The organism is Flavobacterium seoulense (assembly GCF_000695795.1).
Taxonomy (GTDB): domain Bacteria; phylum Bacteroidota; class Bacteroidia; order Flavobacteriales; family Flavobacteriaceae; genus Flavobacterium; species Flavobacterium seoulense.
Window position 1 is genome coordinate 1 of the sequence record NZ_JNCA01000018.1, and the last position, 57,671, is coordinate 57,671.

General features: G+C 33.0%; 45 protein-coding genes and 1 tRNA gene (1 of these 46 running past the window's edge). 28 read left to right on the forward strand and 18 right to left on the reverse strand.

What is annotated here, in order from left to right; genetic code table 11:
• Positions 1 to 111: 111 nt before the first annotated feature.
• Positions 112 to 1,362, reverse strand: coding sequence for an ABC transporter permease (locus tag FEM21_RS10055; protein WP_035660088.1), 1,251 nt, complete (start codon positions 1,360 to 1,362; stop codon positions 112 to 114).
• A 193-nt stretch (positions 1,363 to 1,555) separates the two neighbouring features.
• On the opposite strand from FEM21_RS10055, the gene purH reads away from it, so the two are divergent.
• The 6 genes from purH (at position 1,556) to rodA (ending at position 8,759) form a co-directional block, all read left to right on the forward strand.
• Positions 1,556 to 3,082, forward strand: a complete 1,527-nt coding sequence (gene purH / locus FEM21_RS10060; protein WP_035660091.1) for a bifunctional phosphoribosylaminoimidazolecarboxamide formyltransferase/IMP cyclohydrolase — start codon at positions 1,556 to 1,558, stop codon at positions 3,080 to 3,082.
• A 54-nt stretch (positions 3,083 to 3,136) separates the two neighbouring features.
• On the forward strand, positions 3,137 to 4,165 hold the full coding sequence (locus tag FEM21_RS10065) for a rod shape-determining protein (RefSeq protein WP_035660093.1): 1,029 nt from the start codon (positions 3,137 to 3,139) through the stop codon (positions 4,163 to 4,165).
• Positions 4,166 to 4,253: 88 nt separating this feature from the next.
• Positions 4,254 to 5,081 (forward strand): rod shape-determining protein MreC, encoded by an 828-nt coding sequence (mreC, locus tag FEM21_RS10070; RefSeq protein WP_035660095.1) that lies wholly within the window; start codon positions 4,254 to 4,256, stop codon positions 5,079 to 5,081.
• A complete protein-coding gene (locus FEM21_RS10075) occupies positions 5,074 to 5,580 on the forward strand; it encodes a hypothetical protein (protein ID WP_035660098.1) in 507 nt (168 codons plus the stop codon). Before mreC ends, FEM21_RS10075 begins: the two co-directional genes overlap by 8 nt.
• Positions 5,577 to 7,511 carry a penicillin-binding protein 2 gene (gene mrdA / locus FEM21_RS10080; RefSeq protein ID WP_035660099.1) on the forward strand — a complete coding sequence of 645 codons (1,935 nt, stop codon included), beginning with the start codon at positions 5,577 to 5,579 and terminating at the stop codon, positions 7,509 to 7,511. Before FEM21_RS10075 ends, mrdA begins: the two co-directional genes overlap by 4 nt.
• A 15-nt stretch (positions 7,512 to 7,526) precedes the next feature.
• On the forward strand, positions 7,527 to 8,759 hold the full coding sequence (gene rodA / locus FEM21_RS10085) for a rod shape-determining protein RodA (protein ID WP_035660100.1): 1,233 nt from the start codon (positions 7,527 to 7,529) through the stop codon (positions 8,757 to 8,759).
• A gap of 286 nt (positions 8,760 to 9,045) precedes the next feature.
• On the opposite strand, the gene FEM21_RS10090 is transcribed toward rodA, so the two are convergent.
• Positions 9,046 to 11,322, reverse strand: coding sequence for a carboxy terminal-processing peptidase (locus FEM21_RS10090; protein WP_035660102.1), 2,277 nt, complete (start codon positions 11,320 to 11,322; stop codon positions 9,046 to 9,048).
• Between the two features lie 203 nt (positions 11,323 to 11,525).
• On the opposite strand from FEM21_RS10090, the gene surE reads away from it, so the two are divergent.
• The 4 genes from surE to FEM21_RS10110 all read left to right on the forward strand — a co-directional run bounded on the left by surE (position 11,526) and on the right by FEM21_RS10110 (position 16,040).
• Positions 11,526 to 12,305, forward strand: a complete 780-nt coding sequence (surE, locus tag FEM21_RS10095) for a 5'/3'-nucleotidase SurE (RefSeq protein ID WP_035660104.1) — start codon at positions 11,526 to 11,528, stop codon at positions 12,303 to 12,305.
• A 72-nt stretch (positions 12,306 to 12,377) separates the two neighbouring features.
• Complete coding sequence (lpxB, locus tag FEM21_RS10100) at positions 12,378 to 13,493, forward strand: lipid-A-disaccharide synthase (RefSeq protein WP_035660105.1); 1,116 nt, start codon at positions 12,378 to 12,380, stop codon at positions 13,491 to 13,493.
• A complete protein-coding gene (locus tag FEM21_RS10105) occupies positions 13,486 to 13,977 on the forward strand; it encodes a C40 family peptidase (RefSeq protein WP_035660108.1) in 492 nt (163 codons plus the stop codon). Before lpxB ends, FEM21_RS10105 begins: the two co-directional genes overlap by 8 nt.
• Before the next feature lie 38 nt (positions 13,978 to 14,015).
• Positions 14,016 to 16,040, forward strand: coding sequence for a ComEC/Rec2 family competence protein (locus tag FEM21_RS10110; protein WP_035660110.1), 2,025 nt, complete (start codon positions 14,016 to 14,018; stop codon positions 16,038 to 16,040).
• Between the two features lie 10 nt (positions 16,041 to 16,050).
• On the opposite strand, the gene FEM21_RS10115 is transcribed toward FEM21_RS10110, so the two are convergent.
• The 3 genes from FEM21_RS10115 to FEM21_RS10125 form a co-directional block, all read right to left on the reverse strand.
• A complete protein-coding gene (locus FEM21_RS10115; protein WP_035660111.1) occupies positions 16,051 to 16,515 on the reverse strand; it encodes a thioredoxin family protein in 465 nt (154 codons plus the stop codon).
• 45 nt (positions 16,516 to 16,560) lie between these two features.
• Entirely contained in the window at positions 16,561 to 18,318 is a 1,758-nt protein-coding gene (locus FEM21_RS10120) for a peptide MFS transporter (protein WP_035660113.1), read from the reverse strand.
• Positions 18,319 to 18,397: 79 nt separating this feature from the next.
• Positions 18,398 to 20,566 (reverse strand): S9 family peptidase, encoded by a 2,169-nt coding sequence (locus FEM21_RS10125; RefSeq protein ID WP_035660114.1) that lies wholly within the window; start codon positions 20,564 to 20,566, stop codon positions 18,398 to 18,400.
• Between the two features lie 171 nt (positions 20,567 to 20,737).
• Between FEM21_RS10125 and FEM21_RS10130 the strand changes: the two genes are divergently transcribed.
• Together FEM21_RS10130 and FEM21_RS10135 are read left to right on the forward strand one after the other, a co-directional pair.
• Positions 20,738 to 22,057 (forward strand): hydroxymethylglutaryl-CoA reductase, degradative, encoded by a 1,320-nt coding sequence (locus FEM21_RS10130; RefSeq protein WP_035660116.1) that lies wholly within the window; start codon positions 20,738 to 20,740, stop codon positions 22,055 to 22,057.
• A gap of 29 nt (positions 22,058 to 22,086) precedes the next feature.
• On the forward strand, positions 22,087 to 23,007 hold the full coding sequence (locus tag FEM21_RS10135) for a GYDIA family GHMP kinase (RefSeq protein WP_035660118.1): 921 nt from the start codon (positions 22,087 to 22,089) through the stop codon (positions 23,005 to 23,007).
• Between the two features lie 74 nt (positions 23,008 to 23,081).
• Here the strand turns inward: FEM21_RS10135 and FEM21_RS10140 are convergent, their stop codons facing one another.
• From FEM21_RS10140 to FEM21_RS10165, 6 genes are all read right to left on the reverse strand, one after another.
• Positions 23,082 to 25,181: a peptidylprolyl isomerase gene (locus FEM21_RS10140; protein WP_035660120.1), complete on the reverse strand. Its 2,100-nt coding sequence runs from the start codon at positions 25,179 to 25,181 to the stop codon at positions 23,082 to 23,084.
• Between the two features lie 107 nt (positions 25,182 to 25,288).
• Positions 25,289 to 26,548: a hemolysin family protein gene (locus FEM21_RS10145; protein ID WP_035660122.1), complete on the reverse strand. Its 1,260-nt coding sequence runs from the start codon at positions 26,546 to 26,548 to the stop codon at positions 25,289 to 25,291.
• A gap of 3 nt (positions 26,549 to 26,551) precedes the next feature.
• Positions 26,552 to 26,746 (reverse strand): hypothetical protein, encoded by a 195-nt coding sequence (locus FEM21_RS10150; protein WP_035660124.1) that lies wholly within the window; start codon positions 26,744 to 26,746, stop codon positions 26,552 to 26,554.
• A gap of 18 nt (positions 26,747 to 26,764) precedes the next feature.
• Positions 26,765 to 27,319, reverse strand: a complete 555-nt coding sequence (gene lptC / locus FEM21_RS10155; RefSeq protein WP_035660125.1) for an LPS export ABC transporter periplasmic protein LptC — start codon at positions 27,317 to 27,319, stop codon at positions 26,765 to 26,767.
• A 42-nt stretch (positions 27,320 to 27,361) separates the two neighbouring features.
• Positions 27,362 to 28,615 (reverse strand): membrane protein, encoded by a 1,254-nt coding sequence (locus FEM21_RS10160; RefSeq protein ID WP_035660127.1) that lies wholly within the window; start codon positions 28,613 to 28,615, stop codon positions 27,362 to 27,364.
• Entirely contained in the window at positions 28,608 to 29,342 is a 735-nt protein-coding gene (locus tag FEM21_RS10165) for a type III pantothenate kinase (protein ID WP_035660128.1), read from the reverse strand. Before FEM21_RS10165 ends, FEM21_RS10160 begins: the two co-directional genes overlap by 8 nt.
• A 99-nt stretch (positions 29,343 to 29,441) precedes the next feature.
• On the opposite strand from FEM21_RS10165, the gene FEM21_RS10170 reads away from it, so the two are divergent.
• Positions 29,442 to 29,514, forward strand: a tRNA-Phe gene (locus FEM21_RS10170).
• A gap of 127 nt (positions 29,515 to 29,641) precedes the next feature.
• On the opposite strand, the gene FEM21_RS10175 is transcribed toward FEM21_RS10170, so the two are convergent.
• The 6 genes from FEM21_RS10175 to FEM21_RS10200 all read right to left on the reverse strand — a co-directional run bounded on the left by FEM21_RS10175 (position 29,642) and on the right by FEM21_RS10200 (position 42,306).
• Positions 29,642 to 32,014 (reverse strand): glycoside hydrolase family 127 protein, encoded by a 2,373-nt coding sequence (locus tag FEM21_RS10175; protein WP_051627551.1) that lies wholly within the window; start codon positions 32,012 to 32,014, stop codon positions 29,642 to 29,644.
• Between the two features lie 301 nt (positions 32,015 to 32,315).
• The gene (locus FEM21_RS10180) at positions 32,316 to 34,931 is read right to left on the reverse strand and encodes an alpha-L-arabinofuranosidase C-terminal domain-containing protein (protein WP_035660131.1); all 2,616 of its coding nucleotides are present in this window, start codon (positions 34,929 to 34,931) and stop codon (positions 32,316 to 32,318) included.
• A gap of 193 nt (positions 34,932 to 35,124) precedes the next feature.
• Positions 35,125 to 36,990, reverse strand: coding sequence for a RagB/SusD family nutrient uptake outer membrane protein (locus FEM21_RS10185; protein WP_035660133.1), 1,866 nt, complete (start codon positions 36,988 to 36,990; stop codon positions 35,125 to 35,127).
• A 4-nt stretch (positions 36,991 to 36,994) separates the two neighbouring features.
• Positions 36,995 to 40,378 carry a TonB-dependent receptor gene (locus FEM21_RS10190; protein WP_081824677.1) on the reverse strand — a complete coding sequence of 1,128 codons (3,384 nt, stop codon included), beginning with the start codon at positions 40,376 to 40,378 and terminating at the stop codon, positions 36,995 to 36,997.
• 137 nt (positions 40,379 to 40,515) lie between these two features.
• On the reverse strand, positions 40,516 to 41,616 hold the full coding sequence (locus tag FEM21_RS10195; protein ID WP_035660135.1) for a FecR family protein: 1,101 nt from the start codon (positions 41,614 to 41,616) through the stop codon (positions 40,516 to 40,518).
• 81 nt (positions 41,617 to 41,697) lie between these two features.
• Positions 41,698 to 42,306 (reverse strand): RNA polymerase sigma factor, encoded by a 609-nt coding sequence (locus FEM21_RS10200; RefSeq protein WP_035660137.1) that lies wholly within the window; start codon positions 42,304 to 42,306, stop codon positions 41,698 to 41,700.
• 354 nt (positions 42,307 to 42,660) lie between these two features.
• Here FEM21_RS10200 and FEM21_RS10205 point away from each other — a divergent pair, with 354 nt between their 5' ends.
• The 11 genes from FEM21_RS10205 to FEM21_RS10260 all read left to right on the forward strand — a co-directional run bounded on the left by FEM21_RS10205 (position 42,661) and on the right by FEM21_RS10260 (position 54,627).
• Entirely contained in the window at positions 42,661 to 43,080 is a 420-nt protein-coding gene (locus FEM21_RS10205) for an IS1/IS1595 family N-terminal zinc-binding domain-containing protein (protein ID WP_035660139.1), read from the forward strand.
• 104 nt (positions 43,081 to 43,184) lie between these two features.
• Positions 43,185 to 43,745 carry an acetate uptake transporter gene (locus FEM21_RS10210; RefSeq protein WP_035660141.1) on the forward strand — a complete coding sequence of 187 codons (561 nt, stop codon included), beginning with the start codon at positions 43,185 to 43,187 and terminating at the stop codon, positions 43,743 to 43,745.
• 239 nt (positions 43,746 to 43,984) lie between these two features.
• The gene (locus tag FEM21_RS10220; protein WP_035660143.1) at positions 43,985 to 46,687 is read left to right on the forward strand and encodes an ATP-binding protein; all 2,703 of its coding nucleotides are present in this window, start codon (positions 43,985 to 43,987) and stop codon (positions 46,685 to 46,687) included.
• Positions 46,684 to 47,046: a response regulator transcription factor gene (locus tag FEM21_RS10225; RefSeq protein ID WP_035660145.1), complete on the forward strand. Its 363-nt coding sequence runs from the start codon at positions 46,684 to 46,686 to the stop codon at positions 47,044 to 47,046. Before FEM21_RS10220 ends, FEM21_RS10225 begins: the two co-directional genes overlap by 4 nt.
• A 23-nt stretch (positions 47,047 to 47,069) precedes the next feature.
• On the forward strand, positions 47,070 to 48,977 hold the full coding sequence (gene acs, locus FEM21_RS10230) for an acetate--CoA ligase (RefSeq protein WP_035660148.1): 1,908 nt from the start codon (positions 47,070 to 47,072) through the stop codon (positions 48,975 to 48,977).
• 167 nt (positions 48,978 to 49,144) lie between these two features.
• Positions 49,145 to 50,950, forward strand: a complete 1,806-nt coding sequence (locus tag FEM21_RS10235; protein WP_035660149.1) for a glycoside hydrolase family 13 protein — start codon at positions 49,145 to 49,147, stop codon at positions 50,948 to 50,950.
• Positions 50,951 to 50,988: 38 nt separating this feature from the next.
• Positions 50,989 to 51,669, forward strand: coding sequence for a glycerophosphodiester phosphodiesterase (locus FEM21_RS10240; RefSeq protein WP_035660150.1), 681 nt, complete (start codon positions 50,989 to 50,991; stop codon positions 51,667 to 51,669).
• A 42-nt stretch (positions 51,670 to 51,711) separates the two neighbouring features.
• Entirely contained in the window at positions 51,712 to 52,119 is a 408-nt protein-coding gene (locus FEM21_RS10245; protein ID WP_035660152.1) for a GxxExxY protein, read from the forward strand.
• Positions 52,120 to 52,194: 75 nt separating this feature from the next.
• Positions 52,195 to 53,403 carry a BaiN/RdsA family NAD(P)/FAD-dependent oxidoreductase gene (locus FEM21_RS10250; protein WP_035660153.1) on the forward strand — a complete coding sequence of 403 codons (1,209 nt, stop codon included), beginning with the start codon at positions 52,195 to 52,197 and terminating at the stop codon, positions 53,401 to 53,403.
• 84 nt (positions 53,404 to 53,487) lie between these two features.
• Positions 53,488 to 54,231: a carboxypeptidase-like regulatory domain-containing protein gene (locus tag FEM21_RS10255; protein WP_035660154.1), complete on the forward strand. Its 744-nt coding sequence runs from the start codon at positions 53,488 to 53,490 to the stop codon at positions 54,229 to 54,231.
• 42 nt (positions 54,232 to 54,273) lie between these two features.
• Positions 54,274 to 54,627, forward strand: coding sequence for an iron chaperone (locus tag FEM21_RS10260; protein WP_035660156.1), 354 nt, complete (start codon positions 54,274 to 54,276; stop codon positions 54,625 to 54,627).
• Here FEM21_RS10260 and FEM21_RS10265 read toward each other — a convergent pair whose 3' ends face one another.
• Positions 54,628 to 55,104, reverse strand: a complete 477-nt coding sequence (locus tag FEM21_RS10265) for a TspO/MBR family protein (RefSeq protein WP_035660207.1) — start codon at positions 55,102 to 55,104, stop codon at positions 54,628 to 54,630. It lies immediately after the preceding gene.
• 105 nt (positions 55,105 to 55,209) lie between these two features.
• On the opposite strand from FEM21_RS10265, the gene FEM21_RS10270 reads away from it, so the two are divergent.
• The 4 genes in view from FEM21_RS10270 to FEM21_RS10285 are tightly spaced (at most 34 nt apart) and all read left to right on the forward strand, a layout consistent with a single transcriptional unit that may run on beyond the window.
• A complete protein-coding gene (locus FEM21_RS10270; RefSeq protein WP_035660157.1) occupies positions 55,210 to 56,292 on the forward strand; it encodes a diphosphomevalonate/mevalonate 3,5-bisphosphate decarboxylase family protein in 1,083 nt (360 codons plus the stop codon).
• Between the two features lie 34 nt (positions 56,293 to 56,326).
• Positions 56,327 to 56,545, forward strand: coding sequence for a hypothetical protein (locus FEM21_RS10275; RefSeq protein ID WP_035660158.1), 219 nt, complete (start codon positions 56,327 to 56,329; stop codon positions 56,543 to 56,545).
• Positions 56,545 to 56,847, forward strand: coding sequence for a type II toxin-antitoxin system RelE/ParE family toxin (locus FEM21_RS10280; protein WP_035660208.1), 303 nt, complete (start codon positions 56,545 to 56,547; stop codon positions 56,845 to 56,847). The genes FEM21_RS10275 and FEM21_RS10280 overlap by 1 nt, the downstream gene beginning before the upstream one ends.
• A gap of 4 nt (positions 56,848 to 56,851) precedes the next feature.
• On the forward strand, positions 56,852 to 57,671 hold the 5' portion of the coding sequence (locus FEM21_RS10285) for a mevalonate kinase family protein (protein ID WP_035660161.1). 119 nt of this gene lie beyond the right edge of the window; only the first 820 of its 939 coding nucleotides appear in the window; the start codon lies at positions 56,852 to 56,854; its stop codon lies off the right edge, out of view.

The following is a 57,671-nucleotide window of genomic DNA, read 5'->3' on the forward strand; positions in this document are numbered from 1 at the left end:
AGCGTCATATTTGTATAAGAGACAGATTTAAAGAACTTTCCTTGTGCAAACATAGGATGACAACTTTTCGAAAAATTCTAAAATCTGCATTCTACATTCTGAAATCTAAAACTACATCCCCGTTCTAATCGCTTCTACAGGATCTAATCGTGAAGCTGAAATGGCTGGTAAAATTCCCGAAATCAAACCTATTATTCCGGCTAATCCGGTTCCTAAAAGTATATTTCCTAATCCCAGAACAAATTCGAAATCCAGAGCTTTACTTAAGCCAACAGCAATACCCCAAACCAACAATAAACCAATTGCTCCTCCAATAACCGATAATATAATGGCTTCGAATAAAAATTGGAACATAATAAATCTATTTTTAGCGCCCAATGATTTTTGAATTCCTATCAAATTAGTACGTTCTTTTACTGAAACAAACATAATATTTGCAATTCCGAAACCGCCTACCAAAAGTGAAAAACCGCTTATCACCCAACCTCCCAGTTTCATACTTCCAATAATTCCATCTATAAAATCAGTAAAACCGGAGAAAACATTAATAAAAAAATTATCAATCTCCCCAGCTTTGACTCCACGATAAGCACGTAATTTTTGAGAAATCTCCGCCTTATATGCCTCCATATCGACTCCGCTTTCCGGTTTAAAAACAATAACATTGGTCAACGAAGTATTGTTATCTCCAAATTTTTGTCGGATAAAATTAACCGGAACATAAACCGATGAATCATTACTATCTCCAAAAAGTCCTGCTCCTTTTTTAGTCAAAACTCCAATTACGGTAAAACGCTGTCCATACAACCGCACACTTTTCCCAATAGGATCTGCATTATCAAATAAGGAAGTGGCAATTTCGTCACCAATCACAATTACTTTAGCTCCTGAATTAGCTTCTGATTCATTGTAAAATCGTCCTTTAGAAAATTCTAATTTTTCAATATCAACAAATTCAGCCGAAACAGGAACAATATTCACATCACTCACCTGTTTAGAATCGTATTTTACAATCTCTGATTTCGTAAAAATTTGATAACCCAATTGATCGGTATTTGTCATAGCTCCTTTTAAATACACATATTCATCATACTTAACATTCGGGAATTGCTCTCTTTTCCATTTAGGAATATCAGTAGGTCCAAAAGAAGAATTTAGTAAATAAATTGTGTTTTTGTCTAAACCGCTTAAGTCATTGGTAATTTTTCTATCCAAAGAATCAACCGCTGCCAAAACAGCAATAATCGAGAAGATTCCAATAGTTACTCCAAGCAAAGAAAGAAGCGTTCTTAACTTATTATTGCGCAATGCATTAATAGCAAAAGCAAAACTTTCTTTCAACAATCGAAGATATAACAACATAAAAACTATTTTTAATAAGGTAAAATTCTACAAATATTATTCAAAATCCTAATATAAAATTCTTTTAACACAATAAAATACAGCGATTTCAGTGATATAAAAAAAAAGTTAATTAATTCTAAATTATCTCATTTCTAGTTAGCTAATTTTCACATTAAAAAACTACTTTTGCATTTTATAATTAAAACTATACATGAGCACATCTAAAACAATTCAATCTGCATTAATTTCGGTTTTTTCGAAAGAAGGTCTTGAGCCTATTGTTAAATTTTTACACAGCCAAAATGTTACTCTTTATTCAACCGGAGGAACTGAGGACTTTATAAAAAACTTAGGCATTCCTGTTGTAGCTGTTGAGGACATCACTGCTTTTCCTGAAATTTTAGGAGGTCGCGTTAAAACTTTACACCCAAAAATTTTTGGAGGAATCTTAAACCGTCAGGACAACGAAAGTGATGTTGCACAAATGAAGCAACACGATATCCCACAGATTGACTTAGTAATAGTTGACTTATATCCATTTGAAAAAACGGTAGCTTCAGGCGCTAGCGAACAAGATATTATCGAAAAAATTGACATAGGTGGAATTTCATTAATTCGTGCTGCTGCCAAAAATTTCAAAGACACTGTAATTGTTCCTTCTATGAACGAGTACAACTTGTTTTTAGACATCATTACAAAACAAAACGGAGCTACAACTCTTGAAGACAGAAAATTATTAGCTACAAAAGCATTCCACGTATCTTCTCATTACGACGGAGCTATTTTTAGCTATTTTAATACTGACGAAACGATCTACAAAGCAAGTATTGCTGATGGTCAAACATTGCGTTACGGAGAAAACCCTCACCAAAAAGGTTTCTTCTTTGGAGATTTTGATGCTATGTTTCAAAAATTACACGGAAAAGAATTATCATATAACAATTTATTAGATGTAGATGCTGCAGTTAATTTGATTAACGAATTCAAAACTGACGGACCTACATTTGCTATTTTAAAACACAACAACGCTTGCGGATTAGCTTCAAGAAAAACAATTAGCGAAGCTTATTTAGCAGCATTAGCCTGCGATCCAACATCAGCTTTTGGAGGTGTTTTAATTTCGAATACTACAATTGACGTAGCAACAGCTAATGAAATCAATCAATTATTCTGTGAAGTAGTAATCGCTCCAGGATATGACGCTGAAGCTGTAACTATTTTACAAGAAAAAAAGAACCGAATTATTTTAGTTCAAAATGATATTGAATTACCGCAAAAACAAGTTCGTACTTGTCTTAACGGATTGTTAATTCAGGAAAGAAACAACATTACAGACAATAAAAAAGATTTAACTACCGTTACCACTACAAGTCCAACAGAACAGGAAATTGAAGATTTAATCTTTGCTTCTAAGATTTGTAAAAACACAAAATCAAACACCATTGTTTTTGCTAAAAACGGAACTTTAATCTCATCTGGAACAGGTCAGACTTCAAGAGTTGATGCACTACAACAAGCTGTTGAAAAAGCAAAACATTTTGGATTTGATTTAAAAGGAGCTTCAATGGCTAGTGATGCTTTCTTCCCTTTCCCTGACTGTGTTGCACTGGCAAAAGAAGCTGGAATTACAGCAGTAATTCAACCAGGTGGTTCTATTAAAGACCAGTTGAGTATTGACTACTGTAACGAAAATAATTTGGCAATGGTATTTACAGGAACCCGTCATTTCAAACATTAATTTGTTTAACTTTGTTCGCTCCTAATTTTTAACTTATAAACCCTTAAAAATCGTATGGGATTTTTTGATTTCATGACCGAGGATATTGCGATAGACCTTGGTACCGCTAATACACTAATCATTCATAATGATAAAGTTGTCATTGACAGCCCTTCTATAGTTGCCAGAAACCGAATAACAGGAAAAATAATTGCTGTAGGTAAAGAGGCTAATTTAATGCAAGGTAAAACCCATGAAAACATTAAAACCATAAGGCCATTAAAGGATGGTGTAATTGCTGATTTTGATGCATCAGAGCAAATGATAAAAATGTTTATCAACAGCATTCCTGCATTAAAAAAGAAAATGTTTACTCCTGCTCTAAGAATGGTAGTTTGTATTCCTTCTGGAATTACTGAAGTAGAGATGAGAGCGGTAAAAGAATCTTGTGAGCGTGTAAACGGAAAAGAAGTGTATTTGATTCATGAGCCAATGGCTGCAGCAATCGGTATTGGTATCGATATCATGCAACCTAAAGGAAACATGATTGTTGATATTGGAGGTGGTACTACTGAAATTGCTGTAATTGCATTAGGCGGAATTGTTTGCGATAAATCAGTAAAAATTGCTGGTGATGTTTTCACAAATGACATCGTATATTATATGCGTACACAACACAACTTATTTGTGGGAGAAAGTACAGCTGAAAAAATCAAAATCCAAATTGGTGCTGCCATTGAAGATTTAGAAACTCCTCCGGAAGACATGTCAGTTCAAGGTAGAGATTTGTTAACTGGTAAACCAAAACAAGTTGATGTTTCTTACAGAGAAATCGCTAAAGCTTTAGACAAATCAATTCAGCGAATTGAAGATGCTGTGATGGAAACTTTATCACAAACTCCTCCGGAATTAGCTGCCGATATCTACAACACAGGAATTTATCTTGCAGGTGGAGGATCTATGTTAAGAGGTTTAGACAAACGTATTTCTCAAAAAACAGATTTACCGGTTTACATTGCTGAAGATCCGTTGAGAGCAGTTGTTAGAGGTACAGGAATGGCATTGAAAAACATTGGAAAATTCAAAAGCATTTTAATAAAATAAAAAACTAAAACCTTACAGCTTGTGAGCTGTAAGGTTTTAAAATTGATACATTAGTAGCATATCCTGAAATTAATAACCTAATAAGAGAATGCAGCAAATATTTAACTTTTTATTCAAAAACAGTAATCGATTACTGTTTTTGCTGTTATTAAGCGTTTCGCTTTTGCTTACGATACAGTCTCATTCTTATCATAAAAGCAGAATCATTAGCTCTGCCAATTTTTTAACAGGAGGTGTTTATGAAAAAATCAATAACATTACAGAATATCTGAATCTTAAGACTGAAAATGATGCTTTAGCTCTTGAAAATGCAAGACTTAAAAGTTTACTTTTCAATGCAAAAGATACTACTGCCATAAAAAAACCGGAAAATCTTAAAGGTGTTTACCCAGAAGATATTATAGTTTCAAAAGTGATTCACAATAATTATAATACACTTGAAAACTTTTTAACCTTGAATTCAGGTTCGAATGACGGAGTTAAAACAGATATGGGAGTTATCAATAGCTTAGGAATTGTCGGTATCGTAGATAAAACTTCTGCTAACTATTCGACAGTAGTAAGTATTTTAAATACAAAATCTCAGATTAATGCCAAAATCAAAAAATCAAATCATTTTGGATCATTAACCTGGAATGGTAAAAGTACTGGTTTTGTTCAATTGATTGATGTTCCCCGACTGGCATCCGTAAGAAAAGGAGATACGATTGTAACAGGTGGACAATCTGTTATTTTTCCTGAGAATATTAACATTGGAACCATTGACAAAATTTACATTGATAATGTAACCAATTATTACACTTTGAATATAAAATTATTTAATGATATGACTAATTTAGGTCATGTTTACATCATAAAAAGTAAAGACAGAGACGAAGTTAATAATTTAGAAAAAACGAGCAAAAAAGATGAATAGCACTTTGTTAGTCAATATTTTAAGGTTTATTTTATTATTAGCCCTTCAAATTATCGTATTAAACAATATGACTTTTTTAGGATTTATAATGCCTTTACCTTACATCTTGTTTATCATTTTATACCCTGTTAATTCTAATAAATCAGCCTTATTAGTCAGTAGTTTTTTCTTAGGTTTAATCATGGATATGTTTTCTAATTCTGGCGGAATACATGCCACAGCCTGTATAATGTTAGCTTTTTACAGACCTTATCTTTTCAAATTTGCATTTGGAGTAAGTTATGAATACCAAACCATAAAACTAAACGACTCTTTAACACCAGAAAGGTTTTCGTTTATACTTTTAGCAGTTGTAATCCATCATTTTACACTGTTTATATTAGAAGCTTTTCAGGTAACTTTTATTTTAGACATTCTAATTAGAACTTTACTAAGCACCTTATTTACAATCATTAGTTGTATTATAATAATATATCTTATTAAGCCAAACAAACGATGAGAAAACTTCTGCTGCCATCTATGATTATTATTGCAGCATCTTTGCTACTAGTTCGGATTTTTTATTTGCAGGTAATCAACGATACCTTCAAATTAAAATCAGAAAATAATGCTATCAAAATACAATATGAATATCCCGAAAGAGGATATATCTATGATCGAAATGGTAAACTCTTAGTTGCAAATCAGGCTTCTTATGATATCATGGTAATTCCAAGGGAAATTAAAAATTTAGACACCTTAGAATTATGCCAGTTATTAGATGTTAGCAAAGAAGAATTTTTAGAAAAAATTGCTAAAGCTAAAATCTACAGTCCGCGATTGCCTTCAGTATTTTTACCACAATTAAACAAAAATGAATTTGCTGCTTTTCAGGAAAAAATCAGAAAATTTGAAGGTTTCTATTTCCAAAAACGTTCTCTTCGTGATTACGAAGTAGATTTTGGTGCCAATATTTTTGGTTTCATTACTCAGGTAAATGAAAAAACTATTGAGAAACATCCTTATTATAAAAGTGGAGATTTAATAGGTAAACAAGGTGTTGAAGAATATTATGAAGATATTTTAAGAGGAATAAAAGGCGTTAAATATTTTCAGAAAGACAAATACAACCGTCTTATAGGTTCTTACAAAGAAGGAAAATATGATACCATTGCCGTACAGGGAGAAGATATCAATCTAACTATTGATGCCGAAATTCAGCGTTATGGTGAACAATTAATGATTAATAAAAGAGGAGGAATTGTTGCTATTGAACCTAAAACTGGTGAAATTCTGGCATTAGTTACCGCACCATCTTATGATCCTGGTATTTTAGTGGGTAGACAACGTTCTAAAAACTATACGTTATTATACCACGATTCTATTGCAAAACCACTTTATGACAGGGGTTTATTAGCCGAATATCCTCCTGGTTCTCCTTTCAAAATACTAACAGGATTAGTTGGGCTTCAGGAGAATGTTATCGACGAACACACCACTTTCATGTGTCATCATGGATTTAGTTATGCACCAGGTCGATTTATGAAATGCCACGGTTTTGGCCCACATCAATTAAATAATGGAATCTATAATTCCTGCAATTCCTATTTTGCAAATGTTTATTTGCGCATAATTGGAAAATACAGAAACACACCTTATGCTGTAGATACCTGGAGCAATCATGTTAAAAGCTTCGGATTAGGACAATTTATGGGCTATGATTTACCTACAGGCAGAAGAGGAAATGTACCAACTTCTAAATTGTATAAAAAGATATACCCTGATTGGAGTTATAGTGGAAAAACAATTATTTCTAATTCTATTGGACAAGGAGAAGTTTTAATGACACCAATCCAATTAGCAAACATGATGGCTACAGTGGCCAATGAAGGATATTATTATACGCCTCATATCATCAAAAAAATTAAAGGCGAACAAATTGATCCTAAATTCAAAGAAAAACATACTACAACTGTTGACAAAAAATATTTTAAACCTGTAATCCAGGGATTATTTGATGTATATAATTTTGGAACAGCAAGTTCATTGCGGGTAGATGGAATTGATATTTGTGGTAAAACTGGAACCGCTGAGAACTTTGCTAAAATTGGAGGTAAAAGAGTACAACTAAAAGATCACTCTATATTTGTTGCTTTTGCACCAAAAGACAATCCAAAAATAGCCATTGCCATCATGGTAGAAAATGGAGGATTTGGAGCTACCATTGCGGGTCCAATTGCGAGTTTGATGATTGAAAAATATTTAAGAAAAAAAATTACCCGAGTTGATTTAGAAAAACGTGTTCTTGGAATCAGTTTGAGAGATCAATATGCAAAACTAGGCGGAATGAAAGAAGCCAGTGCAATCGAAAGCACTCCAAAAGATTCTATTCGAAAATATAACGAGGTAAAAACAACTTCAGTAAAAGATACTACAAAGAAAACTAATTAAGAGATTCTTCTACAAATGAAAAATCAAAGTGTAAAGAAAAATATTGACTGGATATGCATTATCATCTATAGCCTTTTAGTGATAATGGGATGGCTGAACATCTATTCATCCTCATTATCTTCTATGGAAGAAACCTCCAGTAAACAATTAGTATTTATCATTCTAACGATTCCTTTAATTTTTGTTTTACTCTTTGTTGATGGTAAAGTTTACGAAAAATATGCCAGCGTAATTTATATCATCGGACTAATATCACTAGCAGGACTATTTGTTCTAGGAAAAACCATTAAAGGACAGGCTAACTGGTATTCTTTTGGTTCTTTTGGTATTCAGCCGTCTGAGTTTGTAAAATCAGCAACCGCTTTGGCTTTAGCCAAATATTTAAGTGATACCCAGATTAACTTAAAAAACACCAACAGACAACTTCAGGTACTCAGTATATTAGGACTTCCTATCTTACTTATTGTTTTTCATGATCCTGGAAGTGCCTTGATTTATTGCTTTCTTATTGTGGTATTGTATCGCGAAGGCTTACCTGCCTGGTACATTTGGACAGGATTTATAGCCATTTTGCTATTCGTATTAACACTCGTTTTAGAACCTGAATATGTCATTTTAATTTCTTTATTGGCTATAATTATTGTTTATTTAAAATCGCGTCTCGCCGATAGAAACATCATAGCCAGCAGTATCATATTTGTATTAATATCAGGTTTTGTTTTGTCTGTAGATTATGTTTTTGACAATGTTTTTAAGCAACATCATAGAGACCGTTTCAATATTTTATTAGGTAAAGCAGTCGATTTAAAAGGAATTGGATACAATACCAATCAATCTGAAATTGCAATTGGTTCCGGAGGTTTGTTTGGAAAAGGTTTCCTTGAAGGTACGCAAACAAAAGGAGGCTTTGTGCCTGAACAACACACCGATTATATTTTTACAACTGTAGGCGAAGAATGGGGTTTTGTAGGTTCAGTAGTAGTTGTGGCGCTATTTGTAACCTTATTACTAAGACTTATCTATTTGGCCGAAAGACAAAAAACCAAATTCAGTAGAGTTTACGGTTATTGTACAGCAGCAATTTTATTTATCCATTTCTTTGTAAATATTGCTATGGTTATCGGGATATTTCCAACAATTGGAGTTCCGCTGCCTTTCTTTTCTTATGGAGGTTCAGGACTCTGGGGATTTACTATTTTACTTTTTATTTTCCTTAAAATGGATGCTAATAAAGTAAACGAATGGTAAATTTCAAGTAATCAATTTCGCGCTGAAAATAGAATTCTGATATCTTAAATTTATATTTATAAAACCCGTCTTATCAATTGATGCGTGAGATCTGTTTTCCCATAAAGATTAAATTGATACTGTATATCTCTGTATGATTTCCTTCGCGAATCTTCGTCAAACAATCATTAAGCTAATTCGGATGGTAAATATAAAACACCAGACACTTTGATTATTTATCTAAAAGTAAAAAACGCTCTGAGAATTATCTTCTCAGAGCGTTTTTTATTTATTACTATTGACTAGATTAATATGTTTTAGCCAACTTTTCTTTTTTCGATTTATTATTAGCTGAAACCGGAGCTTTTTTCAAATTTACTTTAGTTTGTAAATCATCTAAAACATTTAAAGCTTCTTCAACATAAATATCTTTTGCTAAGCTTTCGTGCCAACGATCACGTTTTTCTTTTAAAATATTATCCTTATTCATTTGTTCTGTTTCATAAGGTAAAGAAGTAAACTTTAAATCATTTTTGTAATCAAAAATAGGCTTAAACTTCTTAGCTTTTTCTTCAATTGTAGTTTGAGCTTTTCTAAACTTATCAATATTCAAACTGTATTCGTTTTCATCGCTTCGCGTGTCAATCCATTTTGCATTTTCCTCAATCAACTTAAATTGCGGATTAGATGCAATACGCTCTTTACTTTGTGAAATAGCTCTATTGAAATTAGCATTATTAGTCCAAACTTTATAATCAGCCGGATCAATTTTATCCCAAGGCATTGCATTCTCTACATCTCGTTCTCCCATTTTTAAATAAGAATAACGATCCGGCATTACAACATCACTGCTTACACCTTCTAACTGAGTGGAACCACCATTAATTCTATAAAATTTTTGAGTAGTCGTTTTTAATGCACCTAAATCACCTAATTCATTACTACGTACAAATTGATTCAAATCGATTACATTTTGAACCGTTCCTTTACCATAAGTTTGTTTACTACCTATGATAACACCACGTTTGTAATCCTGAATTGCTGCTGCAAGAATTTCAGAAGCCGAAGCAGAAAAACTGTTCACCATAATTACTAATGGTCCGTCCCACTCTATCTTTTTGTCTCTGTCATACAAAACTTCTTTCTTTCTTCCTGCCGATTTTATCTGAACAATTGGACCTTGCTCAATAAACAATCCAGCAATATCCACAACAGTTGATAAAGATCCTCCTCCGTCATCACGTACATCTAAAACAATACCATCAACCTTAGCTTCTTTTAAACGTTCTACTTCCTGAGCAATATCTTTACCAGCATCTCTTCCATCTTTATTTTCAAAATTGATGTAGAATTTTGGCAAATAAATCACACCATATTTCAATCCGTTTTTGTTTACTACACTTGATTTAGCATAGGTTTCTTCTATTTCAACAATATCTCTTATAATTGAAATTACTTTTATAGTTCCGTCAACTTTCTTGATTGTCAAACGAACTTCGGTACCTTTTGGTCCTTTAATTTTCTTAACCACATCATCAAGGCGCATTCCTACCACATCAACTGGCTGACCATCACCCTGAGCCACTTTCATAATTAAATCCCCTGCTTCAAGTTGTTTTCCTCTCCAGGCTGGTCCTCCCGAAATTAATTCAGAAATCTCAGTGTAATCATTTTTCTTTTGTAAACGGGCTCCAATACCTTCTAATGTTCCACTAATACTTACATCAAAACGCTCTTTTTCTTCTGGTGCAAAATAGTTAGTATGTGGATCAAAACGGGCAGTAATAGAATTAATATAAACCGAAAACCAGTCGTTACGATCTAAATCTTTCATGAAACCAAAATATTCATCCAATGATTTAGTCGTGCTTTCACGCGTTTCTTTTTCTAATTCTTCAAATGATTTAGGCTTACTATCTGCAGCTAAAGCTTCTTTTTTAGCTTTTTCAGCAGCAGCATGTTCTTCTGGAGATTCTAACGGATTAGAAAGAGCCGATGTATCATCCTTAGAAGGTTTTCCTTTATTTTCCTGAATTTTCAAACGATCTGTCAATGACGAAAGTGTACTCAGTTTTAATTGCTTTCTCCAACGCTCTTTTAAGTCAGCATCAGTTTTAGCATAAGGTGCTTTTTCATAATCCGTATTAAAACTTTCGTCAATAGTATAATCAAAAGGTGTTTTTAAAATTTCTTTATACAAACCCTGACTTTCTTTCATTCTTTGCATCAAACGGTCATACGTTAATGTAAAAAATGTCAAATCTCTGTTGATTAACTCATCGTCTAATTCTAATTCGTATTTAGAAAATTCATCTATATCCGATTGCAAAAAGAATCGTTTAGAAGGATCCAGCGCTTTTATATAATCTTTATAAACTCCTTTAGAAAAATTATCATCAATAGCTGCAGGATCATAATGTCCTTTTTCAATAACAAAAGTCAATAATTCTAAAAGTAATTTATCTTTATCTCCATCAGCCTCAGCAGCCGATTTTATTTTAAAAGCAAAAAGTGTTACCGATAAAATGGCAACGGCAATAAGTAATTTATAATTTCTCTTCATAAGACTAATAATAGCATTCATCTATTTTTTTAAACTAAGTTAATCGAAAAACCAAGCCAACAATGATAAGGGCTCTATAATTTTTTGTTAAAGATATAAAATTGTTCTTTTCTTAATAGCAATAATCATGCAACTAAATAAAATTTACTTACTTTGTTTCAAATCTTTTTTAAAACGCTTTACAGCGACACAAAAAAAATCAATTTACCTAAACCATTTTATTGATGAATAAAACGAAACCTTTAATTCTAATTACCAATGATGATGGTGTTTCGGCTCCCGGAATTAATACTTTAATTGCCGTTATGTCTGAAATTGCAGAAGTTGTAGTCGTTGCTCCAGACAAACCACAAAGCGGAATGGGACACGCTATTACAACTAACGAAACCCTATACCTTAACAAGATTTCGTTAGAAAACGATCCTGTTTTAATATACAGCTGTTCAGGAACTCCTGCTGATTGTGTAAAAATAGCGGTCAACGAAGTAATGAAAAGAAAACCTGACTTATGTGTTTCAGGAATCAATCATGGTTCTAATTCGGCTATAAATGTCATCTATTCAGGAACAATGAGCGGTGCTATCGAAGCTGGAATTGAAGGCATTCCTGCCATAGGTTTTTCACTTTTAGATTTCGATTGGAATGCTAATTTCGAAGAAATAAAACCTTTTGTTCGAAAAATAACTTTAGAAGCATTAGAAAAAAAACTGCCTCATGATGTTGTTTTAAATGTGAATTTCCCAAAATTAAAACAAAAAGAAATCAAAGGAATTAAAATTTGTCGTCAGGCGAGAGCTTACTGGAAAGAAAAATTTCATAAACGAAAAACACCTCAGGGACGTGATTATTATTGGTTATCGGGAGATTTTGTAAACGAAGATCACGGAGAGGATACTGATGAATGGGCATTAAACAATGGTTACATTTCTATCGTTCCGGTACAATTTGATTTAACAGCTTATCACGCTACCCAACAACTCAATTCCTGGAATTGGAACGAATAAAAACCAGCTTTATTTGATTCCTGATAGCGGAATGGTTAATTTTGGTTACTGATTTAAATTAAGCAGCATAAAATGAAATACTACATTATAGCCGGAGAGGCATCAGGTGATTTACATGGTTCTAATTTAATGAAATCACTTTTTAAAGAAGATCCTAATGCCGAAATCCGTTTTTGGGGTGGCGATTTAATGCAGGCTGTAGGCGGAACTTTGGTCAAACATTACCGTGAATTAGCTTTTATGGGATTTGTTGAAGTGCTTTTTAATTTAAAAACGATATTGAATAACATCAAAATCTGTAAAGACGATATTATCCAATTCCAACCTGATGTAATTATTTTTATTGATTATCCCGGTTTTAACATGCGTATTGCAAAATGGGCAAAAGAAATTGGAATCAAAACGCATTATTATATTTCACCGCAAATTTGGGCTTGGAAAGAAAACCGCATCAAAGCCATCAAAAGAGATGTTGACAAAATGTATGTGATTTTGCCTTTCGAAAAAAACTTTTACGAAGACAAACATCATTATCCAGTAGAATTTGTGGGTCATCCGCTTATTGATGCTATTCAGAATCAAAAACCTATTGAAGAAGCTGTTTTTAGAACCGAAAATAATTTAAACGAAAAACCCATTATCGCTTTACTTCCTGGAAGCAGAAAACAGGAAATTACTAAAATGCTTTCGGTTATGCTTAGCATAGTCGATGATTTTCCTGATTACCAATTTGTAATTGCCGGCGCACCAAGTCAGGAATTTTCTTTTTATGAGAATTTCATAAATAAAAAGAATATCAAGTTCATTTCGAACAAAACCTATGATTTATTAAAAATTGCCCACGCAGCTTTGGTAACTTCAGGAACGGCTACCTTAGAAACGGCACTTTTTAAAGTTCCGGAAGTTGTTTGTTATAAAGGAAGTTCGATTTCGTACCAAATTGCAAAACGGATTATTACTCTGAAATACATCTCTTTAGTCAATTTAATTATGGATGAAGAAGTAGTAACCGAATTAATTCAGGACAATTGCAATACTAAAACCATAAAAAAAGAGTTAACTAAAATACTGGACTCTGAATACCGCAAAAAACTTTTGGCTAAATATGATACTTTAGAACAAAAATTAGGAGGAACAGGCGCTAGCGAAAAAACAGCTCAATTAATTATTGCCGATTTAAATGCATAAAATACCTTTTTTAAAACCATTATTTTTCTTATTCTTAATTTCAATAATTTTTACTTCCTGTAAATCTACAGCAGTATCAACAAACCGAGGTAATAAACTTGCTGAACAAATTATCGAATCAGCTTCAAAAAATCTTGGCGCTCCATACAAATATGCCGGAACAACTAAAGCTGGTTTTGATTGTTCTGGATTGGTTTTTACAACTTTCAGTCAACATGATATCAAACTGCCTCGAAGCTCAGCCGATCAGGCTAAAGTGGGAATAGATTTAGGTAAAAATATTTCAAAAGCGAAAAAAGGGGATTTAATCTTTTTTAGAACCAGCAATCGTAATAAAATTAATCATGTTGGTATTATAACCAAAGCCAAAGACAACGAAGTGGAGTTTATTCATTCTTCCACTTCCAGAGGAGTCATAATTTCCTCTATCAAAGAATCTTACTACGAACGCACTTTTGCACAACTTAGCAGAATCATTCCTTAAAAAACAAAAATACAATAGAAAATTCGTACTTTAGAATCATGAAAGTACTCGAATTTCCTTTAGTCAGAATTACTTTAGGTTTCCTGTCAGGAATTCTAACCGCTTTCTATTTCAATCCAAATCCAAAATATGTTTTTAGTCTGTTGATTCTCTGTTTAACAGCATTAAGTATTTTGTTCTGTTGGAAGAAAAAATCAAGCAATAAAACGTTCTATTTTTCAATTCTCACTTATTTTATTTCTTTTTTAATTGGAATAAGCAGTTTGATTGTTCAAACCAATTCATTACAAAAAAGTAATTACAGCAATAATGATGTTTTCGAAAAAGAGAGCAGTATTACACTAATTATCAGAGAAAAATTAAACAATAGCCTTTATAATCAACGCTATATTGCTTTAATTCAAACCATCGACAATAAAAATTATTGTGGTCGAATTTTATTAAACATTCCTAAAAAGTACGACATTAATTCAATTGAAATAGGAACAAAATTGCGTATTCAGGGTTTTTTACAAAAGAATAAAAAACCAGATAATCCTAATCAATTTGATTATGCCAATTATCTGAATCAAAAACAAATTTATGCGCAATTGTATGTTTATTCGGGGAAAATCGAAATAAATCCTGTTCCTCAAAAAGACATTTGGTTTTATGTTTCAAAAATTAATTCCAGAATTATCCGCAATCTGGAACAATCTAATTTTGACAAAACAGCATTGGCTGTAGCATCAGCATTAATTTTAGGTCAAAGACAGGACATCGCTCCCGAAATTATTCAGGATTATCAATACGCCGGCGCTGTACATATTCTGTCGGTTTCTGGTTTACATGTGGGTTTTATTTTTCTGTTCATCAAATTTCTGCTGAGTCCAATTCCTAATACCCGAAAAGGTTCTTTTATCAAACTGACTACGATATTAATTAGCTTATTTCTTTTTGCGCTAATTGCCGGTTTATCGCCGTCTATTGTTCGTTCGGTAGTGATGTTTTCATTTGTTGCTATTGGATTACATCTTAGAAGGAGCGTCAACATTTACCACACCTTATTAGTTTCAATACTTTTAATATTACTTTTTCAGGCTTATTTTTTATTCGATGTTGGTTTTCAACTCAGTTATCTTGCTGTATTTTTTATTGTTTGGTTTCAGCCTGTTCTGGCTGCTTATTGGAAACCAAAAAATAAAATACTCAAATACAGCTGGGACATTTTGACTGTTTCATTCGCTGCACAAATAGGAACTTTGCCTTTAAGTCTGTATTACTTTCATCAGTTTCCAAGATTATTTTTCATAACAAATTTGGCTGTAATTCCGTTAGTCAGTATCATCATGTTTATTGGAATAACAGTGATGGTATTTGCTATTATTGGATTCACACCTTTCTGGCTGACCAAACCTTTAGAATGGAGTATTATTTTATTGAACAAAATAATCAATACCATTGCATCTTTCGAACAATTTATAATTAAAGATATTCCGCTTAATTTTAGTCTGTTAAGCTGTAGTTACATTGTAATTATTGCAATGGTAATCTGGCTAAAGAAACCTGTTTTTAGCCGAATTGCATTTTTCTTAATTTCGATTATTGGATTACAATTAGCCTTATTAATAAGCAATTGGCAAATTCAAAATCAGCAAGAATGGATTGTTTTTAATGCAAAAAAAAAGACATTAATCGGACAACGAAACGGCAACGAAGTAATTTTTTATTCGAATGATAGTATTACACGGAAAAATAAAATGCTAAATTCTTATTTGATTGGAAATTTTAGTGGAATAAAACATCAAAAAAAGCTACAGCACACCGCTTATTTTAAAGGAAATAAAATCCTTATTTTAGATAGCTTAGGTATTTTTCCAAACAACATAAAACCAGATATTGTACTACTTACTCAGTCGCCTAAAATAAATGTAGACCGAATGCTTTTACAGTTAAAACCAAAAATAGTAATTGCCGATGGCTCTAATTACAAATCTTTACTAACACAATGGGAAAACAGTTGTAATAAACTAAAAATCCCTTTTCATGCCACTGCCGAAAAGGGATTCTATAAATTAGAATAAAATTATTATCTTATTTTTGATTCAAAATTTCATCAGCTACACCCAACCATGCCGTTGGACCACCAGCTACATAACCCGTTTTACCAAGACCCATGAAATTTACTTTCTGATCTTCTGTTTTAGTAGCTTTTGCAAAATAAATTGTTGGATATCCCTGAACGCCAAAAGCATTTTGTATTTCATAATTTTGCCTTCTAACTTCTGGTGTTTGAGGTACAGCTCTAGGATAATCTAATTCTACCAATATTACTTTCTCTTGAGCCCATTTAGTAAATTCCGGAGTTTTAAAAACCTCTTTTTGTAAACGAATACACCATCCGCACCAATCACTTCCTGTGAAAAACATTAGTAAAGGTTTATTTTCCTTAGTTCCTATAGCAATTGCTTCTTTTACATCAGTATGCCATTTTAATTCCTGAGCCTGAGCAGAAATAACGCCGATACAAAAAACAGCAATTAAGTATATTTTTTTCATTTTAATTTTTTTACGAATTTAAGCAAAAACAATACCAATAAATTGTTAATTAACACCGTGCATTAGTTTTTTCATTACAGGATGCAACGCAATTACTATTATTCCTGCTGTAATAGGGACAATAGTAAATATTAAAAAGAAGGTAGATAATGAATAAGCATTAGTAATGTTCTCAATTTGCCCACCAAGTATTGCTGCTAGTTTACTTCCTATTGCAATAGCTAAGTACCACATACCAAACATAAAAGCAACCATTCTAGCCGGAACCAATTTAGAAACATAAGAAAGTCCCACTGGCGACAAGAATAATTCTCCTAACGTATGGAATAAATAAGCCAAGATTAGCCAGATCATAGAAACTTTTACACCCGAACTTATTCCGTAAGAACCATAAGCTAATAATCCAAAACCTATAGCCATAATAATTAATCCTAAACCATATTTAGCTGATGCTGGCGGATTGTATTTGCTTTCCCATATTTTGGAAACATTCGATGCCAAAGCAATAATAAAAAAGGAGTTTAAGATAGAAAACCAGGTTGGATCAATTTCTGAAGCTTCTTTGCTAAATTCTCTGTTCAGCATCCAGATCGAAATTCCCCAAACCATTATAAAAGTAATGGCTAATACAATATTTGAAACAGTTATTTTTTTCCAGGTTTGTTTTGCTAATAAGAACAAAACCCATGAAATAATTATTAAAGGAACTACTGTCAGTAAAGTATTAATCGTATTAAAAACGGTCAAAGAAGTTCCTGCTAAACTTCTGTCAACATTGTCTCTTGCAAAAAGAACTAAAGAAGAAGCTCCCTGCTCAAAAGACATCCAGAAAAATATCGTAAAGAAAGCAAAAACAATTACGGCAATCATTCTATCTCTTATTATTGCAGTATATCGTACTAAACGAGAAATAACCAGAATTAAAAACAAAACCAATCCTACTAATATCGCAACAATAGAACCATCGAGTCCATTGACTTTAAAATCAAATAAATTAATTCCGCCTATTTTAGAAAGCGGATCATTAAAAGCATACAACAATCCAAGCACTGTTGAAATCACGATTAGAACATAATCAATAACAGTAAAAGGATTTGGTTTATCTTCAGGATTGTTTAAAGTATTTGCTTTGGCAATTGAAGCCTCTCTTTTTTCTTTAGTTGGAACATCTCCTGCATCACCAAATAATGATTTTGCCATCCAAAACTGTAAAGTTCCTAATAACATAAAAACACCTGCTAAACCAAAACCCCAACGCCAACCTAAATTAGAAGCCAAATAACCACAAAGCATCATTCCGAAAAAAGCCCCTGCATTTACTCCCATATAAAAAATGGTATAAGCACTGTCTTTTTTCTCAGGAAAACCTTTATACATTTCAGATAATATCGAAGTCATGTTCGGCTTAAAAAATCCCGTTCCAATAACCAATAAACCTAGACCTATATACAACATTAGCGGTGTATCCAGAAACATCGCGACATGTCCTAAAGTCATAATAAACGAACCTAAAACCACAGCCCAGCTGTAACCAATATACCTATCGGCTATAATTCCTCCAAAAATTGGCGTGATATATAACAGCAAAGCATAGGTTCCGTACAAGGCACCTGCATTTTCAGCGTTCCAACCCCAGCCAGCATTTTCTCCCGTAATAGGAGCTGTTAAAAATAAAATCAATAATACACGCATTCCGTAGAATGAAAACCGTTCCCACATTTCAGTAAAAAACAGTACAAATAATCCTGCCGGATGTCCTAAAACAGGATTTTTAAAAAAATTATCTTGAGTATCTTGATTCATAAAAAATGATATTAGTAGGTTGGTATTTGGGTAAATTAAAATTCTATTCCAAATATAGTTCTAAAATTTTTAATTCGATTTATAGATTTTCATTAATAAAATTAGTCATCTTATTAAATAATTGAATTCGTGTCATTCCGCCGTAAATTCCGTGATTACAATCAGGATAAATCTGGGAATCAAATTGTTTATTATTTTGAATTAAAGCATTCATCATTTCCATCGAATTTTGTAAATGCACATTATCATCGGCACTACCATGAATTAATAGAAATTTCCCTTTTAACTGTTTTGCAAAATTTATTGGCGAATTATCATCATAACCACCAGGATTCTCCTGTGGCGTATGCAAATACCTTTCGGTATAAACTGAATCATAAAAACGCCAATTAGTAACCGGAGCAACCGCAATCGCCATTTTAAAAATATCATTTCCTTTCAAAATACAATTCGCAGCCATAAATCCGCCATAAGACCAACCGAAAATACCTATTCTTGATTTATCAACATACGGATAATTCCCAATTACTTTTGCAGCATCAATTTGATCTTCTACTTCGTATTTACCAAGTTGTAATTGCGTCACTTTTTTAAATTCAGCACCTTTAAAACCAGTTCCTCTTCCATCTACACAAACCACAATATAACCTTTTTGCGAAAGCATAAAGTTCCAATAATCATCCAGAGTATTCCATTGATTCGCTACTTGTTGTGAGCCCGGACCTGAATATTGTGTCATAAAAACAGGATATTTTTTAGATGCATCAAAATCTTTTGGTTTGATAATCCAGGCATTTAATTCATGTCCTTTTACTGTTTTTAAAACAAAAAACTCTTTTGCGGGCAAATTGTATTCTTTCAATGAAGTTGACAAAGCAGCATTGTTTTCAATCACTTTCAACTCTTTTCCTGATTTTACTTCGTTCAAAGTATAAGTTGTAGCTTGGTTTACACTAGAAAAAGTACGAATATAATAATCGAAATTTGGACTAAAAGCTGCTTCGTTTGTTCCTGAATTAGCAGACAAAGCAACTTTGTTGTTCCCTTTCAAATTTATTTTATAAACGCCTCTGTTGATGGAACCATTTTCGGTAGACTGATAAAAAACAGTATTTGTTTTTTCGTCCAGTCCATAAAATTTGGTCATTTCCCAGTTCCCTTTAGTCACCTGATTTTTTAATTTCCCAGTTTTATCATAATGATAAATATGATTGAATCCGTCTTTTTCACTCGTCCAGATAAAACTATTGTCTTTTAGAAAAGTAAGATTATCAGTGACATCAACATAAGCTTTGTCTTTTTCATTCAAAATTACTTTTTTAGCTCCCGAATTTCCGTCAATAAAAAGCAAGTCCAGATTATCCTGATGACGATTCAAAACCTGAACCGATAAAACATTCGCATCATTGGTCCATTTTATTCTTGGAATATAAAAATCATTGTAATTACTTAAATCTACTGCTTTAGTATTTTTCGAAACAACATCAAAAAGATGCAATGAAACTTCCGAATTCTTTTCTCCCGCTTTTGGATATTTAAACGTATTGACCGAAGGATATAACTCTTTATTAAAAACCGTCATAGAAAATTCCGGTACCTGCGATTCATCAAATCGAATGTAAGCTATTTTTTTGCTATCGGCTGACCAATCAAAAGCACGAACAAAAGAAAATTCTTCTTCATAAACCCAGTCACAAATTCCGTTTATAATGGCATTTTTCTTTCCGTCATTGGTAACCTGAATCGTTGTTTTTGATTCGATATCATAAACATATAAGTTATTTTCTCCGGCAAAAGCAATCTTTTTTCCATCGGGAGAAAATGTTGGTTCCTGAATTTGGAAGTTGAACAATTCAGTCAATTTCTTTTTCGAAATATCATACAAATAATAATTGGCAGTAAAAGAATGACGGTATATTGGAGTTGAATTAGAGGCTAACAACAGCTTTTTTTCGTCAGAATCAAAAGTATAACTATCAATTCCAGCTAAGTCTTTATGATCTTTAGAATCAATAATAGTAGCTGTTTTTTGTAAAGTAGCAAAGTCAAACAAATCAATTTGCGTAGATTGTGTAGCCTGATTGTAATTTAAAACGGTATATTGATTGGACTTTTTTAGCAAATGCAATTCGTCCATATCCTGAGTTCGAAATGCGCCGCGATAAATAGACTCAACTGTGATTTTTTGTTGTGCAAAAACACTTGCGGTCAACAAAAACAAAACGAAAGAAAATAACTTATGATTCATAATTTTTAGTTCTTAATAAAACATCTTCGATTTTAGCCAAAAAATCACAATTAGCTTACATTAATTGTAAACCGCAAAATAACAATAATCCTATTTATTGACACTAAATTAATCGCAAATAAAAAGGCTAAAACGTATCTTTGCGCCTTATTACATTATATTCCCTTGAAAATGAACACAGCCGTAGCAGGATTCTCTAAATTATCAAAAGAAGAAAAAATTAACTGGATAGCATCAGCCTATTTTTCAAACCCGGAAAATGCCGTTCAATTATTAAAAAACTATTGGAACGCTGATGAAAAACTTCAAAAACTGCATGATGAATTTATAGAAAACACGATTAGTAATTTTTACATTCCACTGGGAGTTGCACCAAATTTTCTAATTAATGGAAAATACCATACCATTCCAATGGCTATCGAAGAAAGTTCGGTTGTGGCTGCCGCTTCAAAATCGGCTAAATTTTGGGCAAGCCGCGGTGGTTTTAAAACTACGGTTATCAATACTGAAAAAATAGGTCAAGTTCATTTTATTTACAAAGGAGATATTTCCAAACTCGAATTATTTTTTGCCCAAACAAAAACAAAATTTTTCTCTGAGACAGAAAACATTACTAAAAACATGCAACAACGTGGCGGCGGAATTCTGGATATTACGTTGGAAGACAAAAGCATGTTACTTGAAAATTATTTTCAGCTTCATGCCACTTTTGAGACCAAAGACAGTATGGGTGCTAACTTTATCAATTCCTGCTTAGAACAATTTGCAAGCATTTTAAAATCAGAAGCACAGGCTTACGAACTTTTTTCTGAAGAAGAAAAAGACATCGAAGTAGTAATGAGTATTCTTTCGAATTACGTTCCTAATTGTATCGTTCGTGCTGAAGTTTCTTGTCCGGTAGAAGATTTAGCCGAAAAACATATTTCTAATCCGGAAGCATTTGCTGAGCGTTTTGTACGTGCAGTTCAAATTGCCGAAGTGGAACCGTTTAGAGCAGTAACGCACAACAAAGGAATCATGAACGGAATTGATGCCGTAATCCTGGCTACCGGAAATGATTTTAGAGCGGTAGAAGCCGGAGTTCATGCTTATGCAGCCAAAGAAGGTCAATACAGTAGTTTGTCGCACGCCAAAATAGAGAATGGTATTTTTAGTTTTTGGCTCGAAGTTCCATTAGCACTAGGAACTGTCGGCGGATTAACAAGTTTACATCCTTTGGTAAAACTTTCATTAGAAATGCTCGAAAATCCATCAGCAAGTCAGTTGATGGAAATTGTTGCTGTTGCAGGATTAGCACAAAATTTCGCTGCTTTGCGTTCGCTAACCACTACAGGTATTCAGGATGGACACATGAAAATGCATCTGAATAATATTTTGAACCAATTTGAAGCTACTAATGATGAACGTCATTTAATACAAAAGCACTTTAAAAATCATGTAGTTTCTCATAGCGGAGTGGTTAATTTTATTGAGAATCTAAGAAAACAATAAACGGTCGAGATAATAATTCAATTAAAAAAATGGATACAAAAAAAACATTTTACAGTAACGGAAAATTATTAATCACGGCTGAATATTTGGTTTTAAACGGAGCTAAAGCATTGGCTTTGCCAACAAAATTTGGACAAAATTTAATCATCGAAGAAAATAACAATCCGGATATAAAATGGAAAAGTTTTGATTCTGATGGAAGTATCTGGTTTGAAGCCACGCTTACTTTCGACGAAATAAAAGAAGCCACAGTTAGCGAAGATGCTGTCAAAAGCACTTTAATAAAAATTTTGCATGAAGCCTATCTTCTAAACCCTGAATTCCTAAATCAGGAATACGGCTATCAAATTACTACCGAATTGACTTTTCCTAAAAAATGGGGATTAGGCACTTCTTCTACCCTTATCAACAACATTGGTCAATGGTTAAACATTGATGCTTTCGAATTATTAAATAATAGTTTTGGCGGCAGCGGATATGATATTGCCTGTGCGCAAAACAACAGTCCAATTACGTACCAACTAAAACAAGGAAAACCAAAAATTGACAAAATCAGTTTTCAGCCAAATTTTACTGATGCTATTTACTTTGTCTATTTGAATAAAAAACAAAGCAGTAAAACGGCGATTGCTAATTACAGAAAGAACATAACTGCCGATATAGAAAAAAGCATTGCTAAAATCGATAAGTTAACACAAGAAATCATTCAGGCAAAAATCAGTAAAACTATGGCTCAGGCAGTAACTAAACATGAAACTATAATGAGTTCCATTTTAGAAACCCCTGCTGTAAAAGAAAATTTATTTTCTGATTTTATGGGCGAAATTAAAAGCCTAGGGGCCTGGGGCGGTGACTTTGTAATGGTAATTTCAGAAATCAATCCTATTACCTATTTTAAATCAAAAGGGTACGCTACAATTATTCCTTACAAGGATATGATTCTTGAATAATATTTTAAAAAATAAGACATAAAAAAAGGTCCCGAATTACTTCGGGACCTTTTTTTATTTCAGCTAGTTAAAAACTAGTAATTGAATTGTTTTCTGTTATCTTTAATATCAGCAATATCTTTAAGAGCTGGCAATACTCTATTTACATCTCCTGCTGATTCTGCTTTTACTTTAGCAACATAAGGAGCAACATCTTTTACCGCTGGAGCTTTAACAACACTTGTAGTTTTAACTACATAAACTCCTGTATTTCCTTCGATAGGAGCCGAAATTTTATTAGCAGCTAATGCAAATGCATTTCCTACCACTCTTGGTTCCTGACCTACTCCACCGTTTAATACCGGATTATCTAAAGTAACATTAACAGCTTGTTCTACTTTACTTCCTGTAGCCTTAGCAATTCCTTCAAGAGAAGTAGCTGTCATTTTAGCTTTAAGCATTTCTGCTTTTTTAGTTTTCTTCAATTTCGTTTCGATAAAAGGTCTTACCTGATCTAATGGAGCAAATCCTGAATCATCGATATCTTTTACTTTAGCAATTACGTGACCAATATTAGCTACCTCAAAACGTTTTACTGAACCTACTTTAGTATCATCTTCAAATGCCCATCTAACGATGTTTCTTTGATTTCCTAAAGCTCCAAAGCTCTCGTCCATTGCTTTTACTGAAACAGCTGGTGTAACAGTCAATTTCATTTCTTTAGCTGTTTTGTTAAAATCGTTATCTGCAACTTTCATTTCGAATCCAGTAGCCTGTGTAAAAATTTTATCTGAAGTAGCTTCTGATGCTTCTAATTTTTGAGCTACAGTAGCTAAACGAATTCCGTCTTGCTTATCAGTAACTTTAATAATGTGGAATCCAAAAGGAGTTTCAACTAAACCGATTTTTCCAATACCACTATTGAAAACAAAATCATTAAATGGTTTTACCATTTGATTTGGTCCAAAATAACCTAAATCCCCACCTTGTTGAGCAGACGAATCATCAGAATATTGGAAAGCCAACATCATAAAACTATCCGGATTAGCATTAACCTGAGCTAAAACTTCTTCTGCTTTAGCCTTAGCTTCTTCTTTTGTTCTTTTTTCTCTTTGGTTAGGAACCTGAGCTCCTTCATAACTAATTAAGATATGGCTAGCCTTAGCATTTACACCTGCTTTTTTACCTAATGATTTTGAAATACAGTAGTAATCACCAAAAACATAAGGACCATAAACAGCACCTGGAGCCAAATTAAATAATTGATCAGCATCTACAGCCGGTAAATCTTTTTTAGCAACATAAGTAGAATCATAAGGAATATCAGAATTTGAATTTACAAATTCAACAACATTATTTGTAGTTCTAAATCCAGCTAAAGTATCATTTTTACCAGTTGCCTGATTGTAAACTACACTTCCTGCTAATAATGCATTGATTTTTGATTTTGCCTCAGCGATATCTGCTGGTGATGGTTTGTCTTCAATTAAAACATATTCAATAGCACGAGATTCTTCCGCTTTGTATAGTTTTTGATTTTTCTTCATGTAATCTAAAATCTCAGCGTCAGTCACTTTTACATCACTGTCTTTGATAGAAGAATACAAAGCACCTACATATGAAAAGTTAGCTTTATTTGATTCTAACTCATATTTCAATTTACCTTCAGCTTGTGTAGTATAAGTAGCTGATTTAATTAAAGTACTGTAAATTTGGTATTTTGCGTTTAATTCAGCGTCTCTTTCTCTTTGTTTCAAGAATTCAGCTTGTGCTGGATTAGCTTTAAAGTATTCTTTAAATTTAGCCAGGTCAAACATTCCGGCAGCATTCTGGAACATTGGATTTTGACCAATATTTTGATCAGCTTTTAAGATTTCGATAATGTGTTTTTCACCTACTCTTAATCCTAATTTATCAAACTCAGAAGTTAGTAAAGCTACAGAAACTTCTTGTTCCCAAACTCTGTTAGCAGCTGCTGTAGAAGTGATTCCCTGACCACTTTTTTCAACATCACTTACTTTAAGTCTAAAACTTTCAAATGAAATATCTTTTCCATTAATGCTTCCTACATCTTTTGAGGTACTGCTAAAACTACCGCTTTTGAATAAATCACCAATGATAAATGCAAATAAAGCCAATGCAATAACTGCAATCATTAAAGCGGAGCGCTGTCTAATTTTTGATAAAACTGCCATTTTTATTGTTGTTAATTTTATATTCAGTTTGCGAAAATACAATTATCTAGTTAATAATAATACAAGTAACGTTTTATTTTAAAAGATTTTTTGTTTTTCTAAAAAAATCACTCTTTTACGGTCATTTTCACTAATTCTATTTTTTTATTTGTGGCTTCTTCAATCACAAAATGGTAATTTCCTATGGTGATTTTTGCTGCTTTTTGAGGAATTTCTTTAGTAAAATCGACAATAAAACCGCCCAAAGTTCCGTAAGAATCACTCTCGGGAATTTGTAGTTTATACGTTTGATTCAAATATTCTACATCAAAACGAGCCGAAAAAAGATACACATCTTCTTCTAATTCTTTTTCGATTAATTCTTCGTCAGAATCATGCTCGTCTTCAATTTCTCCAAAAAGTTCCTCTACAATATCTTCTACCGTAATCATGCCCGAAGTTCCTCCGTATTCATCCAGAACGATTGCAACACTTCTTCGTTTTTTAATCAACAAATCCATGACTTCTTTAATATAAACCGTTTCCGGAACAAATTCTACAGGAATAAGAATCGACTTGATTTTTTTGGGTTTTTTAAACAAATCAAACGAATGCACATAACCAACAATTTCGTCTAATGAATTTTCGAAAACCATAATTTTAGAATATCCGGTTTCGATAAATAATTCTTTAAGTTCCTGAACCGAATCGTACAAATCTATCGCAACGATTTCCGTTCTTGGCATCATAATATCGCGGGCTTTTACTGCCGAAAATTCCAGTGCATTTTGAAAAATCTGAATTTCTGAATCTATTTCTTCGTCATCTTCAACAGCGCTCATTTGTTCAGTAATATAATTTCCTAATTCAATTTTCGAAAAATACAATTGGATTTCGTCTCCTTCGGTTCTAAAGAACTTCTTTAAAACAAAATCTGAAATCCAAATAATAAATGTCGAAATAAAATAAAAAAGCTGGTAAAAGACATAGGCAGGAACAGCAAAAAACTTGATTAAAACATTAGAATAAATCTGAAAAAAGATTTTTGTAAAAAATTCTGCCGTTATTAAAATAATCAATGTCGAAATCACGGCTTGAATAAGCAAACTCAACCAAGTCGAAATAGCATAATTCAGTGAATGAATCCAATGCATTACGAGTTCGCCCATGAAAAAGCCATAAATCACCAATGCTAAATTGTGACCAATAAGCATTGCGGCAATAAATTGAGATGGTTTTTCGGTAAGTTTAGTTAGAATTCCGGAAATAAAACCATCTTGTTTTTTTTCGATTTCAAGATAAATTTTATTCGAAGAGATGAATGCTATTTCCATCCCTGAAAAAAAAGCAGCTAGTATTAGACATGATATTATAATACTAATTTCCATAAATTATGATTTATGGTTACGATCCTGCATTTTTTTTACAAATCTTCTTCTGAAGAAAAACATAAAAATCCCTAAACCAGCCATTAAAAGACTTAACATTGGAGTCGCTTCGGGATCATTCCATTTTACTACTGCTTCATAAATAAAAAACCCAGCTAATAAAAGGTAAACATAAGGTGTATATTTAAAAAAGGTCATGATATATTAAATTTAAAATTATTCGGAAGATAATACTTCACCAGTTATTCGTTGAGAATTAATTACTTTAAAATCTTTGCTAAAATCGATTCCCTGACCGTTTGAAGCGCCTTTTAAATCAGTTAATTTAAACTTTTTTTCGGTAAAAAACCATTCGTTTTTTTGATCATAATACAATTGTTCCGTTTCCAGTTTTTGACCGTCTTCGGAAACAATTTTTACTTTTCCCTGCAAATCTATGATATTTGTACTTTTATACGAAACAGCATAATTTGAAGTTATGCGGGTCTTTTTTTCCTTTTTATCATAAACCGTAAGATCAATTCCTTTTGGAAATTCAGTAAAAGCAAAATCTACCGTGGCATAATCCAACATTTTCGAACTTATCAAAACTGCTTTTATCAATCCTGAATCGGTGTATTTTAAGTTTACATTATCAGCATCACCGGAAGGTGTAAACTCAGTAAAATTATTCTGCTGTACTTTCTTAAAATTACTTTCACACCCAAAAAACAGAGTCACGGCTACTGCCATGACTGCTATAAATAATTTATTTTTTTTTAATAAAAACACGCTCAAAGTGATACGATATAAATTGATATTTCCGGGCAATTATTAGTCATACTTTCTCTTAACGAACCATCTGTCGTTTAATGAAAGACCTATACTAAATTTAGCATAATTTTCCTGAATCAAACCAGCCGAAGTTGTTCCTCTTTTCCCAAATTCGAAACCAAAGTTTACATTAGAAAAACTTCCTGTAACCGGCAATCCTAATCCAAAACTTACTCCTGCATCTTTAATAGACTGAGCATCTACAATCAAGCCTGTTTCTTCGTATTTAATACCGGCTCTGTAAACAATTCTTTTAAAATAACTACCAAACTGGCTGTTATAATTAGGAATATAATATCCTCCAATACTATATCGCATTGCTTTTTCATAAGATACTCTAGACGAAGTATTGTAAGTATTAGCCAAATCACCCTGACTAGCTGCAACAATTTGTGCTCCCACTAACCATTTTCTTGCTTCACCAATTCCTAATCCAAATTTCAATTCGCTAGGCAAAGTTAAGTTTTCTGTCTCTGTTTCTTCATCTGCAACTTGTACCGCAGAGAAATCAAAACCAGTAGAAAAGGTTACTGCAGCTAAGTTTCTAGTATTGCTAGACGCTAATTTACCTTCTAATCTATAACTCAAACTACTGAATAAACTTAATTTTTTATTCAATTTTGTTTGATACATAGCACCAAAATTAAAATTCACACCTGATAAGTCAGCTCTGTTTAATTCACGGCTTCCATTAGCAACTCCGTTGATGTATTGTAAATTAGTCGTTTCAATTCTACCAAAATTATAATCTACATTGGCTCCTACACTTAACTTTGGAGCTATTTTATAGGAAGCACCAAAAAAAGCTTTCGTCATTCCTCCCGTTGCATAATCACGACTACTTTGACCACCTTCTACAGCAGAAATATTCTCCACTTTATAACCTACAGATGAATATGGAATCAAACCAAATCCAACCGCTAATTTCCCCATAGGTAATCCCACAGCCAAATAATCAAAAGTGGTTCTCTTAGCCTGTTCAGAGCTGGAACTATTTTTTAACGTAGTTGTATTGTAAGTTCCCCCAACAGTAAATGTGGTTAACTTTAGATTAGAATAACTTGCCGGATTATCTAAGTTTAAATGAATACTATCCTGTTCCACCTGAATTCCAGACATAGAACGGCTTTCAATTGTTCCTTTAAATCGCACATCGCCAATCCCATAAAAAGAATAAGGCGACGAAGTCCCCTCCTGAGCAAAAGAAACCATTGAAAAAAGCAAACAAAGGCTTGATATAATTTTTCTAATCATTTTTGATTTTATATTGAAATGTTTGGTTCAAACTCTCCAAAAGGAAATTTGAATTGGCAAATATGGTATTTTTTAATCGTTTAGCCAAAAAAACTGCATCTCCACCAGTTAAAATTATGATAATATTTTTACAGCTTGCCTTATATTCATCTACAAAACCGTCAATCTCATAGACCAATCCGTTTACGACACCTGAATGAATCGATTGTGAAGTTGATTTTCCAATAAAATTTTCCGGACTTTGTAAAGACAATAACGGAAGTTTTGCCGTAAAATGATGCATGGACTCGTAACGCAATCGTAATCCAGGCGCTATAGCACCGCCCTGATATACATTGTTTTCATCAACAAAATCATACGTAACACACGTTCCCGCATCAATTATTAATCTATTTTGATTGGGATACAACAAAGTAGCTCCCGCTGCCAGCACCATTCGATCAATTCCTAAAGTTTTTGGAGTCCCATAATTATTGGTGAATGGGAAAATATCTTCATGAGAAACAAAATGAACTTCAAGCTGATTTTCGAATACTAAAAAAGATTTTTTGTCGACATCTCCCACTGAAGAAACTACCAAATGAACTATAGCCTGAAATTTTTCTAAAATTTTTTGAATGTTTTCAGCAAGTTCGATTTTATCAAAAACAAAATGCTCTAAAAGAGTATCTCCCTCAAAAACAGCTGCTTTAATTCGGGTGTTACCCACATCAACAGTTACTATCATATTTTGAATTTTGGTTTTGCGAAGATACAAATAGATTTTTTCTTAAAAATGTTTTGGAGAAACTAAAAAAGATTCTATATTTGCACCCGCGTCAAGCACGGTACCTTAGCTCAGATGGTAGAGCAATGGACTGAAAATCCATGTGTCCCTGGTTCGATCCCTGGAGGTACCACAAAACCCGAATAGCAATATTCGGGTTTTTTGTTTTTATAGTTCCCGAATAAAATCACTTTTATAAAAAACAAAAAAACCTCCCGTTTCCGGAAGGCCTCTTCAACTACACAAATTACTATTTAAAACTATTTCATTAAACGTACTTCATAAATACCTGTAATAGACGAATTAGGTTTAGCCTGAAATTTTACTTCCAGTAATTTTGGATTTGACTTTAAAACCTCAGCAGGAATTTCGATAGTTTTATCAACAAACTGATTCCCTTCTTTGCCATCTAATGTTATTGAAGCCACTAAAACAGCATTCAAATACACATCAAAATTGCGATTTTTGTCTGAACCAAAATAAGTGAATCTTAATTTACGGGCTTCTGCTTTTGGATTTTTCAATTCATAACTAAAGAAACCTTTTCCGTTTCTATAATGAAGTTCTTTATAAATTCCGGTGTCCGTTTGTTCTCCTTTAAAATTATGATCGTTTTCCGGTTGTTGCTCTCCGGCAGTAACCAAATCTATCGTTTGTGCTTCCAGTTTCATCTTAGCTTCTTCCCTTTCTTTCATGGCAGCCTGCAATTCCGGCAATTTCTCCTTAGTTGTATAAGGCCAATACAACATATATCGTGCATCATGAATTTGGAAAAAAGGCACTAATTGTAAATCTTTAAATTGTTCCTGATAAGTAATATCAGAAATCGAATATGTAAAAGGTTTATTTTTTACCGCTGTTATAGACTGCGCTAAATCAGTTGAATTTGAAACCAACATTGGTGCCTCTTCAATAGGATAAATGGGTCCGCTGGCAATGTGTCCCATTCGGCTTCCATCGGCTCTTAATCCTGTTAAATCCGTCTCGCCAGTAACTGCAGCAAGAACAATTGGTCCGTGTAAAAATGACACCCAATTTGATTTATCAGGCAATTGTTCCGTTTTATTATGCATTGGTAACACTATCGAAATTACATCTCCCGATTTCCATTTTCGATTAATTACAACATACGAATTCGCATCTTTTTTAATCGCTACATCTTTACCATTTACTTTGATTTTTAATTCTCCATTCGTTACCCACGAAGGATATCTGAATTTAACAGCAAACTTTTGTGACTTCTTTAAATCCAATGTAAAAGTTGATTGTTCTTCGAAAGGAAACTTCGTGCTTTGCGTTAGTTTCAATCCTTTTTCCTTCCATTCTAAAGTAGATGGAATAAAAAGATTCACGTATAAATTTGCAGCATCATGTGCATAAATCATTTCGCCGTATTTTCCGTGATTTTCTAAACCCGAACCCACACAACACCAAAAAGATTCCTGAGGCTCTGAATACACACGATAATGACGCGGACGAATAGGCGTAAAATACACAAATCCACCTTCAGGATGTTGCGATGACAGAATATGATTGTAAGTCGTACGCTCATAATAATCCATATATTTCGAATCAGGATTCGTTAAAAACAAATGCTTACTCAATTTCAACATATTGTAACTATTACAGGTTTCGGGACCTTCACGAGACTCGAGCATCGAAGAAAAATCATTCGACGGATTAAAATGTTCTCGCACACTGTTTCCTCCTATAGAAATAGTTCTATTATCAACCACTGTTTTCCAGAAAAAGTTAGCTGCATCAGCCCATTTTGCATCACCACCAACTTCGGCAACACGCATAAAACCGATAACTTTCGGGATTTGTGTATTAGCATGAATTCCGTTTAACTTATCTTCATTATGCAATAAAGGATCTAAAATAGTTTTATGCGAAAATTTCTCAGCCAAAACCAAATATTTTTTATCTCCTGTAATGGCAGCTACATCAGCAAAAACTTCGTTCATTCCGCCATGCTCACTTTTTAGCATCAGCTGGATTTGCTCATCCGAAAGATTCGCGACTAATTTCAAACACCAATCGGATAATTTGATCAGCATTTGTTTCGCTTTTTCATTTCCTGTCAAATTATAAGCATCTACCAGACCTGCATAAACTTTATGAATATTGTACCAAGGCACCCATTTTTTATTCAAAGAAAAACCACCGGCATCAATTTTACCTTTGGCAATATCAGCCCACAATTCTCTGCTTCCCGGAACTCCTCCTATATATCCATCTCCATTTTTTAATTGGCATTTTTCTAACCAATTCAAAACATAATCCAGACGTTCTTTTATTTGCTGATTTCCGGTTGCGGCATACATCTCAGACAAAGCCGAAAGGTAATGTCCGCCAATGTGCCCGTCTAATCCTGTATTTTCCCAGTTACCATAATTATCTTTTAACGGAGTTAGTCCAGCTTCTTTTAAATAAGGAGCCAATAATCTATCGGCATCAAGTTCTAAAATATATTTCATATCCGTTTGTTGAGCCTTTTGAAAAGGACTTTCCAATAAACGAACAGACGACAACGGAAAAGATTGCAATTGCGCCGACTGACTATAAACAGCAGTACTTAACGTAATCAAAACAACCGACCATAGATTGTTTTTTACATTTTTTAATATCATAATTTTGGTTTAGTTAGTTATTAAAAGTAAACTTTTACTTGAATTTGTTTTTAAAACAATTAAATATATATTTTAATCAGTCTTAGCATTTCGACAAACAACTATGACGCTTTCATTTAATAATTTTCTTTTTTGCTTGATCAAAAAAGAAACAAAAAAATCAAGTCTTACGCTTCCTCCTCGGTCAAATTAGTTTTCGAATGCTAAAAGAAAAGAACTCGCTACGCTCAAACAGCTTTTCTTTTTACGCATCCTTCAAACATTTGACACTCGACTGCGAAAGCTAAGGACATTGAAAAAATTATTTTTTGGTTTTTATTCGAATAAGCGAAAATGAATACGCTGGTAGTTCGCTTGAAAACTCTTCATTTACTGAAATAGTATCTGTTTTTGGTAAAGCCGTTTTACTATCTGGTGCTCCAGTTAATAAAGTACGACTAGCATTCGAAGCTGTTACTCCCAAATTTTTCAAATTCAATTGGGTATTTACCGCAACAGGAAGCATATTAACTAATTTTAAAATCAAATCGTTACTTTTACTATCACGCACTACTGAAACTCCGATACGTTTTCTAACCGGCTCAGTGGTATCAGAAATACTAATATCATTAGAAAAATAAATATCTCCCGGATTGTTTCCATACATTTTTTGAACCTGATAACCCACGGTTGGTTTCACTTCTGAATTATTAAAATAAATAATATCCGGATTCCATTGTGTATGACCTTCTTTAGCCAGCATTGGCGCAATCGAAGCCATACTTACCACATCGCCATTACGTTCAACTGATGTTAAATACAGGGCTTCCGCCAAAGCCGTTTCAATATTATTAGGACGTCCCGGTAAAAAAGCAGCATATTCTCCTAAATATACTTTTGCCTTAGAACGATCATATTTATCATAAAAATCCTGATTATTAATAAACCATCCCACCGATTCGTAATAATGCTCGTCAACCATCGGAACATTTAACTTATCAGCAATTGCCCAGCCTTCGTTATAATCCGTTCCTTCATAAAATGGCCCAACAGTTCCAATTACAGTAATTTCAGGATATTTTGCTTTTACAGCATTAAAAATCATAGTAAAACGCTCTTCAAAAATATCAGTAATCAAATCTTCGTTTCCTACTCCAATATATTTAAGATTGAATGGTTTAGGATGACCTGCTTCGGCACGTTTTTTACCCCATTTTGTATTGACACTTCCATTAGCATATTCGATTAAATCGAGTACATCCTGAACATATTCGTCCATTTCCTCCATTGGGATTCCGCCTTGTTGTCCTTCTCCACCCACTCCTGAATTTTGACATGGAACTCCAGCAGCTACTACAGGTAAAGGCGCAGCACCCATATCTTCACAAAACTGAAAATATTCGAAATAGCCCAATCCCATTGATTGATGATAATTCCATAAATTACGTTGTGGTTTTCTGGCTTCTAGTGGTCCAATGGTATTTTTCCAATGGTAAATATTTTCTAAACCATTACCATGTGCTACGCAGCCACCCGGAAAGCGCATAAACTTTGGCTGAATATCGGCAATTGTCTGAGCTAAATCGGCTCGTAAACCATTTTTACGCCCTTTGAAAGTTTTTTGCGGAAAAAGTGAAATCATATCCAATGCGATACTTCCTGCACTTTGAGGAATGATTTCTAATTTAGCATCAGCCGCCGTTTTATTCGAAACTAAAACAGCTGTGTATTTTTTCCAATTAGTACTATTCGAATTAATGGTCGTTTCTCCATATTTTTCTCCATTTTTTCCAACTAAGCGAATAAGTAATTTTGTATTGGCTTCAGCCAAATTTCTGGTAAAAAGAGAAAAATCATATTTATCGCCTGCTTTCAAAGCAATTCCGTCAAAACCTTCATTGCTTAATCCTTTTCCAACCTCAGCCGTTTTTAAAACAGCATAATGTTTATTATTATCATGAATTGGCATCACCGAATCAATACTAAAAGTATTTTGATTTCCTGAAATACTCCATGCTTTTTTACTATCCCATGATTTATCGCGACCTTGTTTATCACTCAAAGTATATTCAAAACCACGATTCTGAATTAGCTCAGCATACAATCCTCCATCGGCAGCATAATTAATATCTTCAAAAAATATTCCAGTAAGCATATTGCTAATTTTTTTATTCTGAGAAGCATTTACGGTAATTGTAGCATTTACAGGTTTTAAACCAGCAAAACGAGTTGCATCGGTCTTAGAAGATTCTTCTTTTAATTGGTTATTATAAGTACCTAATTGTTCAGCTTTAATCAAATTATTTACTAATTCCCAGTTCACTTTATAAACTGTTCCTCTTTGATTTATTCCTCCAACAGCTATTGTTTCTCTCAAATCAACCCGGTCTGAATCCTGAATGTTTTTTGTATTCGAATAATTAACAAAATTAGTTGTCGTTACAGCATGAAACTCTTTTTTAGAATTTCCGGAACTCAACCATGATACCGTAAAAATGCCTTTATCTTGAGACACTACAGTTTGCAAACAATTATTATTTGTCATCACCGGAGGATAAGACTGACGTCCCCAGCTAATTAAATCTTTAGAAGCGGCATGAGCAAATGTACCGTCTGTATCATTCAATGTCCAGACACAATGCCAAGTTTTTTGATTATCCTGAAAAAGATAAGGTGCCTGCATTTTTTTTTGCGCGCCCCAGCGTCCATAATCAGACAATAGAAAATTAAAATTTTGCCCTATCGAATTCCAGCTTTTCTTATCAATACTCCAGGCAAATTGCAGTCCTGTTCTTCCTGATAAATTTTCAGGTGTGTAAGCAAATAAATATACTGAACCCGGATGAATTAACTTTTTATTGTCCTCTGCAAAAATGGGCAGAACCATTAAAACACTCATTACAAATACAACAACATTCAGTTTGGTTTGATTTTTCATTGGTTTATTCTTTTGTAAAATATAAAGTTGGAATTAACAAATGTAAAAAAAACATTTATAATTTCAGACTATAATTTCATAAAAGCAAAAAAGCCACTTTTAAAGCAGCTTTATTAAAAGATAAAGCCCATGCAAAATAATTTACATGGGCTTTGAAACAAACTAATTAAAAAAGCTTTTTAATATCTATAAATTAATATCCGTTATTACCAAACTGAGTCGCATTTGAAATAGCATCTAAGAAAGATCTTGGAATTGGCCTAACAAGGTGTTTTCCATCAACAAAATTAGTTCCCGCAATAGGATTTGTTTGATCAAGATAAGCTTTATTCAACTTGCCCATACGTTTTAAATCTATCCATCTCATGTGTTCACCAGTTAACTCTCTGGCTCTTTCTTTTAAAAGAAAATCAACATTTATTTGTGAAGCCAAAACTACCATTTCGTTTTCTCTTGATGTTAAAGCAGCTCTTTTTCTCAAAGTATTTACATAACCTACAGCTTTATTCTGGTCGTTACCATTTAAAATAGCCGCTTCGGCAGCAATTAGATAAATTTCTCCTAAACGAATAATAGGAATATCACCTAACCAATATTGATTACTCTGACAATATAATGCAGCCGAGAATTTTCGCATCGCTGGAAACATATTAATCAAATTAGGATCATTTGGGTACAATGCAGGATCTTTATATCTATTTGTTCCCGGTTCAAACAAATCACTTGGATCAGCTACAAGCATTGGCATTTTACTTTTTGTTACAGCATCTATAGTCCAGTTAGGTGTAAAAACAGCTAATCCTTCGTCATTATTCATATTTACCTGCTCTTCGATTCTTTGAGAATAGAAGTTAACCGCCGGAGCTGCTTGAGCCAAGGTATTTTTAATTGTGTACCCTACTACAGAAGCATCTTTTTTATAAGCAGTCGCCATGGCTTGCGTAATAGTTTTAGCGGCAGCCGCATAAAACTTAAACGTAAATGTTTCAGCAAAACGAGTATCAGCAGGAGATTCTACCGGAGAAAAAACTTCGGTAAGCAAATATTTACTTGGCTTCAACAAACGGCTGTTTGCTCTTCCATATAAAATACTTGTTGCTCCGGTTCCCCATTCGGCACCTCTGGTTGCTAAATCAGGTAAATAATATTGTCTAGTTCTTCCTCTGTTCCAAGCTTCTGGATTTAATCCGCTTACGTGATCAATTCCCTGAGTGAATAAAAATTCAGTATTATTTTTATTATTTTGACCACTCCATAATTTAGCAAAACCAGATTTAGTATTATCACTCACATACAAAGCAGTATTGTATTTTGAAGGATTATTGATTAATTCCTCAGCTGTTTCAAGAGCTAATTGCGCATACTTTTGAACTTCGCCTAATCTTGTTCTTTGCAAATACACTTTAGCCAATAAACCATAAGCTGCTTTTTTAGCAATTCTTCCCTGTAATGTTTGCTTTGTTGGAAGATGTGTGCAGGCAAATTTTAAATCTTCAATAATCAAATTATAAAATTCCTCCTCAGAACTACGTACTGGTGCATTATCTACTCCTTCTATAATAGATGATTTTGTTCTTAAAACAACTCCGCCAAATTGCTCTACAAGTAAGAAATTATTAAAAGCTCTTAAAAAATAAGCTTCAGCTAATTTTGCATTTAACTCATCAGTAGTAGCATATCCTTTTACATCAGTTGCATAATAAATAGCCGTATTACAAAGGTTAATTGTAGAATAAGCCGTTCCCCAAATTACTTTAAGATTTCCATCATCAGGATTTAACTGGCTTGCATATTGTGCAAATCCAATTCCTCCACTACCTACATTTTCCCAGGAATCAGTTCCTGCTTCATTTGGCGCTATAAAATCTACTTTTCCATATAAGAAATAAAGATTTTCATAACAGCTATCAATCAAACCTTCAAATCCTGATCTTTCACCATAAGATTTGTCTAAAGAAACCGTTGTACGGTTTTGTTCGTCCAGACTACACGATTGAAATATTCCAATCGAGAGGAATAAAAAGACGATTGCTAATTTTTGATTTATATTTTTCTTCATAATGTTACAATGATAAATTGATACCGAAAACAACTTGTTTAAATAATGGGAATGAATCTGATCCTCCATTTTCAGGATCTACATCTTTCAATAAATGACTACGGCTAAATACAAACGGATTGTAAGTAGTTCCATAAAGTCTCATACTACTTAAACCTACTCTTTTAAGAAACTCTTCAGGCATTGAATAACCTAATGTGATATTCTTAATCTTGATATAAGAACCATCAACTAATTCTAAAGCCGATTGAAATTGCGTATTAAAACTTCCGCCTGGTCTTGGGAAATCATTAGTAGGATTATCAGCAGTCCAATAACTGTAAGTTTCAGGCTGCGCTTCTCTGTTCCAATAACCTAGAACCTGAGCACGCATCATATTTCCATATCTACCGTTTACAAATACGGTAAGGTCGAAATTTTTATACTTAAACGTATTTTGAACTCCAAAGAAATAATCAGGAACGGTATTCCCCACAATCATTCTGTCTTTAGTAGAATAAACGTGTACTCCATTATCCGAAACTCCATTAGCATCAAATTGTTCTACTGTTTGTAACTTAATATCTCCTGGTTTTGCTCCATACAAAGCTGCTTCGGCTTCCTGACCTAATTGCCAGATTCCAATTTTTTTATAATCATAAAAAACACCTCCCGAAGCCGGAGTTTCTCCTATAAACAAACCTTCAGAAATTAATTGGCTAACTGTTAAATTTCCTAAGTCAATTTCAGTTAATTTTTCTTTAGCTGTAGTAAAAGTGAATGAAGTATTCCATTTGAAATTTTCCTTGTCGATATTTCTTGTACTTACAGCTATTTCAAATCCTCTGTTTTCAGAAGTAGCTATATTAGACGTTTTCTTATATGGAGTTTTAGCATCAAAACCTCCTGAACTGGTTGGTAAACGACGATCCCATAAAATACCATCTGTTTTTGTCCAATAGTATTCTGCTGCAATATCAATTCGGTTTTTCAAGATAGCAAAATCCAAACCTAAATTGGTATTTGTTGACCTTTCCCAAGTTAAATCAGGATTTGAAATATGCTCTGTAGGTGTATAAAGAGGCAAAACCGTGGTTCCTCCAAGAGATAAGTTACTTACCTTTGTTGCAGTACGTGTTAAACTAGAATACGGATCAATATTAGCTGTTCCTGAAATACCATGTCCTAATCTTAATTTTAAATTATCTAACCATGAGCTGGCATTTCTCATAAAACCTTCTTCGCTAATACGCCAGGCAACAGAAGCTGATGGAAATGACGACCATTTATTACCCACAGCTAACTGAGAAACTCCATCCCAACGATTAGTTAATTGTAAAAGATATTTCCCTTTAAAACTATAATTCATACGTCCGGCAAAAGACATTCTATTAGTCTGACTAAAACTATTGATTCTTGTAGTAAGATTTTTTATTGATCCCATATTATAAAATTGGAAATCATCATAATCCAAACCATTTCCAGCTAATGATGTACCTTCATTTCTACTGTCTGCCCATGAAGAAATTCCCGTAAGTGTAAAATCATGGTCAGTAGCCACCTTAAAATTATAGTTAAGAATATTTTCCCAGATATAACTATATGAAAAACTAGTATCATAACTCGCTTCACTTGCTGTTCTACCTTCTGAAAGTAAATTATAAGAGTTTTTATTTTGAAAAGTACCCGTTCTGCTATTTGAAAACTGAGTTCCTAAATTAGATCTCAACTTTAAGTTTTTAACAAATTCAAACTCAAAATAAGGGTTAAACTGCACATTAAAACTTTTTCCCTCGTTAACAAAAGCTCCCGGATAATTATTTGCCAAAAGACTCACATTATTAGGATCTCCTTCTAAAGGAAAAAGATTAACAACGCCATTTTCATCAAATGGTATTCCTAAAGGATACACGGCATATGCTTTATTAATTCTACTATTAGTCGTATTATTATTACGATAGTTTAAAATTAACTGAAAACCAGTTTTAAATTTATCACTAAATTTTACCTCAAGTCCTCCTCTTGAATTCAAAATTGTAGTTTCATCGTTTTCATAGATTCCTTTCTCACCTACTAATCCCATTGACATATATCCCTGAACTTTTTCAGAACCTCCTCTAATAGAAAGATGGTGATTTTGCTGTGCGCCTACTTTAAGGGTTTCATCAATCCAATCTACCCATTGTCCTTTTTCGATAGCGGCTATACCGGCTGCATTCAATCCTAAATCAGTCAAATTTGTAGCTTGATATCCATTGTCTAAAAAGAAACGGTCTCTTTTATAATTCAGCCATTTCTCACCTGTAAGCGGCTTAGGAAAAGATGAAAATCCGTTTAATCCATAGTAGCTATTCAAATCAATTTGTACTTTTCCTGATTTAGCCTTTTTAGTAGTAATAATAATTACACCATTGGCTCCGGCCGAACCATAAATAGCTGTAGAAGAAGCGTCTTTTAAAACATCGATAGACTCAATATCATTTGCATTCAAATTATTAATGCTCGACGGAATTCCGTCTACAATGTACAATGGACTTTGGCTTGCTGTTAACGATCTGTTCCCTCTTAACAATACCGCTGGCGAAGTTCCTGCTTTTCCTGATCCACGCTGAATATCTAAACCTGATACCCTTCCTTGCAAAGCTTCCATAGGACTTGTTACCGGACTTAAAACAATATCAGTCGATTTTACTGAAGCCACAGCTCCTGTTAAATCTTTTTTCTTTACCGTTCCATATCCCACAACCACTACTTCGTTAAGTGCCTGAGAAGATTCTTTCAGTGTAATTTTAAAATCAGTTCTGTTTTCTATTGGTAATTCTACAGTATCAAATCCTATAAAAGAAACGACTAAAACCTTAGCTGCATCATCTACACGAATACTGAACTTACCGTCTAAATCAGTCGAAGTACTGTTGTTTGTTCCTTTAACAAGTACACTAGCTCCGGGAAGTGAAAGTCCGGCTGCATCTACTACAACTCCGCTAAGTACTTTTTGTTGCTGATCGTCAATTGCAGTGTAATTATCCTCAATATCGTCTTCGTTTTTTGATTTTTGTAAAACTATTTGGTTACTAACAAGCGCATACGAAATATTAAGTGGTTTTAATATTTTAGAAAGTACGGTAGACAAAAGTTCATTATAAGCCTTAACACTAACTTTTTTATCTGAAGCTGTTATCCTCGAATTATATGAAAATTTCACATTAGCCGATTTACTCAGTTCTGTTAAGGCACTACTTAAATCCATATCAGTGATCGATATAGTTACTTTAGTATCCAGTTTTCCTTGTCCGTTTACACTATTTGCAAAAGTAACGGTCGAAAAAATAAGCGCTAATACAAATTGATAAAATGTCATCTTCATGAGTCGGATTAGTAATCGTTGTTTTACTAGGTTTTTTTTCATAATTTTGATTGGTTTTTATTAATACTATTTGAGGGTATTTAAGAAACAATTCAAACCCACTTTGCAGAGTGAGTATGAAAACTTTAGGCGTCGAATATGTTGCAGCATATCGGCGCTTTTTTTATTTTATTGATACATTAATTACATCCTTTAGACAAAATGGTTATTTGATTTCCATTCATGGTATAGCTGGAATTCTCACTAATACTTTTACAAATAATTTTTAGTTTTTCTGGTAAAGGCTGATCGCTTAAAGAGGTAGTTAAATGACAATTCTTTAATTCTTTTTTTGGAAAATCTATTTCTACAGAATAAGCCTGCTCTATGGTTTTAAAAATTTGCGCCACTGGTATATCAGTAAACTCAAAACTAAGCTGCTCAATACTTTGAACCGAATTATTGATAGATTTATCTTTTGTAATATCAGTAATTTTGTCAAAAGTTTGATTTTTACGCTCAAAACGCAACGCCTGATTCGGCAATAAAACCATTTCTTTTTGATTCATTTTTTTCGAATTCACTTCAACCTTGCCGGTTCTTACTAAAACTTCCACGTCAGATTGTTCTGCATAGGCTTTTATTCGAAAACTAGTCCCTACTACTTTAGTTACGATTTCATTAGCATGAACAAAAAATGGTTTTTTTGGATTTTTACTAATTTCGAAAAAAGCTTCACCTGACAAATACACATTTCTTTCGTTCCCTCTAAAAATTTTAGGATAACTCAGCTTACTTTTAGGTTGCAATAAAACTGAACTTCCATCAGACAAAGTGATAATTTGTGGTTTATTTGAATTATTAATTTGTTCTAACAAACCATCGTCATCAGTATTAGCAATGATTTGTTCATAATAAGAATTTCCTTTTTCAACAAAATAATTATTGTAGGTATAAAAAGAAAGTAATCCAATAACTAATACGGCGGCCACTTTTTTAAACCAGCTTGTATTCCATAACTGAATTATTTTTTGTTCCATTTTGCGTTCCTGCTCTACTTTTTCAATTTTCATCCAGGTTTTTTGCAATGCAGCATCTACTTCATCTGGAGACACATTCGATTCTGAAACTTTCATAGCTAACAACCATAAACGGGCTTCTTCAACAAGCTTTGCACGGCTAGGATGCTCAAGAGTCCATTCTTCCCAGCCATCATGATCATTTCCTGACTTCATCCACAATCGGAACGATTCGTCAGCCAAAAAATCTTCTATTTCAATATATTGATTACGTTCTTTCATTTTTCAAAGTGTTTATACTATCATTAAGGACAGCCACTATATTAGATACTCATTAATTACAGCTTTTCTTACTCAAAAAAATTATATCCAGTTAGTCAATAACATTATAAGCAACACAAAACTCCCTTTCCATTCTTTACGAATGTATAATATGGCACGATGTAATAAATTACTAGCCGATTGATAATTGACATTTAATACCCCTGCAACTTCGTCAACGCTCAAACCATGATGGTATCTTAAAAACAAAGCTTCTTTTTGTCTTGCCGGCAAAAAATTGAGCACCTTATTTAAATGTTTTACTTTTCCTTCCGTTAATTCGTCAGAAATTAATTGTTGCTCTACCGAAAAATCAAACAAAAAAGCAATTGCATCTACCGATTTTGATTTATTAAAAACCTTGTCACGCTCCTTCGATCTTACAATTCGTTTGCGTACACAAGACAACAAATAAGCCTTCACCACTACTGTATCGCTAAGACTGTTTCTATACACCCAGATATCAGTAAAAACATCCTGAACACAGTCCTGAGTTTTTTCTGAAAAAGGAGAAAACGAATTTCCATAGCGAATTAAATAACTGTAGTATCTTTTAAAAAGAGTCGAAAATGCTTTTTCATCTCCAGCTTTCATTGCTAACCACAGCTCATTGTCATCAAGAACCACATTATGTAAAATTTGATTTTTCAAATCCAAAAATTATTATTTTTTATTATTTCTTACTAGTAAGAAACATCGTTTTGCTTTTACAAATTTATAAAGAAGAGTTGCTGTTTTCAGGAACAACTCTTCCTTAACCAAACTAACATGACTAACCAAATCACATTTACAAAAAGATCTTTTATTCATAAAGGACAAGGTTTTTATTATATACTCATTAAATTATATATTTTTTTTCATTTCATATAAAAATATACTAATTCAATTTTAATTACCACAAAATAAAGACTATTTCAACCATACTTTTCGCATTCAAAAAAATAAAAAATAAATTTTGTAAACACTTAATTGCTAAAATACTATATTTATGCAAATTTTATATACATGGAAGATATCAGCTGCCCAAAATGCCAGAATAATAAGATCGTAAAAAGCGGAATAATCAACGATAAGCAAAGGTATTTATGTAAAAATTGCAACTACTTTTTTACAGTAAATAAGATTGGAAAAAAAATTGACGATTATTATGTTACCAAAGCTTTGCAACTTTACCTTGAAGGATTGAGTTATAGGGAAATTGAAAGAATTCTAGGTGTATCACATGTAAGTATAAGCAACTGGATAAAATCTTTCAATATAAAAAAGCCAGCTAATACCAATTATCACCCAACATACAAAATACTAAATCACTTAGAGCTAGTTGAATACATTAAGAAAAAAGAAACCATATCAGGTGCAGGAATGATTATTACGGAGCTGGGCGATAAGTTCATGCTTATAAAGTGGGAACGTTTTAAAAAGTAACTATAGTATTAACACATATATATACCTCATTTTTTTATGTAATTTAAAAAACTGAATTTGCTACTCTATTTAACCAAAATTAACCTTAAAATTTTTAAACCATTATGGAACAAATACTAAAAGACACCACTGCCAATCCGGCACCACTAGGACTTTTTGGCTTCGGAATGACCACAATTCTACTGAACATTCACAATGCAGGTTTTTTCGAACTCAATGCAATGATTATGGGAATGGGAATATTCTTTGGAGGAACCCAACAGGTTATTGCCGGAATTATGGAATGGAAAAAAGGAAATGGTTTTGCTATGGCAGCATTTACTTCTTATGGTTTCTTTTGGTTATCCCTTGTTGCTTTGTGGCTACTTCCATTAATAGGAGTTACAAAACCTGATGGTGCTTCAATGGGATCTTATTTAGGAATGTGGGGATTATTTACATTCGCTTTTTTCATAGGAACATTAAACGGTAACACAATTGGTAAACTTATTTTTGGCTCACTAGTAATTCTTTTTGGATTATTATCAGCGGCAAGTTTTACAGGAAGCGAACAAATTCATACCATTGCAGGTTACGAAGGAATTTTATGCGGATTTTTTGCTTTTTATGAAGCAGCTGCCATTGTAATTAATGAAAAACTAGGTAGACAAGTTTTACCTTTATAATAACAACACACAATAGCCTTAGTAATTTAAGGCTATTGTCTTTTTTAGTTCAATGAAAAAAAGACATGAACAAAAATTAATTATTCTTTCAATGCTAATGATTTTAGCATTGAACATTCCGCTTATACTCTTATTTGATAGTTCAGAACCTTTATGCGGTTTACCTATTACCTATATTTATATTTTTTCGGCATGGTTATTTTCAATTGCCATCACCTACTTAATTGTAAAAAGATATTATGAGTAGTTTAGGCTTATTATTAATCTTAACCATTTATGTAGTAATCCTTTTTTACATTGCACATTGGTCCGAAAAAAGAAGCCATTCTAAATGGACTAACAACCCTTATGTTTATTCCTTTTCATTAGCCGTTTATTGCACCGCCTGGACTTATTATGGAAGTGTTGGTTTAGCCGCAAAAACCGGAGTCGATTATTTACCCATTTATCTTGGACCAATAATCATCATTCCTACCTGGATAATCATTCTTAAAAGAATTATTCGAATTTCCAGAATCAACAAAATAACAAGTCTTGCCGATTTTATTTCGTTACGCTACGGAAACAGCCGATCATTGGGAGCCTTAGTTACATTAATCTCTATTTTTGGAATTGTGCCTTATATCGCTTTGCAACTAAAAGCAATTTCAGACACTTTTCACATAGTAACTAAAACCCATGAAAGTTCTAATGTTTTTACTGATAATACTACCTACATTTGTATTGCATTGGCATTATTTGCTTCCTATTACGGTAATAAATATGTAGATGCTTCCGAAAAAAGACGCGGAATTGTAACTGCCATTGCTCTTGAATCTATATTAAAATTAGTGTTCTTTTTAATTATTGGTGTTTACGTAACCTACTTTGTTTATGATGGTTTTGAGGACATTTACAACCAAGCATCTGTCTTAGAAAATTTCGATAAAAAAAATACTATTGGCAATTTATCTAACGGATTGAACTGGTTTTTTCTTTGCCTGATTTCGATGTTTGCCATTTTTATTTTACCAAGACAATTTCACACTGCTATTGTCGAAAACAATCAGGAAAAACATATACGAACAGCCATTTGGTTACTTCCGCTTTACTTATTGCTTTTCAATATTTTTGTTTTCCCAATTGCTTGGGGAGGTAATATCCTTTTTGAAACACAAGGACTCAATTCAGACACTTATTCTTTATTAATTCCGCAGTATTTCAATAATAATTTCCTAACCGTTTTAGTATTTTTAGGAGGATTTTCGGCAGCTATTTCAATGATTATTGTTTCTTCGATTACACTTTCTACAATGTTAAGTAACAACCTTTTAATTCCTTACGGTTTTATTGGTTCATTAGAAAATATTTCCCAGGAAAAGAACACTAAAAGAATCGTTCTTAGCCGAAAAATAGGTATTTTTTCACTCATTATTTTAGGCTACATTATCTACCGTGTTTTCATCTTAGATTATACTTTAGTTTCCATAGGATTGGTTTCCTTTGTTATTATTGCCCAATTAGCTCCTGCTTTTTTTGGCGGACTATTCTGGACCAGAGGTTCTAAAAAAGGAGCGATAACAGGAATTGTTCTGGGATTTTTAGTTTGTTTTTACACTTTATTAATTCCGTACGCACTTGGAACCACAAATTCGCCCAGTACTTTTGTTCAGGAAGGTCCGTGGGGAATTGCGCTCTTAAAACCTTTTCAGCTTTTCGGGCTAGATTATCTGGAACCTATTCCGCAAGCTGTTTTTTGGAGCTTATTTGTTAATTTACTAAGCTATTTAGCGGTTTCAGTAAGTTTTAGCGGAGATTATCGCGAGCGAAATTATGCCGAAATGTTTGTTGACATTGACAAATACATTACTAATCATGAGAATGCTTATGTATGGAAAGGAACAGCAAATATTTCTGATATTCGAAAAATATTAGAGCGTTTTCTAGGAATCGAAAGAACCCAACGCGCGATGACTATTTTCAATTTAAAATACAATATTGATAAAGACACAAATATTGCCGATGCACGTTTTATCAAATTTGCTGAAAATCTATTGACAGGACATATTGGTACGGCTTCCGCCAAAATTGTAATTTCCAGTGTGGCTAAAGAAGACAAAATCAGCCTGCCAGAAGTATTACGTATTCTCGAAGAATCGAAAGAGAATATTATTATTAATAAAAAGCTTGTTGAAAGTTCGAATGAATTAAAAAACATCTCCGAACAACTTCAAATTGCAAACAAAGAACTCATCAACAAAGATATTCAAAAAGATGAATTTCTGGATACCGTAACTCACGAATTAAGAACTCCGATAACAGCAATTAGAGCTGCTACCGAAATTTTATATGACGATGCGAATATCCCTGCCGAAGTACGCCAAAAATTTCTACAAAATATCATTTCTGAATCCGATAGACTGAATCGTTTGATTGATAAAATATTGGATTTAGAGAAATTTGAAACTGGAAAACAAAAGATTTACCTGTCTAAAAACAACCTTTCTAAAACCATTAACAACACTCTTGAATCGCTGCAACAATTAATAGCAAACAAAAACATATACGTTGATTTTAAAGATCATTCCAGAGAAATCAAAGCCTTTTATGATGAAGAACGTATCATTCAGGTGTTGCATAATTTATTTTCGAATGCGATAAAATTCTGCGAAAGCATTGCTGGAAAAATCACTATTAAATTGGTAGAAAACACTGATTTTGTTTCCGTTAGTATTCACAATAATGGAAAAGAAATAAAGCGGGAAGATTTTGAAGCCATCTTCGACAAATTTTACCAATCCAGAAATCAAAATGTAAAAAAACCTATTGGAAGCGGCTTAGGATTAGCCATTTGCAAAAAAATAATTGAACATCATAAAGGAAAAATATGGGTTGAAAGCTCCATTGGTAACGGAACAACCATTATTTTTACATTACCCAATTACAATACTACCGAAAAATGAAGAAAATACTAATTGTAGATGACGAACCTAATATTGTAATGTCACTGGAATATACTTTTAAGAAAAATAATTTTGAAGTATTCATTGCCCGCGACGGACAGGAAGCATTGGATATTTTAAATAATCAATTACCAGACATTATTATCCTTGATGTAATGATGCCTATGGTGGATGGTTACAGCACATTGGAACAAATAAAACAGGAACCAAGATTAGATCATTGCAAAGTGATTTTTCTTTCGGCAAAAAACAAAGAAAAAGACATTGAAAAAGGACTTTCATTAGGTGCTAATTTATACGTAACCAAACCTTTTTCGCTTAAAAAACTCGTTGAACAAGCCCAGGAATTAATAAACTAACAAACTAAATATAAACAAAAACCATGAGTCGTTACAAAATAAGTAATTTCGAAGAATACTTTAAAGAATACAAAAAATCCATAAAAGACCCGAAGAAATTTTGGGATAAAATTGCCTCAGAAAACTTTACCTGGTATCAGGAATGGGACAAAGTCGTCGATTTTAACATGGCGGAAGCCGAAATAAAATGGTTTGTTGATGCCAAAGTAAACATCACCAAAAACTGTATCGATCGTCACCTTGCCAAAAAAGGAGATAAAGTTGCCATAGTTTTTGAACCGAACAATCCTGATGAAGCTTCACAATCGATCACTTACAATGAATTACACCAACGTGTAAGCAAAATGGCTAATGTTTTATTGAGTCAGGGAATTCAAAAAGGAGATCGAGTATGTATTTACCTTCCTATGATTCCTGAATTAGCTATTACTACACTAGCCTGTGCCCGTATTGGAGCGATTCACTCAGTAGTTTTTGCAGGATTTTCAGCATCAGCTGTTGCTGCCCGAATTAACGACAGCGAATGTAAAATGGTCGTTACTTCTGACGGTGGTTACCGCGGTAACAAAACCATCGATTTAAAAGGAATTGTTGATGAAGCCTTAGCAAATTGTCCATCAGTAGAAAAAGTATTAGTTGCTCAAAGAACTAATACTGATGTTCAAATGAAAGAAGGTCGTGACCAATGGTTAGCTCCTCTTGTAGAAAAAGCTTCAGATAATAATACGGCTGAAATTATGGATGCCGAAGATCCATTGTTTATTCTTTACACTTCGGGTTCTACCGGAAAACCTAAAGGAATGGTACACACCACAGCTGGATATATGGTTTATACAGCTTATACATTCCAAAATGTTTTTAACTACGAAGAAAATGATATTTTCTGGTGTACTGCCGACATTGGCTGGATTACCGGACATTCTTATATTCTATACGGTCCATTATTGAACGGAGCTACAACAGTTATTTTCGAAGGTGTTCCTTCTTATCCTGATTTCAGTCGTTTTTGGGAAGTAATTGAAAAACATAAAGTGAACCAATTCTATACAGCACCAACAGCCATCAGAGCTTTGGCCAAAGAAAGCTTAGATTATGTACAAAAATATCCTTTAAGCTCGCTGAAAGTAATTGGTTCAGTAGGAGAACCTATCAACGAAGAAGCCTGGCATTGGTACAATGACCACGTAGGAGGGAAACGTTGTCCGGTTGTAGATACCTGGTGGCAAACAGAAACAGGAGGAATCCTTATCTCGCCAATTCCTTTTATCACACCAACAAAACCTACTTATGCAACACTTCCTCTTCCTGGAATTCAGGCAGTTTTGATGGACGAAAAACGTAATGAAATTGAAGACAACCAAGTAGTGGGAAGTTTGTGCATTAAATTCCCTTGGCCGGGAATTGCCAGAACTATATGGGGCGACCACAAACGCTATAAAGAAACATATTTCTCTACTTTCCCTGGAAAATATTTCAGTGGTGACGGCGCTTTGCGTGACGAAGTTGGTTATTATAGAATCACAGGCCGTGTAGATGATGTAGTAATTGTTTCTGGACACAATTTAGGAACAGCACCTATTGAAGACGCTATCAACGAACATTTGGCTGTAGCCGAAAGTGCCATTGTAGGTTTCCCGCATGACATTAAAGGAAATGCTTTGTACGGATTTGTGATATTAAAAGAAACTGGTGAGAAACGAGACAAAGAAAATTTGGCAAAAGAAATCAATCATCATATTTCGGCTCACATTGGTCCTATTGCTAAACTAGATAAAATTCAGTTTGTATCTGGCTTACCTAAAACCCGTTCAGGAAAAATCATGCGACGAATTCTTCGTAAAATTGCCGAAGGTGATTACTCTAATTTTGGTGACACAACCACATTGTTAAATCCTGAAATTGTAGACGAAATTAAAAACGGTAGAATTTAATTTCTTCATTTTAAAACTTCGTAAAACCAAAAGCTGTTCAATAACTGAGCAGCTTTTTATGTTTACAGAAACAAATTATTCAAATTAAATTCATCACAAAACCGTATATTTTTGCTACATTCGTCAACTAAGGGTATGCTATCAATTAGCTCAAATTTCTCTATTTTATGAGTACTGCGTTAAACACACAAATACAAAGAATAGAACCTCCGTTTTGGTTTTCTGGAATGCACAATCCCCTACTCCAAATTCTTTTTTACGGAACTAATATTGCTCAATGCCAAATTACAATAGAAAACAGCAATGCTATCAATAATGTAAAACGCACCGAAAATCCCAACTTTATTTTTGTAACCATCAATACTCAAAAGATAAGCACAAGCGAAATTGACTTTATATTCAAACGGAAAGACAAATCGACTTTTATCCAAAAATATGAATTAAGGAAACGAAGGAAAGATTCGGCACTTCGTAAAAGTTTTGATTCTTCAGACACTATTTATCTTCTCATGCCTGATCGTTTTGCAAATGGAAACAAAAACAATCAAAACGACCAAAACACTATCGAAAAATACAATCGCGAATTGCCTGGAGGCCGGCACGGCGGCGATATCGAAGGTATTATTCAAAATCTGGATTATTTACAATCTCTCGGCATCACTACCATTTGGAACACGCCGCTTTGTGAAGATAATGAAACTGAATTTTCCTATCACGGTTATGCGCAATCTGATGTTTATCAAATAGATTCTCGTTTTGGAACGAATGAAGATTATGTTCGTTTAGCCAATGAAATTCACAATCGTGACATGAAATTAGTCATGGATTATGTAACTAATCATTGGGGATTAGCTCACTGGATGGTTCATGATGCACCTACAAAAGACTGGATTCATCAATTTGATAATTACACTCAGACCAATCATAAAAGAAGCACTATAAGCGACATTAATGCTTCCAAAATTGATCGAACAGTCTGCCTTCATGGCTGGTTTGTTCCCACGATGCCCGACCTAAATATTAGCAATCCTTTAGTGTTCAATTATCTTTGTCAAAATGCTATTTGGTGGATTGAATATGCTAATTTAGATGGTTTTAGAGTTGATACTTACAATTATTCTGAACCAGAATACATTTCGAAATGGACAAAAGCCATTACCGATGAATATCCAAATTTCAATTTGGTAGGCGAAATAACCATGCGTAATCAGGGATTGCTTTCTTATTGGCAAAAAGACAGTTCGATAGGTAAAATCCAAAATTTCAATTCTCATTTACCCAGTGTGATGGATTTTGCATTATCAGATGCATTGCAAAATGTTTTTAACGAAGATGATGACACCTGGGATCAGGGAATTACCAAAGTTTATGATATTCTTTCGAAAGATTTTTTGTTTCCAAATATTAATAATTTATTGATTTTTGCCGAAAATCATGATACCAAACGTTTCAACCACATATACAATAATGACTTTCGAAAATACAAAATGGCAATGAGTATGCTCGCTACTTTACGTGGCATTCCACAGTTGTATTATGGTTCCGAAATTGGTATGGCAGGCGATCAAAATCTAGGTGATGCCGATATTCGAAAAGATTTCCCCGGCGGTTGGGAAAACGATGAAAATAATGCTTTCCATCCTGAAAGCCGCTCCGAATGTCAAAATGCGTATTTCGATTTTACATCAAAATTATTCCATTGGCGAAAAACAAATGATGCAGTCCATTTTGGAAAAACCACACATTATATTCCTGAAAATAATGTTTATATCTATTTTAGATATAATTCGACAAAAACGGTGATGGTTATCATTAATAATCATCCTGAAAATCAGGAAATCTACACTTACCGATTTAAAGAGAATATTGAAAATTACAAAACAGCAAAAGAAGTTATAACCGATTTAGTTTTTGATTTATCGCAACCCATTTTTATCGAAGGAAAGTCGGCTTTGATTTTAGAATTAGAATAAACCAAAAACTTTGCGAACTTTGCGGTTAAAAAAACTTTATGCTTAAAATAGGTCATCGCGGTGCAAAAGGTTACGAACCTGAAAATACTTTAATTGCTTTCGAAAAGGCAATTGAATTAGGAGCTGACGGCATTGAACTCGATGTTCATTTAAGTACTGACAACGAATTAATCGTGATTCACGACGAAACTGTAGATCGAACCACTAACGGCAAAGGCGAAGTAAATCAATTGTCGTTAAAGGAATTGAAAGCGTTGAAAATTGATAACATACAACAAATCCCAAGTTTAACCGAAGTTCTTGATTTAGTAAACAAGCGTTGTTTTATCAATATTGAACTCAAAGGAATTGGAACCGCTAAGCCTGTAATTGGGCTAATTTCTCATTATATCTCAGAAAAAAACTGGGATTACAACGATTTCATTGTTTCCAGTTTTGATTGGAAAATGCTCGAACAAACACATTCATTAGATTCAAAAATAAAAATTGGTGTTTTAACCGAAGTGTCGATTGATGAAGCTTTGGCTTTCGCCAAAAAGATAAACGCTTTCGCCATTCATCCCGATTATGAATTGTTGTCAAAAGAAAATGTAATTTTGATGCAGCAAAATGGATTCGAAATTTATCCTTGGACTGTAAATTCGGAAAGTGCCATCCAAAAAATAAAATCATTCAACGTAAACGGAATTATCTCCGATTTCCCGGATCGAATTTATTAAACCATTAAGAACATTAAGTTAGTTTAATAAATCACTCCATTTATGACTAAAAAAGAAGTAACTCAATTATTTTACGAAATTATTGGATATGCCACAAAAATACACAAGAAACTAGGACCTGGTCTTTTAGAAAAAATATATGAAGAGTGTTTAAAATATGAGCTAGAAAAGAACGGACATCATGTTAAACAACAAATTAATGTTGCAATCGATTATTATGATTTAGAATTATTAAATCCTCTACGATTGGACTTATTAGTAGATGATGCTGTCATAGTTGAACTAAAAACAGTTGAAAAATTCCACCCAATAGACGAAGCAAAACTATTAACTTACATGAAATTATTAAGCGTACCGCAAGGATTACTTATCAATTTCAACACTACAAACATAACAAAATCCTATAAACCATTGATAAACGAATATTTTTCAAAACTTGCAGACGATTAACCACTTTATAATCTAAAGATAAATACTCAAAAACAATAAAACTTAATTTTCTTAACTCTCTTAATGGTTTAAATAATGAATTCAAATTTTGACATTATAATTGTAGGCGGCGGTGCAGCAGGATTTTTTACAGCCATCAATATCGTAGAAAAAAATCCGAAATTAAAAGTAGTAATTCTGGAACGAGGAAAAGAAGTATTGTCAAAAGTACGCATTTCCGGAGGTGGAAGATGCAACGTAACCCACGCTTGTTTTGAACCTAATGAATTGGTTAAATTTTATCCTCGTGGTGAAAAAGAATTACGCGGACCTTTTCATCAGTTTTGCTCAGGAGACACAATAGAATGGTTTGAAAAGCATGGAGTCGAACTCAAAATTGAAGATGATGGCCGTATGTTTCCTGTGTCTAATTCATCCCAAACCATTATCGATTGTTTCTTAAAAGCTACACAAAAACTTGGAATTACAGTTTTAACGGGGCAAAGCGTGCAATCTATTTTCAAAAAAGAGAATCATTGGAAAGTTGAAACTCAAAGTGAAAATTACCTCGCCGAAAAATTAATAATGGCAACAGGAAGCAATCCTAAAATTTGGGAAATGCTGCAAACCTATGGTCACGCTATTGTAAATCCCGTTCCATCATTATTTACATTCAATATCAAAGATTTTCGAATAAAAGAACTGCCGGGAGTTGCGACACAGGTTTCTGTAAAAGTAAAAGATACCAAATTAACATCGAGCGGACCTTTATTAATCACACATTGGGGAATGAGCGGTCCTGCTATTTTGAAATTATCGGCTTGGGGCGCACGAGTTTTATTCGAAAAAAACTATCAATTTACCATTTTTGTCAATTGGTTAAATGACATCGATACTGAAGATGCTGAGCAACTTTTAAAAAGTTTAAAACAAGAACACGCTAAAAAAACAGTTTCGAAAAAATCTCCGTTTGAAGTCAATAACCGACTTTGGGAAAGTTTAGTTCTGGCTTCAAACATTGCTCCTGAAACCAAATGGGCTGATTTATCTAAAATTCAAATTCAAAATTTAGCTACGCAATTGACTAATGCCACTTTTCAGGTTAATGGAAAAAGTACGTTTAAAGAAGAATTTGTTACCGCTGGCGGAATCGATTTAAAGGAAATCAACTTTAAAACTATGGAAAGTAAACTCCATACAAATCTTTATTTTGCTGGAGAAATAGTCAATATTGATGCCATTACAGGTGGATTCAATTTCCAAAATGCTTGGACAAGCGGATTTATTTTAGCAAATGCGATTTAGCAATAATTAACAAAAAATTACCCTAGAATATAAGAGTATTTCAGGATAAATAGAGTAGCTTTAGCTATAAATACTGAAACTGCTATGAAATTAAAACTACTAATATTATCATTATTTTTCACTCTACAGTTTTCTTATGCTCAAACACATAAGCTGTTAAGAGGAAAAGTGATGTCTGATAATTTCTTACTTGAAAATGTTGATGTAATCAATAAAAACACTCAAATTGGTACAAGAACTAACGAAAAAGGAGAATTTATTCTATCGGCAAGTGTAAATGATAGTATCCTTTTTTATGTAAAAGATTATACTCTAAAAGGAATAAAACTGAGTTTAGAAGATATTAACAATAATAATATCATTATTCGAATTGACAAAACTCCCGTAGAACTTGACGAAGTGGTAATTCATAGAGTTGATATCGATTGGAATTTTGATAAAAAATTAGAACAACAAAAAAGAGAAGAAGCTGAAGTACTTAGAAAATCAAAGGCTTTAAAAGTTCAGGGAGTCAATGATGGTACGATAGAGAACGGAATGGATTTTGCAAAAATTGGAAAAATGCTTTTTGGTGGATTATTTAAAGACAAAAAAGAGAAAATTAAAAATCCTAATGACTTTAAAGAAGTGGCAACTACTAGTTTTGACCAAAAATTCTATATTGAAACCTTGAAACTAAAAAAGGAAGAAATAGAACCTTTTTTAACGTTTTGTAATTTTGATCCTGAATCAAAAAATACAATTTCCGAAAATTCGAATGATCTTGTATTAATGGATTTTTTATATAAAAAAAGTATAGAATTCAAAAAGATAAACGCTACAGAATAATGCTGAAATTCTGAAATCATTTTAAACCTAATTTTGAAAACAATGGATGAAGTAAACGAATACATCAAAGCATTGCCTATTGAAGTTCAGAAAATAGCAAACAAAATAAGAACAATCATCAAAAATGAAGCTCCGGATGTTGTTGAAAGTATTTCTTACGGAATGCCTGCTTACAAAACCTTTGGAAAACCCTTAGTTTATTTTGCTGCTTATAAAAATCACATTGGTTTATACGCAACTCCCTCAGGTCATGAAAAATTTGCTACAATATTAGCAAACTACAAGGAAGGAAAAGGTTCAGTACAATTTCCGCTTGATGTTGCTATTCCTTATGAGTTAATTCAAGAAATAGTTGCATTTAGAGTAAAAGAAAATATTGAAAAATTCAAGAAATGATTACTGATTCAACCACCAAATACTTGCATTTAATACTGCGGCAAAACTTACCCAGGCCAGATAAGGAATAAATAAATATCCTGCAATTTTATTGATTTTGGCAAACTGAATATAGGTTTCATAAATCATCAGCCATAAAACAATAATTTCTAATCCTGCCAACAATGGATTATGTAAACCAAAAAACAAATAGGACCATAATGCATTTAATGCTAATTGGATTATAAAAAAGACCAATGCTTTTTTGACAATTTCTGTATTAAATTGAAGCCTATCCCAAACTAAACCAGCCGCAATTCCCATCATAGCATACAATGTTGTCCAAACAGGTGCAAAAATCCAATTGGGCGGATTAAAACTTGGTTTTTCCAATGTTGGATACCAATCGGTAATTGCTGAACGCGTCACAATTCCGGAGAAATAACCAACAGCCAAACACAAAACAACAGCAACAACTATTTTGATGATCTTATTCATTTTTTCTTTTTTCCAAAAATAATCAAAAACTTTATACTGATTGAACAAATAAAGAAATGTATGAATAAATCAAAAAAAGTATCTTTGCGCAAATTTTATCATTTCATGTTTACAGCAAACGATTTTATTCCGTCACCATATTCAGAATCTATAGAAAAAGGACATTTCGCGTGGAGTGCTCCCAGCAACATCGCCTTAGTGAAATATTGGGGAAAAAAAGACAATCAGATTCCGGCAAATCCTTCGGTGAGTTTTACTTTAAATAACTGTAAAACGATTACCAAATTAGCTTTCGAAAAAAAGACTAACTTAGACAATTTTTCATTCGATTTGTTTTTTGAAGGTAAACCAAAAGAAGATTTCAAGCCAAAAATCCAAAAATTCTTTGAGCGAATCGAAATCTATTTGCCTTTCCTGAAAGATTATCATTTTACGATAGATACTCAAAATACTTTTCCGCATAGTTCCGGAATCGCTTCTTCGGCTTCTGGAATGGCTGCTTTAGCAATGAATTTAATGAGTCTGGAAAAATCCTTAAATCCAGTAATGACTGAAGATTATTTTTATCAAAAAGCATCACTTTTAGCCCGATTAGGTTCTGGAAGTGCCTGCCGAAGTGTAAAAGGTCAGCTTGTAGTTTGGGGAAATCAAGCAAATATTGAGGGAAGTTCAGATTTATTTGGAGTAGAATTTCCATACACAGTTCATGAAAATTTCAAAAATTACCAAGACACCATTTTATTAGTTGATAAAGGCGAAAAACAGGTTTCAAGTACTGTAGGGCATGATTTGATGTACAATCATCCTTATGCAGAAAGACGTTTTACACAGGCGCACGAAAATTTAGATTCGTTAATTACTATTTTTGAAAACGGAGATTTAGAAGCTTTTATCCAGCTTGTAGAAAGCGAAGCATTGACTTTACACGCTATGATGATGACTTCGATGCCATATTACATTTTGATGAAACCAAACACTTTGGAAATTATTAATGCAATTTGGAAATTCAGAAATCAAACTCAAATCCCTGTTTGTTTCACACTAGATGCTGGAGCAAATGTGCATGTTTTATACCCAAATAAAGACAAAGAAAATGTACTTCAATTTATTAAAGACGAATTAGTTGGCTATTGTCAAAATGAGCAGTACATTTGTGACGAAATTGGAAATGGTGCAATGCTATTGTAATTTTTGTATCTTTATAATATTAATATTTTAAGTTATGAATATTCAATTAGAGAAATTAGAATTGATAAAATTATTGGCTGAAACCAATGATGAATCTATTATTACATCCATTAAAAATATCTTTAATTCAGAGAAAAAAGATTGGTGGGATGAATTATCGGAAGAGCAAAAATTTGAAATTGAAGAAGGAGAAAGGCAAATAAAACGAGGAGAATTTATCCTTTTCGAAGATTTCATGAAAAAATACAGATGATGAAAAGAGAGGTTGTCTTTTCAAAAAATGCTGAAAAAAGTTTAATTGAATTATTAGAATATTTAGAATTGAAATGGTCAGTAAAAGTTAGAGATAAATTCATTTCAAAACTATACAAATCGATTTACTTAATTCAAAATGAACCAGAAATTTTTCCTAAATCAACAACAAATACCAAAATTCTAAAATGTGTTGTTACCAAACAAACAACTTTGTTTTACACTTACACAGCTAAAAGAATAAACGTAGTTGCTCTTTTTGACACCAGACAAAACCCAAATAAGTTGAAAGATTTAAAATAAAATTATGAAAGGACCTTTATTTTACTCAAAAATATTACTCTTTGGAGAATATGGAATTATTCGTGATTCTAAAGGATTATCTATCCCTTATAATTTTTATAATGGTGCATTGAAAAAAGAAGAAAATCCTTCGGCAGAAGCGATTGCTTCTAATGCAAGTTTGAAACGTTTTGCTGCTTATTTAGAAACTTTAGAAAACGAACAAACGAATTTAGTTTCTTTTGATTTAAAGTCTTTAAATAAAGATATTGATACCGGAATGTACTTTGATTCCAGTATTCCGCAAGGATATGGTGTAGGAAGCAGTGGTGCTTTAGTAGCGGCTATTTACGACAAATATGCTCAAAATAAAATCACAGTTCTGGAGAATTTAACACGTGAAAAATTATTACAATTAAAAAATATATTTTCACAAATGGAGAGTTTTTTTCATGGAAAAAGCTCAGGTCTAGATCCTTTAAACAGCTATTTAAGTATTCCAATTTTAATTAATTCGAAAGATAATATTGAAGCAACAGGAATTCCAACCCAAAGTTTTGACGGTAAAGGCGCTGTTTTCTTGATTGATTCCGGAATAATTGGTGAAACTGCTCCAATGATTAATATTTTCATGGAAAACTTAAAAGACAAAGGTTTCCGTACCATGTTGAAAAATCAGTTTGTAAAATACACTGATGCCTGTGTCGAAAATTTCCTGGGTGGCGACATGAAATCATTGTTCATGAATACTAAAAAGTTATCACATGTCGTTTTAAATAACTTTAAGCCCATGATTCCTGAACAATTTCATGAAATTTGGCAAAAAGGAATTGAAACCAATGATT

Coding starts and splice junctions, on each gene's coding strand:
- FEM21_RS10175 (WP_051627551.1), bottom strand. CDS start 32,014: ATGATATTAAAAAATGTAAAAAACAATCTATGGTCGGTTGTTTTGATT.
- FEM21_RS10055 (WP_035660088.1), bottom strand. CDS start 1,362: ATGTTGTTATATCTTCGATTGTTGAAAGAAAGTTTTGCTTTTGCTATT.
- FEM21_RS10220 (WP_035660143.1), top strand. CDS start 43,985: ATGAGTAGTTTAGGCTTATTATTAATCTTAACCATTTATGTAGTAATC.
- FEM21_RS10275 (WP_035660158.1), top strand. CDS start 56,327: ATGAATATTCAATTAGAGAAATTAGAATTGATAAAATTATTGGCTGAA.
- FEM21_RS10135 (WP_035660118.1), top strand. CDS start 22,087: ATGGATACAAAAAAAACATTTTACAGTAACGGAAAATTATTAATCACG.
- purH (WP_035660091.1), top strand. CDS start 1,556: ATGAGCACATCTAAAACAATTCAATCTGCATTAATTTCGGTTTTTTCG.
- FEM21_RS10130 (WP_035660116.1), top strand. CDS start 20,738: ATGAACACAGCCGTAGCAGGATTCTCTAAATTATCAAAAGAAGAAAAA.
- FEM21_RS10115 (WP_035660111.1), bottom strand. CDS start 16,515: ATGAAAAAAATATACTTAATTGCTGTTTTTTGTATCGGCGTTATTTCT.
- FEM21_RS10090 (WP_035660102.1), bottom strand. CDS start 11,322: ATGAATGCTATTATTAGTCTTATGAAGAGAAATTATAAATTACTTATT.
- FEM21_RS10105 (WP_035660108.1), top strand. CDS start 13,486: ATGCATAAAATACCTTTTTTAAAACCATTATTTTTCTTATTCTTAATT.
- FEM21_RS10165 (WP_035660128.1), bottom strand. CDS start 29,342: ATGATAGTAACTGTTGATGTGGGTAACACCCGAATTAAAGCAGCTGTT.
- FEM21_RS10145 (WP_035660122.1), bottom strand. CDS start 26,548: ATGGAAATTAGTATTATAATATCATGTCTAATACTAGCTGCTTTTTTT.
- FEM21_RS10260 (WP_035660156.1), top strand. CDS start 54,274: ATGGATGAAGTAAACGAATACATCAAAGCATTGCCTATTGAAGTTCAG.
- mreC (WP_035660095.1), top strand. CDS start 4,254: ATGCAGCAAATATTTAACTTTTTATTCAAAAACAGTAATCGATTACTG.
- FEM21_RS10150 (WP_035660124.1), bottom strand. CDS start 26,746: ATGACCTTTTTTAAATATACACCTTATGTTTACCTTTTATTAGCTGGG.
- mrdA (WP_035660099.1), top strand. CDS start 5,577: ATGAGAAAACTTCTGCTGCCATCTATGATTATTATTGCAGCATCTTTG.
- acs (WP_035660148.1), top strand. CDS start 47,070: ATGAGTCGTTACAAAATAAGTAATTTCGAAGAATACTTTAAAGAATAC.
- FEM21_RS10065 (WP_035660093.1), top strand. CDS start 3,137: ATGGGATTTTTTGATTTCATGACCGAGGATATTGCGATAGACCTTGGT.
- FEM21_RS10235 (WP_035660149.1), top strand. CDS start 49,145: ATGAGTACTGCGTTAAACACACAAATACAAAGAATAGAACCTCCGTTT.
- FEM21_RS10075 (WP_035660098.1), top strand. CDS start 5,074: ATGAATAGCACTTTGTTAGTCAATATTTTAAGGTTTATTTTATTATTA.
- FEM21_RS10240 (WP_035660150.1), top strand. CDS start 50,989: ATGCTTAAAATAGGTCATCGCGGTGCAAAAGGTTACGAACCTGAAAAT.
- FEM21_RS10255 (WP_035660154.1), top strand. CDS start 53,488: ATGAAATTAAAACTACTAATATTATCATTATTTTTCACTCTACAGTTT.
- FEM21_RS10205 (WP_035660139.1), top strand. CDS start 42,661: ATGGAAGATATCAGCTGCCCAAAATGCCAGAATAATAAGATCGTAAAA.
- FEM21_RS10280 (WP_035660208.1), top strand. CDS start 56,545: ATGAAAAGAGAGGTTGTCTTTTCAAAAAATGCTGAAAAAAGTTTAATT.
- FEM21_RS10110 (WP_035660110.1), top strand. CDS start 14,016: ATGAAAGTACTCGAATTTCCTTTAGTCAGAATTACTTTAGGTTTCCTG.
- FEM21_RS10245 (WP_035660152.1), top strand. CDS start 51,712: ATGACTAAAAAAGAAGTAACTCAATTATTTTACGAAATTATTGGATAT.
- surE (WP_035660104.1), top strand. CDS start 11,526: ATGAATAAAACGAAACCTTTAATTCTAATTACCAATGATGATGGTGTT.
- FEM21_RS10270 (WP_035660157.1), top strand. CDS start 55,210: ATGTTTACAGCAAACGATTTTATTCCGTCACCATATTCAGAATCTATA.
- FEM21_RS10125 (WP_035660114.1), bottom strand. CDS start 20,566: ATGAATCATAAGTTATTTTCTTTCGTTTTGTTTTTGTTGACCGCAAGT.
- FEM21_RS10210 (WP_035660141.1), top strand. CDS start 43,185: ATGGAACAAATACTAAAAGACACCACTGCCAATCCGGCACCACTAGGA.
- FEM21_RS10250 (WP_035660153.1), top strand. CDS start 52,195: ATGAATTCAAATTTTGACATTATAATTGTAGGCGGCGGTGCAGCAGGA.
- lpxB (WP_035660105.1), top strand. CDS start 12,378: ATGAAATACTACATTATAGCCGGAGAGGCATCAGGTGATTTACATGGT.
- FEM21_RS10265 (WP_035660207.1), bottom strand. CDS start 55,104: ATGAATAAGATCATCAAAATAGTTGTTGCTGTTGTTTTGTGTTTGGCT.
- FEM21_RS10160 (WP_035660127.1), bottom strand. CDS start 28,615: ATGATTAGAAAAATTATATCAAGCCTTTGTTTGCTTTTTTCAATGGTT.
- FEM21_RS10225 (WP_035660145.1), top strand. CDS start 46,684: ATGAAGAAAATACTAATTGTAGATGACGAACCTAATATTGTAATGTCA.
- rodA (WP_035660100.1), top strand. CDS start 7,527: ATGAAAAATCAAAGTGTAAAGAAAAATATTGACTGGATATGCATTATC.
- FEM21_RS10185 (WP_035660133.1), bottom strand. CDS start 36,990: ATGAAGAAAAATATAAATCAAAAATTAGCAATCGTCTTTTTATTCCTC.
- FEM21_RS10190 (WP_081824677.1), bottom strand. CDS start 40,378: ATGAAAAAAAACCTAGTAAAACAACGATTACTAATCCGACTCATGAAG.
- FEM21_RS10120 (WP_035660113.1), bottom strand. CDS start 18,318: ATGAATCAAGATACTCAAGATAATTTTTTTAAAAATCCTGTTTTAGGA.
- FEM21_RS10195 (WP_035660135.1), bottom strand. CDS start 41,616: ATGAAAGAACGTAATCAATATATTGAAATAGAAGATTTTTTGGCTGAC.
- FEM21_RS10140 (WP_035660120.1), bottom strand. CDS start 25,181: ATGGCAGTTTTATCAAAAATTAGACAGCGCTCCGCTTTAATGATTGCA.
- FEM21_RS10180 (WP_035660131.1), bottom strand. CDS start 34,931: ATGAAAAATCAAACCAAACTGAATGTTGTTGTATTTGTAATGAGTGTT.